Source organism: Virgibacillus sp. CM-4, from assembly GCF_000445495.1.
GTDB lineage: Bacteria > Bacillota > Bacilli > Bacillales > Amphibacillaceae > Virgibacillus > Virgibacillus salexigens.
Genome location: NZ_AUQA01000001.1, coordinates 1 through 57,671, shown reverse-complemented (window position 1 = coordinate 57,671; position 57,671 = coordinate 1). Strand labels below are relative to the sequence as shown.

The following is a 57,671-nucleotide window of genomic DNA, read 5'->3' as shown; positions in this document are numbered from 1 at the left end:
TTTAATTTTAATTAATTGACATAAAAGCCCCTTCAATAAGAAGGGGGCGGATGAGAATGAGCTTCATTGTTTGTATGTCGCAATCACGCCATATAATTGTTTTAAAAGGAAAGCGAGTTACAAAACTCATCAACGATCTGCTTTTTTATTTCTTCTATGGGAAACTGCTGTGGATAAGTAGATATCATCAACATAATGCCTTGAAGCGTGGATGAAAAGTATAACGACCGTTTCCGTGATTCCTTTGCTCCTAGTTTTTCAAATATCTTACATTGAAACTCAAACTGTCTGCCGTTCTCTTCAATAAGAAAACGACTGTATTTGATCAGCTCATGATCTGCTTCAGGCTGCGTTTGCAGATGTAGATAGAAACGAAATTCTTCCGGCCTATCGTAGACATTATCGATAGCACCCTCTATAATATGCTTGATTTGCTCCACTGGTGTATCGATAGCTTTTGCTTGATCCATGACTTCAACTATTTCTCCTACCCGAGCGTCTACCATTGTCGCCAGAAGTTCTTCTTTCCCTTTAAAGTAGTTGTAAAGCAGGCCTTTAGAGACGCCAGCCTGTATAGCAATGTCGCTAATAGAAGTCGCATGATACCCCTGCTTGATGAATAATTCCATCGCAGCTTTAAGAATACTCTCTTTGGCTAACTGCCGAATACGCTCATTCTCTTGTGGTGTTCTTGGCATATCAATCATCATCCTTTTAAAAAATGTTATATGTCGATACAAACCCTTGGGATGCGTTAACGTCACCATATGATCTGCACCAGAAATTTCAATGATTTGAGCGCATTTACTTCGCTTAAAATGATGTGATTTTGGTCTTGCATACTGCACCTCCTGGGTAGAGCGCTTAAGTATATGGAACAGTGGTCTCAATGAATTACCTATAATATTACACCCTGTTCTTGACAACTTATGTCATATTTTATTAAATAAACATAATAAATGATAAAAAGGTGAGGTTGATGAGAGGGGATCGACTGGTATCTATACTTTTATTATTACAATCACATGGGCAAATGACAGCCAAAGAATTAGCAGAAAAGCTGGAGGTTTCCGAACGAACCATTTATCGAGATATGGATGCTTTAAGTGGAACCGGTATCCCAGTTTTAGCAGAACGGGGGAAAAACGGCGGCTGGTCATTATTGGAAGATTATCGGACTAATTTAACAGGTTTAAAGGAATCTGAAATTCGTGCGCTATTTGTACCTCAGTCCACACAATTGCTAGATGACTTGGGATTTGCCCGTACATCCGAAGAAGCTAGGAATAAACTAATCGCTTCGCTTCCATCTATTTATCGCGAAAACGCTAAAGATGTCTGGAATCGTATTCATGTTGACATGAGCACATGGTTTAAGCGGAGAGAAAAAATAATGTCCTTCGAAGTTCTTAAAAAGGCCATTTGGAACGAATACAAATTAAAGATTGAATATCAGCGTATGGACGGAAATACTAGTGAACGAGTTGTAAAACCACTTGGACTTGTAGCAAAAGGAAGTCGTTGGTATTTCGTTGCTTCCAAAGAAAATGATGACATCCGAAATTACAGGGCGTCGCGTATATTATCCGCAAAACCTTTGGAAGAAACATTTGAAAGACCAAAAGATTTCAATCTTGCTCAGTATTGGGAATTATCAACAAAAGCATTTATAGAAAATTTACCTCATTACGAAGTACGAGTGGAAGTTCTGCCGTCTACCTTGACATGGCTTAAGTTCTCTGGACGATTGGTCCAAAATATGGAGGTTGAAAATATAACGAAGGATGATTGGGTCCCTGTCAAACTTTCTTTTGATACCGAAAATGAGGCAAAAGCCTATATACTGGGGTTTGCAGATCAAATAAGGGTGATTGAACCAAAAGAATTACAGGATAAGATTATTGAAATGGCTGAAAGTGTTGTCGCATTCTATAAACGTGAAGGGTAATAGTAAGAAAAATGATCAACATGGATGTATTTTCTTCTCGCTTCAATTTTTTACATGTATCTTGAAGCGCCTTAATAAAAGGATTTATATATAACCTTTGGCATTCCTGCATCCATAATGTATCAACTAAAAATGGAAATAAATTCTAAATAACCGATTTCGGATTGACATGATTTGGGAGCAAAAATAGAGAATGTCGTCGTCCTCTTTTGTGCATAGTATAGATACATATTCACTCAAAAAGAGAGGACGATCTTCCATGATTACGAACCAACAATTAGCGGCATGTAAGGAAGTCTTATTAAATCGGCAATCTGAGTTGATTAATCAAGTTCAGGATCACTTAGGGCTTACGCTTGAAACGGCACAGGAATCAATTGGGGAACTTTCCAATTATGATAATCATCCTGGAGATACAGGGTCTGAATTATTTGAGAGGTCAAAGGATCTAGCTCTTAATGAGCATGCTGAAAGGGAATTAGAAGAAATTAATGAAGCATTACATGCTATTGAAGATGGCACATATGGTATATGTACGAAATGTGGGGGAGATATTCCGTATGAAAGGCTAGCTGCTGTTCCTACTGCTGATCGTTGTGTGGAACATGCGAATCATAATGCATTTACGCAGCATCGTACCATTGAAGAGCAAGTTTTTAGCCCAAATATAAATCCTGATGAAAGATCTGATGATTCACAGGTTGAATATGATGCAGAAGATGCTTGGCAAGAAGTGAGTGTCTATGGAACTTCTGAAACTCCATCTGACTTCTATGGTGAGAAAGAAGACTATGATGAAATGTATCCAAATAGTGATGGAGCACCAGGAGCAGTAGAAAGTGTAGAAGAATTTTTAGCTGCTGATATTAATGGAGAATATACACATCCGGCTGCTAATCATAATAAATATGAAGAGAATTTGGACTAACTCATTGCAACTTCATTTGAAACCTTTATTCCATTTATTCGTAGTACAAATAAGAGGTGAATGAAATGAATCAAAGTAAAGGTTGTTTAAAATGTGGCAGTACGGATGCGGATCAAAAAGAAGTATCAATGACAGGTTCTGGGTTATCGAAGATGTTTGATGTTCAGAATAATAAATTCCTTGTTGTATATTGTAAAAATTGTGGATACTCGGAGTTCTACAATAAGGAAACTTCTGCAAGCAGCAATATTTTTGATTTATTCTTTGGATAACATTATAAAAAACCCATCTCCTGTTGTTGAGGAAATGGGTTTTTACATGTTTATCATTCGTTTGACTGGTTTGTTTCATTGTCTTCTTGTGCTTGAAGTGTTAATTCTGTTGTTTGCTTCTCACCATCACGATAGTACTCTATTTCGACTGTCTCACCAACGGATGCATCAGAATAGAGGAATTGTCTTAATTCTAAAATCGATGTAATTTCATTCCCATTAATTTTTGTAATGACATCAAATTGTTCTAAACCTGCTTCAGATGCTGCCGAACCATTTTGTACCTCTGCGATAACCATACCGCCCTTTACATCATCAGGCAAGGCAATTTCATTGCGATACTGTTGAGGTACTTGATTAATTGCGGCAGTACTAATTCCGATTAGCGGCCTTTCGATTTCACCTTCTTTTTCTAATTGTTCAATTATCGGAAGTGCTGAATCTACCGGGATGGCAAAACCTATACCTTCTACTTCACTACGAGCAATTTTCATAGAGTTAATACCGACGACAGCTCCATTTTCATTTACTAATGCACCGCCGCTATTTCCAGGGTTGATTGCAGCATCGGTTTGAATAACTTCTGTTACCCAATCTGCTTGCTGGTCACCATTTGTATCAATTTCAATGGAGCGATTTAATCCACTGACTACGCCTTTCGTCACGGTGTTAGCAAATTGCATGCCGAGCGGATTGCCAATAGCCATAGCAGTTTCACCTACTTTAAGGTCTTTTGAAGTACCCATGTTAGCAACAGTTGTTATTTTCTCGCCATCGACTTCTAATACAGCTAAATCGGTTAATTCATCTGTACCTAGTACTTTTGCATTTAAGCGTTCCTCTTGATAATTAAGCACAATTTCTACTTCTTTTGCCCCTTCTACAACGTGTTGATTCGTAATAACGTATGCCTTGCCGTTTTCCTTTTTATATATAATTCCTGAGCCAGTACCTGCTTCCTCGCTTTCAGTCCATACGCTTTGCTGTTGCATATTAAGTACACCAACAACAGCTTTAGAAGTTTCTTCTATGTTAGTAGCAACATCTGCGTCATCGGAGGCCAAGGTCTTGACTACTTCTGCTGCTTCATTGTTTGAATTATCTGTAGCGTTATTATTGTTTCCGCTTTGTTGGTTAATAGGTATAATATTTGTTAATACCAATGCTACTATTAAGGCTACAGATACGATACCACCAGATAACCCTCCTAGGAAGAAGTGCAGCATCGATTTATTTTTTGGAGGTTTTTTATTTCCTTTAGAGTCTCTATGATTATCGGAAGTACCTGTATCTGTTTGATTATATGATTCTCTTTGAGTTTGATGGTCTTGATAGGTATCAGATAGTGGCCGTTCATCTTCGAAAGAATTATTTTCATTAGGATATCCATCCCAATCATTACGTTGATTTTCGTCTTTATAATCCATCTTTCCTCACCCTTTCCAAAGATTTTAAAAAACAGGCTTTAGGATACCATCTCTAAGCGACGAGGGGAGTTAGGGGACGCAACAGAGGTGTTATCCACCAGCCTGAATATATGAGTAAATGGCACTTCATGAGAATTTAAAGATGTAATTCAATGAAGTCACCATCGATATATTTATATTGTACCCACGCTATTTGGGATTCATTTGGTATAAATGTGGAAAAAATGTGTAAAACCATTTAGGATGTAAACATTAACTATTTATGTGAGAATAGAAGTAATTAATTTGTAGAAAAGGTGACAGAGTATGAATAATCATATTGGTGTTGTTGAAGATGATTCGAATATACAAAATATTGTATCCGCGTATTTGAAAAAAGAGGGTTTTGAAGTAACCGTACTGGATAATGCTGAGGATGCATGGGAGTTTTGGCAAACCGACCGCCCCGATATGTGGATATTAGATATTATGCTGCCTGGTATGGATGGTTATGAATTCTGCAAAAAAATTCGTAATGAAAGTGAAGTTCCAATTATTATTATATCAGCAAAAGATGAAGAGATAGATAAGATTCTCGGGCTGGAGCTTGGTGGAGACGATTATTTAACAAAGCCGTTTAGCCCGCGAGAATTAGTGGCTAGAGTAAAACGTTTATTCAAACGCTCGCAAGTGTTGGTAGAAAAAGAAGAACTGGAAGATAGAGTAACTGTTGACCAACTAACGATTGATAAGAAAGAACGGCGTATTTTCTTTGATAATCAAGAATTTGAAGTAACCACCAAAGAATTTGATATGTTATCGATACTAACTGAAAATATCAATCGCGCATTTTCTAGAGAAGAATTGCTAATAAAAATATGGGGAGATAATTACTTTGGAAGTGATCGAGCCGTGGATGATTTAGTGAAGCGGATTCGGAAGAAACTACCCGATCTTCCGTTGGAAACTGTATGGGGTTACGGCTATCGATTAAGGCATGAAGGAGATCAAGTATGAGGCTGCAATCTCAGCTAAATGCTGCATTTACTACTCTATTATTAATCGTCATGGCGATAACGGGATATTTGATTTACTCTTTAATTTTGGACATGCTTATTCAAGATGAGCAACGGCAATTAAGGCAAAAAGGAGATTTATTAATTGAGGTTCTAAATGAACAGTACGGTAACACGAGTATAAGTAATTTAGAGGAGTTTCTCCAGGATCAAGATTTACAATTATTTATATATGATCGTAATCAAAATGCCGTCGTATCACCATTACCTAAATCGGTTGTTGCTGAATTCTTTCGTACCAATGATTTTTCCGATAAAAATGAAACGTTATGGGAGTATAAAAATGATAAATACGTTACTTCGCGAATTCTAATTAGACCTGAAAGTACAGGATTAGAGTTAATTTTATTAACCCCACTTAGTGATATTGAATCTGTTCAACAGAATTTTATTTTCCGGTTACTAATTGTATTCTTGATAGGTGGCGCTATTGCAACAATTCTGAGTTATATATTTACACGTAAATTAGTAACGCCACTTTCTAAATTAAAAAAACAATTGAAGAAAATCGAAAAACGTCAATTTAATTCCATGGAGAGAATTCACGCTACTGGGGAAATTAAGGAAGTGGAACAAAGTGTATTTGAGATGGCAAACGAACTACAGAGGTATATTAATTCTCAACAAACTTTCTTTCAAAATGCAAGCCATGAACTAAAAACGCCATTGATGACAATCCAAGGGTATGCAGAAGGAATCCGGGATAAGATTTTTGATGCGAATGAAGAAGAAAAGGGCTTGGAAGTGATGGTAACAGAAGTTAAACGCTTGAAAAAAATAATTAATGAAATGGTCCTATTAGCTAAATTAGATAGTGAACCAGATGTTTATAATCCTGAAATGTTACAGTTATCTGTTATCTTGGAGCAAGTAGTGGATCGGGCTTTGCCAATTGTTAATGAAAATGGAGTTGAATTAAAGCACAGCATGGAGGGGTCACCAGAATTATACGCTGATGGTGAAAAGTTATTACGTGCCCTTTTAAATCTTACCTTTAATGGCATACGTCATGCGAACGAAAAGGTAAGCTTGCATATTAAACAAGAAAACAAGCGAATCCTGATTACTGTAGAGGACGATGGTGAGGGGATATCCGAAAACCTTATCCCGCAGATATTTCATCGATTTGTAAAAGGAAAGGGTGGAGAAACTGGCCTTGGATTAGCAATTGCTCGAGCTATTATTGAACAATCTGGTGGCAGAATAACTGTCGATCGCTCACAACTTGGAGGAGCAAAATTCCAAATAGAATTTTTCGAGCAGCATTTAGAACGATGAAACTTCAAAACTTTTACCTAATACCGGCAAGTGTGTTATAATTGAATGGTTTGAATCAACTCGTAAATAGAGGAGCTTACGTATGCAATTAAGAGAAGATATTCGCAACATCGCTATTATTGCCCATGTAGACCATGGTAAAACGACATTAGTCGATCAGCTTTTAAAGTATTCGGGGACATTCCGCGAAAATGAGCAAGTTAATGAGCGGGCGATGGACTCTGGAGATATTGAGAGAGAACGTGGTATTACTATTTTGGCAAAGAATACCGCGATTAAATATAAAGACACAGCCATTAATATCCTTGATACGCCTGGCCATGCTGACTTTGGTGGTGAAGTGGAACGAATTATGAAAATGGTTGATGGAGTGGCGTTAGTAGTTGATGCTTACGAAGGAACGATGCCGCAAACCCGTTTTGTATTAAAAAAAGCACTGGAGCAAAAACTTACCCCAATCGTCGTGCTAAATAAAATTGATCGCCCAAACGCACGTCCACACGAAGTAATTGATGAAGTGCTTGATTTATTCATTGAGCTTGGTGCAGATGATGACCAACTAGAGTTCCCTGTAGTTTATGCTTCTGCTTTAAATGGAACTTCAGGGTTTGAACCAGAGGAACAAGAAGAGACGATGGATCCTGTATTCACCACAATTCTGGATCACATTCCGGCTCCAGTGGATAATCGTGAAGAGCCATTACAATTCCAAATAACTTTATTGGATTATAATGATTACGTTGGCCGAATTGGTGTGGGCCGTGTAGTACGTGGTAAAATCGCTGTCGGTCAGCAAGTTGTCATTTTGAAAAAAGATGGTTCGGAAAAATCATTCCGTATTACTAAATTATTTGGCTTTATAGGCTTAAAACGGATAGAAATTAAAGAAGCAGTTGCGGGAGATATTGTAGCAGTTGCTGGAATGGAAGATATTAATGTAGGTGAAACGATATGTCCACAGGATCATATCGAAGGACTGCCTTGGTTACGTATTGATGAACCTACCTTACAAATGACTTTTCTTGTTAACAACAGCCCATTTGCTGGGAGAGAAGGAAAATATATTACGTCACGTCGAATTGAAGAACGATTGCTAAAACAATTAGAAACAGATGTTAGTCTGAGAGTGGAGCCAACAGATTCACCTGATGCTTGGATTGTGTCAGGGCGTGGGGAACTACATCTATCCATTTTGATTGAAAATATGCGTCGTGAAGGATATGAATTACAACTATCGAAACCGCAAGTTATTATTAAAGAAATAGATGGTGTAAAGTGTGAACCTGTAGAACGGGTACAAGTCGATGTACCTGAAGAATATACAGGAGCGATTATGGAATCTTTAGGGGAAAGAAAAGGTGAAATGCTTGATATGGTTAACCAAGGAAATGGTCAAGTACGCCTTGAATTTAAAGTTCCATCACGAGGACTGCTTGGGTATTCAACAGAATTCATGTCGCAAACACGTGGGTATGGAATCCTAAACCATACGTTCGATGGATATGAACCAATTATAAAAGGACAAGTTGGTGGAAGAAGAGAAGGTGTCCTAGTAGCACTAGAAAACGGTAAAGCATCAACTTATGGTATTATGCAATTGGAAGATCGTGGTGTTATCTTTGTTAACCCAGGTACGGAGGTTTATTCCGGTATGATTGTAGGAGAACATAATCGGGATAATGACTTAACGGTTAATATTACAAAGGAAAAACATTTAACCAATGTTCGCTCTGCGACAAAAGATCAAACCTCAACCATTCGCAAAACCAGGGAAATGTCTTTAGAAGAAGCAATTGAGTATCTAAATGATGATGAATATTGTGAAGTAACCCCTGAGACAGTCCGATTACGTAAAAAAATCTTAAATAAGAATGAACGTGAAAAAGCAGCGAAAAAGAATAAAATAGACTAAGAAACGTAAAACACTGAAAGTATTGCTTTCAGTCAGCTTGTAGAAAAATCTTATGTTTTTCTACAAGCTTTTTTGTGCGCCCGTGCGGTACCACTCGCTTTCTGCGGACGAAAGCCCGAGCCTCCTCGTGAAAACCCCACTGCGGGGGCTTTTTCCGCAGGAGTTTCGTGGTATTCGTCCTTCACCTAACTTACCTTGGATAGGTGAGGGGGCACTCCATTTCCAATACATTTTGCCTATCTTTTTTTGATTGAAACAAAACCATTACTGCCTTTAAGAATTCTATCTAAAAATAACAAAGAAAAGATGGAATTTCAGGAAAAAAAGCAAGAAAAGACTGTAGTGTTTTTTGTTACTAAATTTAGGGAATAATCAAAATAGATTAGTAAAACGAATAATGATGAGGTGTTGTGTATTCGGGATTTCTACGTATTCTTTATCATGGTTGTTATCGTTTTGGTATCTGCATGTGCACAAGATAACGATTCGAATTCGTCTCAAAAAGATCAAGCGTCACAAGAATCAAAAACCACTGAAGAAACAGATCAAGGAATCGAAAAGAAAGTAATTGCTTCTAATTTGCAAGAACCGTGGGAAATTGAGCAAGTAGATAGCTCGCTGTATATTAGCGAGCGAACCGGTTCTATTGTGAAAGTGGAAGCGGACGAAGTTAATCGAAAACCCGTACAATTTGATGCTAGTTTATCCCAGCAAGCTGAAGCTGGATTATTGGGGTTAGCGTTCCCAGAGAATTTCTCACAAACAAATACGGCAATTGCTTATTATTCCTACGAACAAAATGGAGCATATTATCAACGTGTAGTGACAGTAGAGGAGACCGAAGAACAATGGAGAGAAAAAAGTATATTACTTGATAAAATCCCAGGAGGAGAGTTCCATCAAGGTGGAAGAATGGAGATTGGGCCAGATAATAAGTTGTATATTACTACAGGTGATGCTACGAATCCTGAATCAGCTCAAGATATGGAGAGCCTTGCTGGGAAAATTCTTCGGATGAATCTTGACGGTACCGTTCCCAATGATAATCCGCAACAAGATTCCTATGTTTTTTCTTACGGTCATCGTAACCCACAGGGTTTAGCTTGGGGGAAAGGCAGTCAGTTATATGCAACCGAACATGGTTCAAGCGCAACAGATGAAATAAATCAGATCGAAGCAGGCAATAATTATGGTTGGCCGGAGATACAGGGTGATGAGACAAAAGAAGGAATGAAAACTCCGATTATCCATTCAGGTGAAGATACTTGGGCTCCTTCTGGAATGACCTATTTACAAGGCAAGTTTTATTTTGCTTCTTTAAGAGGGGAAGCACTTCGCCAATTTGATCCCTTAAAGGAAACCGAAACAGCAATTATTTCAGATGTTGGTAGGGTACGAGATGTAATGGCTGACCAGAATGGATTGTATATTATTACGAACAATACAGATGGACGAGGAAATCCAGCAGAGAATGATGATCAGTTAATGTACATTCCAATACCAAAAAATCAGCTGCATCAATAGTATAAAATAGTGGACCTTGTATAAAAACAAGGTTCGCTATCCATCCTTTTCTTAGGGCCTTTTGTGTTACTTCTCCCCAGCTATTTTATAGTGCTATGTCTTTAATTGGCTCATCTTATAAAGATTTTCATATATTATGCGCCATGTTGAATCATTCGGCAAATCACATATATATATGCTAGTATAACTAGGATAAAGGAAATCAAGAAAGGAGCTTGCTTATCATGCGAAGGTTTTGGAAACGTATTGGATTCCTATTTACATTTCAACGGTCTATTCCATTTTTAAAAGATTTCTTTGTGGAAAAGGAAGTTACAAAATCAAAAAAGATTTTGTTTGCTGTATTAATTATCGGCTATTTCTTATTTCCATTTGATTTAATTCCTGATTTTCTATTCGGCTTAGGTCTTGTAGATGATGTTTCAATAGCAATTTTATTATTGCAATGGATGATTAAAATGGCTCCCCAGCACTTAAAAGAGAAGTATTCGTTCTAGAACTAGGTAAGAGCGTCTATTGCTAACCTTCCATTCTTTTCAGTGGCAGTGTGCAGCAGCGGAAGGATCCACCTGATTTTATAATTTCAGAAAAGGCGATTTCAGCTACTTTAAACCCAGCTTGTTCCATCTTCCTATTTAAGGCGCGGTTTTCAGGTAGACTTACGATTGTGTTGTTACCAATCGTAAGAACGTTCGGCCCCATCGCGAATTGCTCTTCCTCCGTGACTTCAATAACCGTGTACCATGTCTTCAAGTATTGATAAGCAGCTTTATCTATCCCAGCTGGATATACGAGGGCGGTATGCTCCCCAATAATAGTCAATACACAATCCAAATGAAGAATATCCTCTCTTAGTTTTACGGATCGTATATAATGGTTAGGCAATACTTGCTGTAACTGTTGGATAGCTTTTCTGCTCGTACGATGGCTGTTTCCTATCCAAATGGTTTTACCATCAACTAGTACATCTCCGCCCTCGATTGCTGATGATATCGTAGCATTGTATTGCAGGTTATTTTGCTGTAGCCAGTCTCTTAAAACAGCAGTCTCTGGATGACGAACCTCTTCTTTCATTAATGATATAAATAACGTATCCTCAATGACAAATCCGATATCTCTTGTATAGACCTGTTCATTTAATTCTTCCTTCGTTGGTAATTCGCTTACATGGGTTCCTTCTGACTCTAAGAAAAGTTTAAAATCATGGTGCTGCTGCAGAGCCTTATCTCGGTTGATGTTATCTTTTAGATAATGCTCCTGTGTTTCATTAATCACTTCTTCAATTTTCATGTTGGTTGGTGGTACAAGAATAACTTCTTGTAATGCATCATATTCGTTTTCGCAATAAATAGTCATAGGTTGGTTTTCGGGCAAAGCTTTTGTCATTTGTTGAACCTCCATTACTTGTTTACCTATTCTTCCCTGTTTGTTAAAGAAAGAAACAAAAAAAGGACTGCTTACAGCCCTTTTTCTGTAGGATCGTATCCTTTGTCAATGTTTATTATGTTCTTCTTCATTTGGTATATACTTTGCAAAATAAGCTGCGAATAATAAAAATATAAAGGACAATCCCCATGAAACAATACCGTTCCATTGAAAGTCTATACGTAATCCAACAACTAAGATAACCGCACTTAAACCAATGAAGAACACTGTTAAGTAACGTTTCACGTAAAACACCTCGATTACTTAGGTACATAGTTCCATCGTATTGTATGCATATATTATAATATGTGTCTTCAAAAATTTATATTAACAGGTTCTAAAAATTGGACTTTTTATTGCCCAGCAACATCTCTTTTCGTAAAAAACAGCCAAGACAATACTAAAAATACAATATAATAAACAATTAAAACACTGATGGAAAAGCCAAGGGTCATTCCTTCTATCCAGGGAGTATTGCCAGCGGCATATCTACTAAGGTCTGTGTTTGCAAATAATATATACTTGGCCCATTCTTTGTCTGCAAAGAAGCCAACGATAGAATTTCCCGCCATCATTAAAAATATTGCTGTACCGATAGCAAGTGCACTATTACGGAAGATGGAAGATATCATAAACGCAAATGTAGCCATCATAATTAGGTTAACCATACTATAACCATACTCAGTAAAAATGGAACCGACTAGTGAAACAACTTCGAATCCTCCCGAACCATCATTTGTTACAATAGAAGGATTAACCCCTTCTACGCCAAAGAAAATAGCGCCAATAATCCATGAAAAAGCAAAAACAAAAATAGAAGTAAATAATGAGAATAATAACACAGAAAGATATTTTGATAATAAGATTCCACTTCTGCTAATTGGGCGGATAAGCAAAAGCTTAATTGTTCCCCAACGGAATTCGTTTGCTACAATTCCTGCCGCGATAATAATAGTTAGTAAGCTAACTACAGATAAAAAGGCTAGATTTTCTTGGACAAATTTCCAGGCACCATATGCTTCAGGCTGGATATCATGTTCTAAATAATAGTTATTCTTTTCAATTTGTTGTGAATTATAGTCTGCCATCATTTCCTCATTTTGCATCTCTTCTTTCAAGGCAGCATTCTCTTCTTGCAATACTTCTCGCCAGTTGTCATCTTGATATTGTTCTGTTGAATTACCGAAATTGTTTGTCATAACTGCCATGCCAAGAATTAATAAGGCTAAGACAATGTACATTGCCCACGTTGATTTTTGAATATAGATTTTGATTTGTTCATTGTAGATAAGGCTTACCAGTTTACTCAATTGTATTCTCTCCAATCAGTTCAAAAAATTGATCTTCTAGGTTTCCTTTTGCAACATGGATTTGATATACAGCACAATCGTTCTCCATTAATGATTTAATAATTGCGGGAACTTGTTCCTTTTGACTACGAAACGATAAGAACTCATCGATTCGGACAGCTTCCAATTGATATTGCTCTTGCAAAACCTGTGCTGCTTTATCTATCGGTTCTACTTCCATTTGATGAATCAGGTTATGGTCGGCTGCATCACCTCCGACCGTTTGAATAGATATCAGCTCACCATTTTTAATGACACCAATACGATCACACATTTGTTCAATTTCTGATAATAAATGACTCGAAATAATAATGGCTACCTGTTCTTCTTTTGCAAGCTTTCTTATGTATTGACGAATTTCTCGAATTCCTGCTGGATCTAACCCATTTGTTGGTTCATCTAAAATTAAAACAGAAGGATTATGGAGTAAGGCTTGAGCAATTCCTAGACGTTGACGCATCCCTAAAGAATATTTACCTACCTTGTCGTTAATTGGTTTTTCAAGACCAACAAGGGTGACAACTTCTTGTACACGTTCCTTTGTTACTTCTGGCATCATTCTGGCGTAATGCATTAAATTCTGCCATCCGCTCATAAACGGATACATTTCTGGATTCTCAACAATGGCACCTACCTCCTTTACAGCCTCCTTATAATTTGTTGAAATGCTATTTCCGAGAATACGAACATCTCCAGCCGATAATTTCATTAAACCTACCATCATTCGAATTGTAGTCGTTTTTCCTGCGCCATTTGGACCAATAAAACCAAATACTTCTCCTTTATAAATAGAGAATGATAATCCTTTAATAATTTCTTTGTTTCCTACTGATTTTTTAACATCGATTAATTCCATCGCTGTTTCCGGCATTTTTAAACCTCCTATATCATTGTTATTAGGTATTACGTAGGGGCTTACTAGATTGTTTCATTCCTTCAAAAAAAATCCAATATATAAAGAGGAAATTCCTCTTCATATATTGGTGTTTGTCTATTTATAGGGGGAATTGAATGATGAATGTCCAGCAATTGTCTGTCCAATCTTTGTTTAATCGTATCTTATTTAATCAAATCAGGGTTTTCGTTTTTTGCTTCACGGACTCTTGATTTACGATATCCACCAGCGATGTCCGCATGTTTGAAGTCCTTTGAATAATGAACTTCTTGTGCGTCAGTCAACTGTTTGTTTTTCGTTGGTTGATATTGTGTATTTCTACTCATCTTTTAAAAATCCTTTCTTAAAAATGGTTACATTTCTCGTATTCCCGTTAGAAATATACTTAAACGTAAAAAATTGATCCATTTACAGCGCTTTATACGTTTCCTCTTTAGATGATTAGAAGATGCTGCTTTTATGAATTCGATCAAACCTATGATATTCTATAGGCATATTGCTATAAAGGAGAATAGGATGCGAGAACAAGATATTGAATTATTTCATCGCGTACAGAATAAAGATGAAGTCGCTTTAGAGCTACTTTATGATCGCTATGAGAAATTACTCTTTTCTTTTTCTTTTCGTATGACCAATAATAAATTCTTGGCGGAAGAAGCCGTTCAGGATGTGTTTACTAAACTTTGGTCAAAATCATTGCCTTATTCGGAAGAAAAGGGTAAATTTTCATCTTGGTTGTTAACTATTACACGCAATACCTGTCTTGATTTATTAAGAAAAAAGAAATCAAATGATTATGAGCTAAAGGAGAGGGACGCTCTTCAAGAAGATAATGATCCTTCTCCAGAAGAAACAGCTGAATGGAAAGAACAGCATGAAGAGATACAACATGCGATTAAGGAGTTAAAAACAGAACAGCAGGAAATTATTAATTTGTTCTATTTTAGAGGATTTACTCAGTCCCAAATTGCAAAGAAGTGTAACCTTCCGTTAGGTACAGTTAAAGGAAGAGTTCGTCTTTCGCTACAACACTTAAATAAAATACTGACTAAGAAAAAAGAAAGGGGGATTCGTGAATGATGGATAAACAATGTGATCTTTTACTAGATTATTTTAATGGGCATTTAACAAACCAACAGAAGGCTGCATTTGAATCGCATTTAAAAGATTGCCCATCTTGTCAGGAAGAACTAAAGGAATTAGAAGAGCTGACAATGGATCTCCCATATGCAAGTGAACCTATTGCTGTTCCAGATGGTATGAAGCAACGTATTTTATCAAATGTTAAAGACGATTCACAGATAGAGAATAAGGCCACATTTGATCAAACAGACAGTGAACCTGGTCCGAAACCACCAATAAAACCGAAGCGTACATGGTTTAAACCGTTTATGGTAGCAGCATTAACGTTATCGTTAGTGGGTAATGGGGCGGCCTTGTACTATATTAATGAACAAAAAGATGACGCTGATACTGGAGAATCCTTTTCTGTAGATAGCATGAAGGAAGCCTACACACTTCAAGCTTCTGAAGATATTGAGGCAGCAGCAACAGCGATGATGATCGAACAGAACCGTGAGACGAACCTCATTATTCAAGCAAACAATCTTCCAGAATTAAAAGGAGATGAAAAATACCAAGTTTGGGTGTTAGAAGAAGGTAAACCGTTTCGGGCTGGTACGTTTGTAACCAATCAAGACGGCAAAGGTGGTGTATCCTATACATTGCATGACATGAAGGAGCGGAATTATGATACGATTGCAATTACAAAGGAGCCAAATGCCAATAGCCAACAACCACAAGGAGATATTTTATTGAGTTCTCCATTATAATTTAGAGGCGGAACACATGAAGTGTTCCGCCTTTTTTAGCTATGGATAATAAATTTTTTGATAAAAATGTGATCTAAATTTATTTCTATTTCGTTCGCTTTACAGATTAATAAAAAAGGAGAGAGTGAAATGAATTGGAAAAAGACATTGGTTATTGCACCTTTAAGTGCAACATTACTATTTTCAAGTAGTGTAGGTGTGGTAAGTGCAGAGGAAACGACAGATAAGCCAACCGTAGAAACAGCAGCAGTAGATTTACGTGCTGACTTAGGACATTTATTAAGTGAACACGCATTTCTAGCGATTGAAGCAATGCGGAATGGTGCAGCGCAATCAGAGGACTTTGACGCGTCTGTTTCCGCTTTAGAATCGAACACAGAAGATCTAACGGCTGCAATTGCATCGGTTTACGGAGATGATGCAGGTGAATCATTTCAAACGATGTGGAGTGACCATATTGGCTACTTTGTTGACTATGTAAAAGCCACTGGCGAACAAGATGAAGAGGCAAAACAGGCAGCTTTGGATGAGCTTTCCCAATATAAAGAAGATTTTTCGAAGTTCTTGGAAGAAGCAACCGGAGAGAGATTAGAAGCTGGTTCATTAGCGGAAGGTCTTCAAATGCATGTTAACCAACTAATTGGAGCATTTGATAGTTATGTACAAAAAAATTATCAAACTGCTTATGAACATGAAAGGGAAGCTATTGGGCATATGCATATGGTAGCAAAAGGTCTATCATCTGCAATTACAGATCAATTTCCAGAAGACTTTAATAATACGAAAGCAGTAACACCTGCAGGAGATTTACGAGCTGATTTAGGACATCTATTATCTGAACATACTGGTCTAGCAGTAGTAGCAATGCAGAATGGAGCAGATGGGGCTCCGGATTTTGAAGCAGCGGCAAATGTATTAAATGCAAATACACAAGATCTATCGAAGGCTATTACATCTGTATATGGCGAAGAAGCAGGAAAAGCATTTGAGGAGATGTGGTCTGAACATATTGGCTACTTCGTTGATTACGTAAATGCAACAGCTGAAGAAGATGAAGAGGCAAAACAAGAAGCACTAGATAACTTGGCTATGTATAAAGAAGAATTTTCTAGCTTTATGGCCGAGGCTACAGAGGGTAATGTTCCAGCCGACGCTTTAGCCGAAGGTCTACAAATGCATGCAGATCAACTGATTGCAGCATTTGATGCATATGCAGAAGGTAACTATAATGAAGCGTTCACGAAAGCACGCGAAGCATATGGTCATATGTATGGAGCAGCCGCACAATTATCATCCGGTATTGTTATGCAACACCCTGATAAATTTGCTCAAGAAATGCCATCTGAAATGCCAAATACCGGTCTCGGAGCACCAGAAGATCAATCTTCAACTATGGCATGGGCATGGATCGTTGGAGCAAGTGTGCTTGGTGCAGCTATACTATTTGTTATTAGAAAAATGAAATTAAATAATGAACGGAAATAGTAGATTTCAAGAAACAGGAGGGATTGGATGATCAAATATATAGCTTTCGTTGGAATAGCTATTTGTTTAGTAGCGTGTTCTCCATCTCAGAATGAAACAGCTGACACTTCGGTTTCCTCCAATCCTTCCAATAGTAATTCAGGTATGAAACAGGAACAGTTGGAATACAATTCGGAAACTGCGAATGTAGAAAATAAGACCTCGGATTCAATAATTAAAGATAAAGAATACCATCTTACGCCAAAAAAAATTACCATTGACGCTATTGATGTCAAATCTGAAATCGAAAGTGTTGGTTTACTGGATAATGGTGAAATGGCTGTTCCAGAGGATTTCACGAAAACAGGATGGTTTGACCTTGGTACGAAACCAGGAAATCGTGGAAGTGCGGTAATCGCTGGTCATGTTGATGATAAAACGGGTCCGGGGGTATTTTTTGATTTAAAAGATTTGAAGATTGGTGATGAAGTGAATATAACTGGAGAAGATGGACGAACGTTAACTTTCGAAGTAGTAGATAGACAGGTATTTCCTAAAGATGATGCACCAATTGAAGATATCTTTGGTTATACATCAAGACGAATGTTGAATCTAATTACTTGTATTGGAACATTTGACCATTCCATTGGCGGGAGAACAGAAAGACTTGTGGTATTTACAGAGTTAAAAGAAGAATAATTACTTAAGAAGCGTTAGAGTAAAAAAGAATCATCCGAACAATTCCTTAGAAATATTCATTTATTTATATTTGGAGAATTGTTCGGATTTTTTAATTGTTAATTTTTACAATTGAATTGCTAGGGAAGGAATGGATATCTTTCCTCTTAATCTTAGCAGCATGTGAAATAGGGATGAATCGAGCGGGAATAGCACAGTTCCGAAGGTCCACACAGATAAGCGACTTTTCTTTTAATCGAGTTAGCTAAAGCCGTGCCCGCGGGAGTTCCCTTATTGCATTGTACGGTTAATGAATAAATGTGTATTCGAAGTTAGATATCAGCACTTCTTGTGGCCAACACAAATAATTGGAAGTTAAATAATTTTTACATCCAGAGCATATTTTTTTTCTATAAAATAAATCATTAATTTGATATGATAATGCTAGTGACTTAATCAACATTTGGTTAGGTTTTTATTTTGTTTAATCCTATGTATAAGCAGGAAGAAGATAGAAACAAATCTTAACCATCAATAAGGGAGATTAGAAAATGGAATGGAAAAATATTTATCGTGGTATATTTATGGGAGCAAGTGATGTCATTCCAGGAGTAAGTGGCGGAACGATTGCTGTACTATTAGGAATATATGATCAATTAATTGCTGCAATTAATGGGTTCTTGAGTAAAGAATGGAAAAAACAACTAGGGTTTTTAATACCACTGGGAATTGGTGTTGTAATTGCGATATTTACATTAAGCCATGTAATTGAATGGCTATTTGAACATCACCCTGGACCAACCATGTTTTTTTTCTTAGGATTAATTATTGGAGTCCTTCCGTATCTTTTACATAAGGCCGAAGCTAAGAGCAAATTTAAAGCAAACCATATTGTATTGTTAATTATTGGTGCGATTCTGGTTGGTTCTATGGTTTTCTTACAGGCTGGCGAAGGGCCAGTGATTACGGAAATGAATATGTCAACCTATATTTTACTTTTCTTTTCCGGTTTTATAGCAAGTAGTGCTATGATTTTACCTGGAATAAGTGGGTCATTTATGTTGCTTGTCCTTGGCGTCTATCCTACTGTTATTGGAGCAGTAAGTAATATGCATGTCGATATTATTGCAGTTACTGGTATTGGGATTGTAATAGGAATTGTCGTTATGAGTAAAGTAATTAACTACTTTCTTACTCATTACAGAACAGGGACTTTTGCTATTATCATTGGGATGGTAATCGGTTCAATCGTTGTCGTATTTCCAGGATGGCCAGCAACAGGTTCACTTGTTTTAATCAGTGTTGCGACGTTTGCAGCTGGATTATTTGTCGCATATATTCTAGGTAGAGTAGAATATTAAGATAGAGCAAACCATAAGACAAACATATAAAAAATCGGTACAATAAACATTAGAAAAAGAGGGGGTAGTCAAAATGGAAGCAATTAAAACAGAAGAAGCTTTTTATGAAATTATTCAAAACGATGAACCAGTTATCGTTAAATTCTTTGCGGATTGGTGTCCGGATTGTAAACGGATGGACATGTTTATTGGCGATATCTTGGAAGAATTTAATAACTATAAATGGTATGAAATAAATAGTGATGAAGTCAAAGGTATTGCTGAAAAATACGAAGTAATGGGAATCCCTAGCCTATTAATTTTCCAAAATGGGGAAAAGAAAGCACATCAACATAGTGCATATACAAAAACACCAGAATCGGTTACAGAATTTCTTCATCAGCAATTAGGATAATTATAAACAGGCTGTCATTTATGACAGCCTGTTTATTAATGGTGTGAGTTTTTTTAATCGAACACCCTAAGTAAATGGGTGTGCTTGCGCTCTTATCTGGCAGCTTTTTGATATACTGTATATTTCTTAGCCATTTCCACGGCTCCATTTGCTTCAATATATCCCCAAATATCATTGAGCATTGGCTCAGAAGAAGATTTAAGGATGCTTTTGATATCGTTCGGACTTAAATTGGGATTTGCCTCCAGCATTTGAGCAATTACTCCTGCGCAAATCGGGGTTGCCATGGAAGTTCCTGATAACTGTAAATAGTTCTCATCGATGACTTGCTCAGGAAGTTCTTGTTCTAAGGCAGAACCAGGTGCCAATAAAGATATGATGTCTGTGCCAGGTGCGTATATATCAGGTTTCACAAAGGAATCTACAGTGGGACCTCTGCTTGAATACTCTGCAATTTGATCATCTGATCGTGCTTCAGTATTTTGGTCCATGGTTGATCCGACCGTAATAATAAATGGGTTGATGGCCGGTGTACTAATGGTTGTTTGTTCTGGGCCACTATTTCCTGCGGCAGCACATACAACAATTCCCTCATGCCATGCTTCCTCTACAGCAACTGATAAAGGATCGTCTCGGAATGATTCAAAGGCTTGAGCTCCAAGAGATAGTGAGATAACCCGAATGTTATACTCATCTTTATTACTTATGCACCACTCAATCCCTTCAATAATTGTAGATAATCTCCCACTTCCATTCTTATCAAGTACTTTTACACCAATGATGGATGCTTCTGGAGCGGGTCCAACATATAATCCATCGGACTGTTGACCGTTACCTGCTGCATCTCCAGCACAATGCGTGCCATGTCCATTATCATCATATGGCTCTTCTTGATTATTTATAAAATCTTTAAATGCTATAATACGATTATTTGGCTTTGTTAAGTCACTATGAGGGTGGATACCTGTATCAATAACAGCGATGGTGACGTCTTTTCCTGTTAACCCAGCGCTTTCCTGTAGTTCAACAGAACCAATTTGTTTACTGGCAACGTCTAATAATGCAGTAACTGTACGATCGTAGAAAATACGGTCAACAGCTTCATGATCTTTAATTTGTTTAATCATTTGTGGAGTTAAATTACCTCGAGCAGTTCTTCTTCCAATATCTTTGTCTAGCTTACTGTTGTTATCTGCTTGGCAAGCTGTTAACAAGTCTTTCTTCTTTGTGTCATCTGAGTCTTTTGAATAATAAACAATTACTGGCAGTCTTTCGTTACTTGTCTCATAAGGATCTTCTTTCCGTTTTAACCGAAGTTGTTCTACTAATCCTGGATCTAGTCTGCGGCCGGCCTCTTCAAACCAAACTCTTTTTCTGTTACTCATTTTCTTCCTCCTTGTGATTTTAAATTTAAAATCTACGAAATAGAATACCAGTAACGAGAACAACCCCCTATATTTGTATCCCTGTTAAGAGAGAGTGGGTCGTATAGAGAAAATAAGTAGTCGTTTGTTTGATTTGATAGGGGTGAGTCCTTATAAATAGAATAGCACTGGATGATTATGGTAACAATATGTCAAAATTACCAATTTATACTATTCGTATATTACATTGTATTCAGTTGATAGGAAGTGGTATGTGTAATAATCATGTCTTTGTGCAAGTGATGGCAACTGTGCAACATTGTTAAAAACATGGAATAGTTATATCTATGAAAACTATCCGATTCTCCATACCGTACGCATCTATTATATAGAACCGTTTACCTAGATTTGCAGTTTTGAAGTCAGTTATTCACTTATGCTAAACATAAGCTTTTTTTCTTCTTCAAACTGTAAATTCGTGTTAGCCAGCTGGAAATGATTAGCTTGGATTCGATGTTGGTACAAGGCTTTAAATTCATTGACAGGTAAGGTAGTAGCAATATTCGTTATGTTTTGCTTATTAATTAATTGTTTATCATCTGGAACATTCATTGAATTTCCCCATTGAATTAAAAAAGGGAAGTACTTTTTCGGTTGTGGGAAAAGCATTTGCCATGTTAAGTCCATTCCATTTGGCTTTTTTCGATGACCATCAATGGGACCGATATATGGAGTCATCGCTGTGTCATAATGTTTGATAAAAGATGTCATGTTTTCTGTTCTTAAGGCGAATTGAATTGGTCCTTCTTCAGAATTATCTAGAGCTAAAATGAGTTGTTGAATTAATGGATTTTCCGATTGATTGGCTAATCGCTGGTTGAATATTCCTAACCATTCAATATAGCAGTTATTTGCGAAGTACGCTAAATGATTATAGGTACCCCACTTCTCATGTTTTCCACCTTCTATCGTTTTGATATGATTCTTAGATGCAAAAGCAAGAGCAGCTGTTTTCGGTTCCTTGGCAGCAACAATGATATGGTCCAATGCCAACATATTACTTATCCCTCCTGGTTAAAAAATAGCTTCCTATTCTCTTGTACCTTAAGTATAATGGAAAAAAATTATTCGTGAAGGGATGTAAAGGAAATGCAACCAATTTTAAAGGATTTTCCACATGAGTTCGAAACAAAAAGATTGTTTATCCGCTTGCCGCTTCCTGGGGATGGCAGTGAAATTTATGATGCATTGCAAGCAAGTCGAGCTGAGTTAAAACCATGGTTACCCTTTGCGCAAAATGACCAAACAAAAGATGAAACAGAGGCAAATGTTCGTCAAGCACATCTGCATTTCTTAAGTAGAGAAGATTTGCGTTTTCATATTTATGATCGCAACAGAAGAAAATTCATCGGTTGTACTGGGCTGCATCGAATTGATTGGGATGTTCCCAAATTTGAAATTGGTTATTGGATTGATACAAGGTATCAGGGGCAAGGTTTGATGAAAGAAGCAGTTCAAGGATTGATTGAATTTGCGTATTCTGAATTTCATGCACATCGCATTGAGATTCGTTGTGATGAAAAGAATGTAAGAAGCAGGTCTATTCCAGAACGGCTGGACTTTGCTTTGGAAGGTATTTTGCGTAATAATTCGAAAGCGGTTGATGGGGAAGGGTTACGCAGCACATGTATTTATGCAAAATTAGGATAAGAACAGACTTTTTACCATATATTTGTTATCTTTAAGAAGAAAGAAATGGTAATTAGTTGAATGGGTATACAAGCAATGAAAGTTATCAATAATCTAGATTAAAAAAGCAGGTGGAATCATGGGGCAACCAAACATTTTAATTGTAGAGGACGAGCAAAAGTTAAGCAGAGTTCTGCAATTGGAACTGGAGTATGAAAATTACGAAACGACAATTGCTACAAGCGGAAAAGAAGCGTTAAAGCAAATGGAAAATAACCAATGGGATTTAGTGCTTTTAGATATTATGCTTCCCGAATTAAGTGGTTTAGAAGTGCTGCGAAGAGTAAGAAAAACGGATGAAACGACACCAATTATTCTGCTTACTGCCAGAGACCAAGTCCATGATAAAGTTAGTGGTTTGGATTTAGGGGCAAATGATTATATTACGAAACCCTTTCAAATAGAAGAATTATTAGCACGAATTCGTGTTCATTTACGTAATCCGATTAAGAAAAAAGAAGAGAATGGAGATTTACTTGCAGTTGGTGAATTACAAGTCAATCAAAATAGTAGAGAAGTAAAGCGTGCAGAAAAACAAGTTGAATTAACGCCTCGAGAATTTGACTTACTTGTATGTTTGTTACGAAATAAAAACATCGTTTTAAATAGAGAACAATTAATTGAACAAGTATGGGGATTTGATTACTTTGGGGATACGAATGTCGTAGATGTCTATATTCGCTACTTGAGACAAAAAGTAGACAAAGGCTATGATCAACCCTATATCCAAACCATTCGAGGAGTTGGCTATACAATAAAGGATATTGAAGCATGAAGCTTAGAACAAAAATCCAACTATTTACAGGTTTGTTTATGCTCGTTGTAACGTTATTAATAAATACATCTATTTACTTTTTGTTTTATAAAATCTCCACGGATAGTGAATTAGAGGAATTAGCAGATCAAACGGAGCGCTTGGTAGAGACGATTCAACAGCAACCGGATGTTGCTTCAAAAGAATTATTTACTTCATTTTCTCCGCAACAAGGAATGATTCAAGTCATTAACCAGTCAGATATAGCGTTTCTTGCCGCAAACCCCGCAAATTACGAACCACCAACGGCGTTTTCGGCTAACGAGGAAAATACAATTATAGAACAAAACAATGCACCGGATGTAGCATTAGTATCCAAGCCAATTATTTGGGAGACAGGCGATCAGGCTGGTGAGGTTGTTACCATCCAATTTTCAAATCAGCTGACTACATTAGATAGTACAATGACAACTTTGTTTTATGTATTATTAGCTGCATCAGGGTTGATAATTATTCCAATCATTATCGCTGGTAATGTGCTAAGCAGATTCTTATTAAATCCAATAAAAACATTAATTCAAACGATGCGTGAAAATATGCGCGAAGCCAATTGGAAGAAGATCAATGTCGACAATCGTTCCCGAGATGAGCTCTATGAGATGGAGAAGACCTTTAATGAAATGATTGATCAGTTGAAAGATAATTTTGAGAAACAGGAAATATTTGTATCGGATGCCTCTCATGAATTAAAAACACCTATTTCTATAGTGAAAAGTTATGCTCAGCTATTAGAGAGACGAGGAACGGATAATCCATCTCTTGTAAAAGAGTCCATTGAGACCATCGATTCAGAAGCAGATCGAATGAGTAAATTGGTGGAACAAATGCTGCGTTTAGCTAAAAATAAAGAAGCATCTGTAACGGAAACGATAGATATGTCTGCATTAGCAAAGGAGACAGTATGTACATTTGATGGTGCTTATTCTAGAGAAATCCAATTTGATCAAAGAAGACAGCAATTGATGGTAAATGGCAGTCGTGATCAATTGGAGCAAGTAATGTATATCTTAGTAGATAACGCGCTTAAATACAGTAATGAACAGGTAGAAGTCAGCATTGATCAGAGCAATGATAAGGCTGTTTTTTCTGTACGTGATTATGGCAAGGGGATTCCTGAGCAAGAGCAAGCGCGTATATTTGAACGATTTTACCGTGTAGACAAGGCGAGAAGCAGGGATACAGGTGGAACCGGTTTAGGCCTTGCTATCGCGAAGGCAATCGTTAAAGAACATCAGGGAGAATTAACGGTTTTTAGTAAAACGGATGCAGGTTCGACATTTACGATAAGCCTACCAATTGTTGATTCTTAGCAAATTTTAATGTGAATCACCACTGCTTCTCATGCGCTTTATTTATCCTTGTAATATAAGGAGGGAAGACCTTTGAGTAAAAAAATAGGTATCATTGTAGCAAGCATAGTAGGAGTCATTCTTTTTGGTTTTGGGATGATCTATTTTAGCGTTACATCATCAGGGACGGAGCTCTCCAAATCAGAAGCAGAGGATATTATTACTAGTCAATACCCTGGGAAAATTAATGGTGAAGTAGAAAAAGATGCAACGCATGGATATTATCATGCTGTCATTGAACATAATGGGAAAGCTTATGACGTGAAAATCGATGGAAATACCGGTGAGGTATTAAATTTAAAAAAACTACAAGTACCTGTTGATGATCATTCTACGGAAAACCAGGAGGATAAAAACGCAACGGATTCGAAAAAGAAAAAAAACGAAGAAAATCAAAACAATCATGAAAAATCCAATGAAAACGAAGTAGTAATAGATATAGAAAAGGCAAAAGAACTTGCTTTAGAACAATTTGATGGAACAGTCGAAGACATAGAAAAAGATGAAGATGATGGCATTTATGTTTATGAGGTTAAGGTTGTAAATGGTGAAGACGAGGCAGAAATTACAATTGATGCATCAACTGGAGAAATTATTTATAAAGATATTGATGTTGAGAGAGAAGATGAAGATTAATCTGTATGGTTCCTGTTACAAAAACAGGGACCTTTTTATGGATGGAAGCTGACCTTGCCATAGAGCGGATATTCTAGTTAAACCTGCCTTTAAGAGGGTATTTCCTTTTTATTTTCTCATTAAATTCTAATCTTGTTCACACGATCCTCTTATTCCGAATGGTTATGATAAGACTAACAACAAATTAGGAGGAATAAATATGAAAAAAACATTCGGTATTATTATTGGAGCATTGGCAGGGACAGCAGTTATTGGATCAGGGGTTTACTATTCAGATGCAGATGTAAAAAGTCCAAAGTTAAATAGTGACGAGATTCGACAAATGGTCGAGGATCAGTATGATGGAACAATTACTGAGTTAGAGCTTGATAAGGATCGCAATCAAGCTGTATATGAGGTAGAGGTTATCGAAAAAAGCAAGGAGCATGACCTTAAGTTAGATGCTGATACAGGAGAAGTATTACGTGAAAAATCAAAAGACATCAATAAAGATGACGATGATATCGAAGATGATGTTAAACTTGATATGAATAATGAAGATTTGATTGGTGTAGAAAAAGCAAAAGAGATCGCCAAAAATAACTTTGATGGGAAAGTAGTAAGCATTGAGTTGGATGATGATGATAATCGCTTGATATATGAATTGGAATTAAAAAATGGTAAGAAAGAAGCCGATTTTGATATTGATGCCAAAAACGGTGAGATTTTAGAAATGGATGTAGAAGCAGACGACGATGACGACGATGACGAATAAACATAAAAAATATCCAGTTGATGATGCATCAGCTGGATGTTTTTTATACAGTCACGATAAATCATTTATTTGGCGATAACCTTATAATTATTTGTTACCGTAGCTTCTATAGTGGTATATGTATCAAAGTATTCTCTGATTAGTTCAACGGTGTCTTTTTGAATTTCTTTTATAACGCTTTTCCCTTTAAACATTGCATAATTTCCACCGCCTGAGGCACGGTAGTTATTCATAACAACGGAATATGTAGCCGTATTTTTAATTGGTTGTTTTTGATAAGATAATTTTTCTATTCTATTGCCAACTGGATTGGCGACATTAATGGTATATTCAATTCCTTCCCACATATCATAATTATAGTGTTGCGGCTTTGGATCTTCATATGCAGGATTAACAATGATTCTCCCGTCTACGGCTAATTTAAAATAGGTTGCGGTTTGTTCTAAAGCTTCCTTTATGTCTTTCCCGGATAGCTCTAAAACAACCAATGTATTAGGGTACATATAATTACTAACTACATTACGCATTGTAACTGTTGAAGAGAACCCTGTTGCGTGGTTATTTAAGAGAGCAGTTACAGAAATATTAGCTCCGCTAGCTCTCATTTGTACTTTCTGGATAAATTCTATAAATGGGTGCTTGTTTATTCGCGCCTCAAATGGATTACGTATGGTCATATCACCAATAATATTACCAATCGGTTGGTCTAGCCATTTCTGTGTGGATGCTTCTAAATAGGAAGCATCTTCAACAATTTTTTTATCTGTATCCATAGTTTCTAAACGACCAATGGATGCTTGTTTATTTATAATGTTCCAATGATTGGTTTCATCTTGTTCAAGGGTCACTTGTATTTCACCATAGGTTACCGCGTTATGACCAGGTTGAATAAATAGTGTGCCATGTCTATCTCCAATGATTTTTCTATGTTGATGGCCAGTGAGTAATATATCAATTCCTTCCAAGTCGCACATTTCATATGCTTGATTTTCTCCAGTTAACGTCTCTGTAGGTTCACCAGTTTGTAAATCTTTTTCAAATCCGCCATGATAAGCAGCAATTAAAACATCTGGCTGTTCAACCATTTGAATATGAGAGACCCATTTTTGAAGGGTTGAAGATGCATCTTCAAAATTAATCCCTTGAAGATGATCCGGGGATTCCCAATTTGGAATATAATGTGTTGTAACTCCAATAATTGCAATCTTTAAACCATTCTCAAATATTTTTGTTAGATAGGGCGGCCCAAATTTTGGTTGATTGGATTCCTTATCAATAATATTTGCCGCTAACCATGGATAATGGGATTGATCTATGGCGGCATGTAATACATTCATCCCATAATTAAACTCATGGTTACCTATCACGCCGGCATCTATTCCAATCGTATTCATCGCTTGTATCATTGGATTTAATTTGTTCATATGTTCTTTTACATAATGTGTCATTAATGGCGTGCCTTGAATCAGATCACCATTATCAACTACGATCATGTAATCTGATTCTTTTCTTTTTTGTTTAACTACTGTGGCATATTTCGCTAAACCACTATCCGTTTTTTCATTGGTAGCATAATTAATTGGCATGATATGTCCATGAATATCACTTGTATATAAAATAGTAAGATTTATCAACTTAAAAAGCATCCTTTCGAAGCTAAAATGGTACTTGAGGATTTAGTTTATAACGTTTTACATCATTCCATGCCTTTATTAAATACTATTTAAAACAAAAAAGCTATATTAAATTAATATGATAGGAAGACGCCCAATGATTAGATGTAATGCATGGATCTTACATGGATAGGTTTCTTTTCACATATATAAGGAAATAAATAAGTAATAGCGGAGGAGTGGAGGTTTTAGCAATGGGTTATAATAAAGCATTATATATATATAATGGAAACGCTGGAAAAGAAGCAATGGAAGAAAAATTAGCACAAACGTTACCCATTTTATCCCAAGCAATCAAACAATTAATTATTATTCAGACGGAATCAATTGAAGATGCTAGAACAACATGTATCGACTATGCTTCGCACATAGATTTGCTGATTATCTTAGGTGGAGATGGAACGATACATAATTGTATTAATGCGATAGCTCCTTTAAATGAACGACCGGTAATTGCTATACTCCCTGGAGGAACTTCAAATGACATTACGAGGATGTTGCAAATCCCCCAAAACTTATACCAAGCAGCTAGTGCGATCATAGATGGCAAGGTTGTTCCTATAGATGTAGGCAAAGCAGATGACCGTTACTTCCTTAATTTTTGGGGAATTGGCTTAGTCGCAGAAACTTCCCAAAACATTGACAACGACCAAAAGAAAAATTTAGGCGTTCTTAGTTATTTTATGAGTACGTTAAAGACAGTAGGTCAAGCTAAAAGCTTTTCTTATGAACTAAAAACAAGTTCAGATAGATATCAAGGGGAAGCGGTGATGGTGATTGTGCTCAATGGAAAATACCTGGGGACGAGAGAAATCCCGATAACATCAATCAGCCCTTCTGACGGGAGGTTAGATGTCTTAATAGTTAAGAATTCAAGCTTAGCATCTTTTCGAGAACTATTGTCTATGAACAATCCAGAAACAGAAATAAACGATCTCCAAGAAATTAAGTACACACAAACAAATCGGTTACACATACACACAAACGAAACAAAGGATGTGGATACCGACGGTGAAATCATATCTGGTACCCCCTCGACTATTGAAATATTACCATCGCATCTGCGCATGATAAAAGCTACATCAAATTAAAGAAAAACACAATTCCATTTTTGGGGAATTGTGTTTTTAAATTCGCTCTAATTTACAAATTTAGGAAAGAAATTATGCTATAATACCTTTAATTATGGAATCGGAAAGAGGGGATGAAATGATAATAGATAATACATTAAAAGAGAAAAAAGAGGATGCCTCTCTAAAATTATTTGTCGTTCTTTCAAAGGCATACCGAACAATTATGGAACAAGTAGAAGCTGATATTCAATCGAGAGGACTCAATTTAACGGATTTTGCAGTGTTAGAATTACTCTATCATAAAGGAGCACAACCTTTAAAAAGCATTGGAGAAAAAATACTATTAACGAGTGGAAGTATTACGTATGTCATTAATAAGCTTGAAAATAAACGGTTATTAACAAGAATACCGAACGCTGAAGATCGACGTGTTACTTTTGCTGAAATTACTGAAAGCGGGGCTGACTTATTGCAAACCATTTTCCCAGGACATTGGGAGAGGATTGAGGAAATTACTGCTGGATTAAATGATGCAGAAAAAGAAATTGCGATTGATTTATTAAAAAAATTGGGTACTTCTATCCGATCTTTATAACATATTTTATTTCCATCTGTGACGAACATCACTGATGAAAATAGAAAAAAATGGTAATATATACAATGGGATATGGGGATGTCCCAGCTCTATTATGATATAACACGAGTCAAGGTTCCGTTTACTTGACTATAAAGAAGCAAAATGTCTTTTAAAAGATGTTTTGCTTCTTCTCTTTGCGGATATAGTATTTAGGTGTGCTAATTTTGAGTTTCAAAGGGGGGGAATAATCATTTATGCGAGTGCTCGTAATAGGAGCTAACGGTGGAGTAGGAAGGCATATTGTCACCAAACTAAGAGCAGAAGGACACGAGCCAATTGCAATGGTTCGTAAAGAGAGTCAGTTGTCAGATTTTGAAAAAAACGGATGGAAGGCTGTTCTTGCAGATTTAGAATCTGACTTTGAATCGGTATTTAATCAGATAGATGCAGTTATTTTCGCTGCAGGTTCGGGTTCTAATACAGGTGCAGATAAAACAATTATAATTGACCAAGAAGGTGCGATTGCAGCAATGCATCTGGCTCAAAAGCATTCTATTAAACGGTTTTTACTGCTTAGTTCAATGGGAGCAGATCAACCAAAAGAAGCTCCTGATTCGATCAAGCATTATTTGTATGCAAAGCATCGAGCAGATGAGTATCTAAAACAGTCACGTCTTGCTTATACAATTATACGTGCGGGTTATTTAACGAATGAAGAAGAAAAAGGTACAGTAACTTTACAAGATGAAGAAAATGAAATAGAAATTGACTCGGTAACGCGAAGTGATGTTGCAGCTGTAATGTCAGCTTTACTAACAGATGAGAGAGCTCAATATAAGGTTTTACAATTAACGAATGGAAAAACACCAATTAGCAACCTTTTTCAGTAAGTGGGCTATATAAATCTGCAGCTAGGATATCTTCCTAGATCGTAGGTTTATTTTTATGACAAATAATGCAAATAATGTAATCAAGATGTAATCATTTTATTATATTTCTGTTTGTTTTTCCTTTATGACGGGTACTATAGCATTAAGCAGCTGATAAAGATGAAAAAGGAGGCTCTTAGTTATGGCAGATCCAGAGGTGGTCGTTTTTGTTAGCAACGATAATGCTGAATGTGAAAAGTTACTAGAACATTTGCGTGATTGGAATGTCACTTATGTGACTAAAAATGTTAATACAGATAGTGGTCACATGAAGGAGTTGCAAGAAAACGGAATCTACGGTACTCCAGCGATGTTTATCAATGGAGAAAAAGAACCAATTTTGGGCTTTCAGAAAAACAAAATAAAATATAGACTTGGTTTAGCTAATACCGATGTCTCACATTATAGTTCATTGTTTGAAGGGTATGAAAAATGATGCATTCATCTAAATGTCACACACCTTAATGAACAACATAAACTAGTAAAAAAGATAAAGAAGGTGTGTGTTCAAATGTTTCATCGGCCTTATTTTGATCACGCTTATTTTCATGATGATGGCCAACGTAATTATCCTTATCCTCAACAATATAACTACAATTTGAATACGGATCCAGGGAATCAAAATTACCACGGGAGTAATCCATACAATTTTCAAGCCGTGCAGCAGACCCCCTATGATTATTTTGCTAAGCCACAACAACCAATGAGCTGGCCAGGTACAAAATCGCAACTAAATCAACAAACGGATTATCAAGACATGAATGTTCCAGAATTTGCTACACAAGATCAAGCTCCCCCTGGACCAGGTCAACAATTAGATTTAGATAAAATGTTATCAACCGTAGGGCAGTTAGCTAATACGTATCACCAAGTGTCGCCAATTGTGAAGCAATTCGGTTCACTAATAAAGACGTTTCGATAGAGGAAATCAAGCTGATGGTAAAAAAGGAACACATCAGCTTTTTTGTTGGAAAAATAGTTTGTTATTTTATCCATTAAGTAACTATAATAATTTTTTCCTTTATCGGGTAAACGAAGATATAGGATATGAAAGAGGAGAATAAATATGATGACAGCATGTTTAATTATTCATGGTTATACTGGCGGCCCTTATGAAGTGGAACCACTAGCCAATTATTTACATGAACATACCAATTGGCATATTAATGTTCCTACGCTGCCTGGACATGGAAGAAGGCTTAACTTAAAAAATGTTTCTTATAAGAAATGGATTAAAGCAGCAGAAACTACATTGCTGCAATTAAGAGAGAAGTACGAGACAGTATATCTTATTGGATTTTCAATGGGAGGAATGATTGCTGCTTATCTTGCAGCAAAATACAAAGTAGAGAAGCTCGTTCTTTTGGCAACTTCAGGAAAGTACTTGTCTTTTAAACAAATTAGCTTAGACGTTGGCGGGGTAATTGCTGATGCAATAAAAGGTGATTTAGGAAGGAATAAGTTATACATCCATTATAAAAAGAAATTAGGAGCCGTACCGTTAAAAGCAAATATTGAATTTCTAAAATTGGTAAAATTCACAAGGAGATATTTAAAAAAAATTAAATCGCCTGTATTAATTGCTCAAGGGCAACAGGACGGAATGGTACCATATAAAACCGCTTATTACTTAAATAAAGAAATTACTTCAGAACGCAAGGAAGTAGTGTTTTTTGAACGTTCCAGACATTTAATTTGTTTAGGGGATGATAAAGACACCCTTAATCAAATGGTCTATTCATTTCTTACCAAACAAGAGGTAGTGATGAACACATAAAAAGAGTCTGTAACCCATGTGTTAACAGACTCTTACATACATAATTCAGTCTCGAAAGAAGGAAATGACGAGGGCACCTTCACCACCGTAGGTAGAAATTAGTGGACCAGTATCCATGAGATAGGCGTCTTTGAAATTGTACTTTCTACGAATTTCGGCTAGTACGTTATTTGCCCGCTCCTCGGCATTACAGTGTGCTAATGATATAACCTTATCTTCCACATTTTTAGTATATTCTCCGATCTGTTCAATAAATCGGCGAATGGATTTTTTATCACCACGTACTTTTTCACTAACTTCAATGGTACCTTCCTCACTAGCTCTCATTAATAACTTAATGTTTAATGTTTTGGCTATGGTACCTTTCACTTTGTCTAAACGACCACCTAGAATAAGATTTTCAAGCGTTTTAAGCACAAATAGTGTGGTGGTGTGCTCAACCATTTGGTGCATATGCTCTACTAATTCTGAAAATGCAAAGCCGTCATTTATTTTTGAGATTGCTTCATGAAGTAATAACGCAATTCCTGAAGAAGCGGTTTTTGTATTAATTACCTCTATATTGCGTTCTGGTTCTTCTTCTAACAACATTCTCTGTCCCAACACCGCATTCTCATACGTACTACTTAATCCTTTAGTAAGACTTAGCATAAGAATTGGTGTTTGTTTATCAATTTGTTTAAATGCTTCATAAAAATCATTAGGGCTTGGTGCTGCTGATCTAGGCAATTCGTTTAATTCTGAAACTTTTTTATGGAATGCAGGGAGATCTAAATCAATTCCACTTTGGTATTGGCCATCACTAAAATGCAAATAGAGTGGTACTTGAATAATTTGTGTTTTATTAAGCAGCGACAATGGAATATCTGCCCCACCATCTGTCATTAATTGAATGTACATGTATTCACCCATTTCGTAAAAATTAATCTTGCTGTTCTTTTTTTGCGATTGTCATTTTCGTTTTTCGATTGGTACTTAAAATAAATAAAAACAAACCAAAGAGTACGATTGTCCCACCTAATAATTGAAAGGCAGTTATATTCTCGCCTAATATAATATAGGCGAGGATAGAGGCTCCTATTGGTTCAAAAACAATCCCCATAGAAATGGTTGCCGTACTTAACCATTTTAACGCCCAGTTAAATAAGGTATGCCCAAGAAAAGTCGGAATAATAGCAAGTGCTAAGAAAATCCACCAATGATCGGCTGGATAATTAAAGAAAGCGTTGCTAAGCAATAAGTTATAGACAATAAGCGTGATGGAGCTGACGCCATATACAACAAATGTATAGGTCATTAACGAAAGATTTCGTCTAACTTGTTGACCTAATAAGAAATAAGCAGTAACGGTTATTGCCCCAAGTAATGCTAGTATATCGCCAAAGAGAGCTACTCCACTTATCTTAAAATCGCCCCAACTTATGATAATGCTTCCAATTAATGCAATTAGCATGCTAATTACGGCTCCAGATGAGAAGCGTTCCTTGAAAAAGAAATAGGTGCCTAGAAATGCAAAAATAGGCTGAAGCGTTACAAGTACAACTGAACTTGCTACGGAAGTATAGTTTAAAGATTCAAACCATAATATAAAATGGAAGGCTAAAAAAATTCCGGCCAAAATGGACAATATCCAATCTTTTTGATTAATTAATTTTAACTCATGTCGATATTTAGTTAATACGAAAGGAGCCATTAATAATACGGCAAATAATAAACGATAATTTGCGATAATAGCTGCAGGTGCTTGGTCTGCCAGCTTTACAAATACTGCAGAGGTCGAAACAGAGGCAACTCCAATAACTACAGCAATGTATGGGTTAAACGGAGGAAGACGCATCCTAAACCCTCCTAATTTATACTTGTATATCCCATACATTTTATCATGGTATAGTAAAAAAATCATTTTCTAATTAGTATCCTTATGAAAAATATGTTATCATATTGATTGCATGAACTTACGATTGAGGCCTCTTACCATTATGGTGAAGCCTTTTTGTACTTTAGAAGTATAAAAATACATTCTGATTTTAGAATATAAATAAAGTCATACGATTTTTGTGTAAAATTCCCTTAAAGATAAGCTTTTACTATACTGTGAACGCGGGAACGATATCAAGAACTAAAGTATAGAAGCAACCAAGGCCTCTTTTACAATCACAAAAAAAGGAGTAGAGGAATAGGTGACAACATTCAAAGAATTAGGCATCTCAACTTCCATTATGAAAGCATTAGAAAAAATGGGGTTCGAAGAAGCTACACCGATACAAGCAGAAACAATTCCACTTGCTTTAGAAGGCAATGATTTAATTGGACAAGCTCAAACTGGAACAGGGAAAACCGCTGCTTTTGGTATTCCAATGATAGAAAAATTAGATGCAAAAGCAAGAAAAATTCAAGGATTAGTAGTAGCGCCGACAAGAGAATTAGCTATTCAAGTAGCAGAAGAATTAAATAGGCTAGGAAAGCTTAAAGGAGTACGCGCTTTTGCAGTTTATGGTGGTCAACCCATGGATCGTCAAATTCGATCTTTAAAGGATGGTCCACAAATCGTTGTTGCTACACCAGGAAGACTATTAGACCATATGCGCAGGAAAACAATTCGTACAAACTATATTCAGACTGCTGTATTAGATGAAGCAGATGAAATGTTGAATATGGGATTCATTGATGATATTCGTGATATTTTAAAAGGAATTCCAGAAGAAAGGCAAACATTATTGTTTTCAGCAACAATGCCTAAAGAAATTAGAGAAATCGCAACAAATTTGATGAAAAGTCCAAAAGAAATTAAGATTAAAGCGAAGGAAATGACGGTTGAAAATATTGATCAGTATTTCATTGAAATACCGGAAAAATATAAATTTGATACGTTAAATAATCACTTGGACATTTATTCCCCAGATTTAGCGATCGTTTTTAGTCGTACGAAGAAACGTGTCGATGAGATTACGGAAGGTTTGCAAGCAAGAGGTTATCGAGCTGAAGGAATCCATGGCGATTTAACCCAAGGTAAGCGTATGTCCGTCCTTAAGAAATTCAAACATGGTCGTGTTGATGTATTAGTTGCGACAGATGTGGCTGCTAGAGGATTGGACATTTCTGGTGTTACGCATGTGTATAACTTTGATATTCCACAAGATCCAGAAAGTTATGTTCATCGAATCGGTCGTACGGGACGTGCTGGTCGAACTGGCGCAGCCATTTCATTCATTACTCCAAGAGAAATGGCACACTTGCAATTAATTGAAAAAGTAACGAAAAGTAAAATGAAACGTATGGTACCTCCAACGAATCATGATGCCCAAAAGGGACAGCAACAAGTATCATTAAATAAAATTAAAGGTACGATTGAGAAGAAAGATTTGAATGATTACCACCAAACGGCCAATCAACTATTAGAAGAACACGATTCTGTTTCAGTCGTAGCTGCAGCATTGAAGTTACTAACCAAGGAGCGCAAAGACACTCCTGTTAAGATATCTTCTGTAGCACCAGTAAGTGTTAAAAAAGCACAACGTTCGAAGGATAGTCGACGTTCAAATAATAAACGTGTTTACGGGAAACGCGGTCAAAGTGGTCGTAGTGGTCAAGGCGGCCGCAACCAGGGTGGCCGTAATCGGAAAGGTAATTTTCAAAAGCGGAGAAATAGAGATTAGTTAATATAAAAAAAGCTTCTTGAATAGCAAGAAGCTTTTTTTATATGGTTTAGTATAGATGAGCTTCATGGTAGGATAAGAATAAAATGAAACATATTCTATCGATGTATCGTATTAGTTGAGAAGAAAATTAAAAAACAAGGTGATTGGACATGAGACAACCTCCGAAACATACGATAGCTCAAGACGCTATCAAGGTATGGAGAATTACCGAAGCAATATTTTTTGGTATCCTTATTATCATTGGGATAGCTGCATTTATTATTAGTATGCTCTTTGATTTTACTATTTGGTACAGCATCATTGGCTTGGTTGTAATTATCGTATTGGCGTATATTGCAATACAATACTTGCCAGCTCTTCGCTGGCGGCGCTGGAGATACGAAGTGTTTGACCAAGAGATTTACATACAGCATGGCATTATTATTGTTTCGAGGACTTTAGTTCCCATGATACGTGTACAGCATGTGGATACAAAACAAGGGCCAATATTAAAAAGGTATGGATTAGCAAGTGTGACAATATCCACAGCTGCTACCACACATGAGATACCAGCTTTACTTGAGGAAGACGCCTCCGTGTTGCGAGATCGGATCTCAGAATTAGCAAGGGTGGATGAAGAAGATGTATAGAGCAAAACGAATGCACCCTGCTGTTATTTTGTTTCAATTTTTTAAGTCACTCAGAGAAATGATTATCCCTATCGTTGTAGCTTTTTTTGCTTTTCGCGATGAACATTTTATGTACTTTATTGGAGCGATTACGCTTGTAACTGTACTTCTTGTCACTTTTAGTACCATTACTTGGCTGCGATTCACTTATACAGTGACTGATGAGGAACTGCGTATTGAATCTGGAATTTTTATTAAAAAGAAAAGGTATATTTCAAAGGGACGTATTCAATCAATCGATTTAACAGCTAATGTCCTGCATCGGTTATTAGGCTTAGCAAAAGTACAAATAGAAACTGCTGGTTCAGGTACTTCAGCAGAAGCTTCTCTAACTGCGGTGAAGGTAGCAGAGGCTGAACAACTAAGAAATCTTTTGAAAGTAACCAAGGTAGCTACATCGGAAGTTGGAGAAACGAAGACCGTACAAGCACCTTTTTATCAAATTACCAACAAGCGGTTGTTCATTGCTGGAACAACATCTGGAAGCATCGGTGTATTATTAGCTTTTATCGCTTTTGCATTGTCCGAATTAGAACAATTTATTCCTGATAATTATTTTGATCATACGATACAGTGGATAATTGGGCTAAGCGTTGTGCTTATCGTTATAATAACAATTGGATTCTTATTCGTTCTATGGCTGCTTGGAATAGTAGGGACGATGGTTAAGTACGGTCATTTCCGTATTGAGAGGCGTGATGAAGAATTATTTATTACGAGAGGCCTACTAGAAAAAAAGCAAATTACTATACCTTTAAAACGTATTCAAGCCATTGGTATGAAAGAAAGCATGATTCGTCAACCCTTTGGTTATGTTTCTTTATTTGCAGAAGTAGCTGGTGGTTCCTTAGATAAAGGAGAAGAGTATTCCACTTTATTATTTCCAATCATGAAAAAAGACGAAGTGGAGGATTTTTTGAGGACACTCCTTCCTTCCTATAGTTATCCAATCGAGCCAACATGGAGAAAACTCCCAATCAAGGCGAAGAAATTTTATATGCTTCGTGGAGTTATCCCATTTATTCTAATCGCGATACCAATCGCTATATTTATTCCAACTTTCTTATGGACTGTCATTGTTTTTCTTATACTTGGGTTATATCTAGGTTATCTCCGTTATTCAGATGGAGGCTTTCTTATACAAGAAAAACGATTAATGATCCGCTGCCGCACTTTTAGTAGGATAACAGTCGTCTTGTTTCATAAGCGTATTCAAGCCTATGAAAAGAAACAACACATTGCACATCGAAAGCAAAACCTTGCTAACTTTAAACTATCTATTATCGGAAAGTACGGTTCTGGTAAACATTATCAATTAAAGGAAGTAAAAGATGTCCAAGCAGATTCATTAGCAGATTGGTTTTCATACCGAGTGTAAAAAGGAAGGGAAGTCAAAGAATTTTATCATTTAATAATCCGAACGATTTCACACTCGAATCAGTTCGGATTATTTGTTTACCAAAAACAGGTTCTATTCTAGCTCCATAAACACTTCACTTTTTAGGGGGACTTCAGCTCGCGATGTTCCTGCAGGAATCTACGGATCGAACCGCATTTCTTATCAGGATTTACTTCACCACTATATTATTGTTCGGATTTTAGTGAACGACCTTTATTGGGTCCTAGCCTCTGCGGTAGCTTAGGTGGTTAACTGCAAAATCTCATAGGGGTTTTTAAATATATATTCCGCATTTGTAAATCTGGTAGTAGAAGTCAGTCCCCATGCTGCTACCCCGAAATCTACTCCTGCTGATTTCGCGCATTCCATGTCATAAGGGGAATCCCCAATATATATAGCCTCATTTGAGTCGCAATTTAAGTATTGTAAGGCTAACTGCAACGGGTCTGGATTTGGTTTATGGTATTCTGTGTCATCTGCAGATACAACTGTTTGAAAATGCTGTGCAATTGAAAGCCTTTCAAAACCTGCTTGCAGTTCTTTTTTGGTTTGGGATGTGACAATTCCTGTTTTTGGTAATCGCTTGATTACTTCGAGAATATCTCTAAAGATAGGGACATTTTGCATATGCGGCTGTTGTTTTTGGAACCAAGTATCGAGCGCTGTTTGAGTATCGGAAATGTCTAAGACTTCGAGTGTTCTTAATCCTGGAATACCAATCGAAAAACGTAGTTCTTCAAGATCTTTAACGATTCCCATCTCGGATAATGTTGCTTGTAATGCTTCCAATCCAATTTTTTCTGAATCAATAATCGTTCCATCCAAATCAAAAATAAATACTTGATACACCATCATCATCTCCTAAGAATAGTTGCTATGTTTATCCTAGAGGATGAAATGGATTTCAGGTCAATAGTTAAATAGAAGATCGTTGAATTATTTCATAAGGAACGTTGACTTTTGCTTGTGATTTTTGAATAGCAAGTTGAAATGCTTGCTCACCAACTTTCATTAAGCGATGATTGACTGTTGAAAGATCAAGAGCTATTCCAATAGGCTGGTTCTCTTGGCCGACAATTGCTAGCTCATCGGGTATTTTCACTCCTACTGATTGTGCATAGTTGTAAATGCCGCCAGCAACCTCATCTCCATTTGCGTAAATAGCATGTGGTCGATCATTCAATTGCAAAAATTCATGGGCTGCTCGATAGCCATCTTCCAAACGGTAACAACCGGAAATATGTAAATGGGGTGGGAGTTTTCCGATTACTTTATGGTAAGCTTGGATGGTTTGCCTGGTACTAAGGCTTTCATTGGCTCTCGCAGTAGTAATTGCTATGTTTGTATAGCCTTTCTTTTTAAGCATTTGAAATGTATCAACATAGGAAGCATAGCGATCGATATACGCACAACCAACTTCTTCAGCTGTTGTATACTCACATGAAATAATGGATCCATATTTCGTGTACGGAACGATCTTCTCCCAATCATTGGAACGGGAAGTAATAATAAGACTATCTAAAAATTTATTCTTTAGCATCGTAAGATACTCCATCTCTTTTTTGTTATCATATTTTGTTGGGAGTACAGTGACAGAATAATTATATACCGTAGATTGATTTAGAATGCCGTGTAACATTTGGTCGAATGCTTGATTATTATTGTACGGAATAATTACACCAATCATCTTTGTTTCACCACGTATCAAATCGATTGCATTCTTATTTGGGGTATAATTGAGTTCCTCTATCACTTTCTGTACTTTGCTTCTTTTGGTTTCTGATACATATTTGTAGTTATTAAGTACTCTGGATACGGTCGTAACAGATACTCCAGCTAATCTAGCTATTTCACTTATATTTGCCATTAGTATTACTCCAATCAAGAATAGTAATTGATAATAAAGCTGGCTGGTACATAACTAAAACGAGTAACACGAAAATCGGATAATTTATTTTTGCTTTAAACCCAATCTGAAACAGACTATACTTTCGAGGAACGGCACAACCAACTTGGATGGGGCTTTTTCATTAGGAATCAGGACTGTCTTAGTCATCATCATTTAAAAACGAACGATAAAATATCCGAACTACTTCGAATATTACTTCGTATACTCGGATGTTCGTTCGGATTACTCTTTATCTACTTTGCTTTTTGGTTCAACTCCGTATTCGCCACTACATTATTCTACTAATTATTCCTAATAAAACTAAGAGGATGAAAATGATCCACCATATATTTTTTTTCATGGAACGTGGAATTCGTTTCTTTTTCCAGCGGTTAGGGTCAAATGATATGGTTTCGCTGTCATCCTTCCTTCGCGTTGCCATAGTTACCCATGGATTATACATTTTAGCATTCGCTAAAACGACAGGTGCTATTGCAAAGCCGCCAATAAACCCAAATATATGTCCATATACGTTTATATTTGCTCGTATAAATGTCATAATGAGACCAACAACGAAAATAGTAAGGATAATTTGGGAGCTTGTCTGATCTATTAAATGTTTACGAAATGCCACCATAAAGACGTAAATACCAAATAAACCAAAAATAGCACCTGATGCGCCTACGTGGACGTACCAAAATTCAGAGGGGCCGAAGAAATAAGTTCCGAGGTTCCCGGCAATACCAGCAACCAAATATGCAATAATAAATTTTGTGCGCCCTAGCATTTGTTCTAAGGCTGGACCAAATAATACGAGGGAGAAAGAATTAAATAGGGCATGCATTAAATCGGCATGAAGAAATATTGGCGTTACAAGCCGCCAATACTCACCTTGATTGATATAAAAATTACTCCCAGCTCCTAATTGATAAATTGTTTCACCGATAGACAGTTGTAGGAAGTTAATAATTAACCATAATGCTAAGTGGACAATCACTAATGTAGAAACAACAGGATAAGACGTTATAAATTCTTTCAAACTTCTTTCATTTCGAATAAACATGGAATAGACTCCCCCGATTTTTATATTATAAAAGGATAATGGTTCTGTAAATCATTGTTATTATATTGTAATAAAATACTACAAGTAGTATGACCAATTTTATCGTACTAAAATAACAATCAAAAATATAATCATTTGCATTTTAGTTAGAAAGGGTTCGTGGTCGATGATAAAGGGAATTGGATTAGACTTAATAGAATTAAAACGAATAGAACAAAGTATTCAAACGAATAACCGTATTATTGAGAGAATTTTAACGCCATCAGAAAGAGAGGAATTTTACACACTAGAAAGTAATAAGCGAAAAATAGAGTATTTATCTGGAAGATTTGCTGCCAAAGAGGCATTTGCTAAAGCAGCAGGTACAGGAATTGGAAAGCTTCGTTTTCAAGATATTGAAATACAATCTTGTGAGAGTGGAGCACCTAAATTAACTGCTTCTGGTTACGAGAAAGTTAATATCTTCTTGTCGATTACACATAGTAACGATTATGCTGCTGCACAGGTTGTCATTGAAGAAGATGAACAAAATGCATAAACAGAAAGGTTGTCTCATATATTTTAGTGCGGGTAGGAGGGAACAAATTGTTTATTGTCACCGCGAAGGAAATGTACGATATTGATAAGTTCGCAATGCAGGAAATTGGTTTAGATGGGAAATTGCTGATGGAAAATGCCGGACGAGCCGTTGCTGAGAAGATCACAGCAATGAGCTCTAAACAGGAAAAAATCTGTGTATTAGCTGGTGCAGGAAATAATGGTGGAGATGGTTTTGTTATTGCTCGGACAATGATGGATCAAGGGTACCATATCCATGTGTTACAAGTGGTTCCAGATAGTAAAATACGAGGAGATGCATCTTTTCATAAACGTATTTATGAGAATTGTGGAGGCAGTCTATCTTTATTCGATGGAATCGATGGAACAGAGGTGTTAGATGCAGATATTATTATTGATGCAATGATTGGCATTGGCGTGAAAGGGGAATTAAGAGAACCTTTGTTATCATTGGTCTCGCTTATTAACCAACAAACCAAAAAGGTAATCTCTGTAGATGTTCCGTCTGGTTTACCAGCTGATGAAGGTACAGTTGAATTTAGTGCAGTAGAAGCAACATACACTTTTATTATCGGGGCACCAAAAATCAGTGCGTTTTTAAATCATACATCTCCTTATTACGGTACATGGGAACTTGTTTCCATTGGTTTACCCAAAAAAGCATTCCAGTTAAGTACAAGCAAGTCTATTTGGAACGAGACGAATGTTCGAGATTGTTTTCCCGGTCGAAAACCAGATGATCATAAGGGAACACATGGAAAGGGACTGGTGATTGGAGGATGCACGGAAATGCCGGGGGCGCTTTCTATGACACTAAAAGCAGCTCTAAGAGCAGGAGCGGGATTAATTACTGGGGCTACATCAGAACATGTAATTAATCGTATTGCGTCTACGAATGTGGAAGCAACTTATGCCGTATTATCTACGACAGATGGATTTATCAATAATGATTCGAAAGTAAATGTACAAGATTATGACGCAATCGCATTAGGAATGGGGATGGGTAGAAAAGCATTTACGAGTGAGTTGGTAAGAGATGTTGTTAGTGAAGCCAATTGTCCAATTATTATTGATGGTGATGGACTACATCATATTCAACCATATCTCACATCCTTAAAAAGACGAAAATCCCCTACCATTATGACGCCACATCCTAGAGAAATGGCCATGCTTTTAGGGGCGAATGTTAACGAAATTTTGGTAGAACCTTTTCGTTATGCTTCCGAATTTGCTAGAAAGTTTGACGTTTATCTGGTTTTAAAAGGGATGTATAGTATTATCACGTCTCCAGAAGGAAAGCAGTCGGTAAATATGACTGGTAATCCAGGTCTTGCTAAAGGGGGAAGTGGAGATGTGTTAACAGGGATTATATTGGCAATGATTATGCAGAGACAAGACATGTTTGATGCCATCTGTAATGCCTGTTATGTTCATGGGAAGTCCGCAGATCTTTTAATTAAACATCAGCACTCTCATCATGATCTATTAGCCAGTGATGTGATTGACGGAATAGCTAACGTTTATCGTACCATTTCTTGAGAGGTATTTAGGTGATAAGGTTCCCTTTGTTTTTTAATTGAGACAAGGGAGATATGTTCATGAAAAGAAAAATCGGTGGTTGGATCATTGTATTTGGCTTTGTTCTATTATTATCAGCCTGTGGAGAAAAGACACAGGAGGATGTGGTTGCAGACCTAAAAGATAATATGGAAGAAATGGATGGCTATAAAGCAAAAGCTGAAATGAGTATGAACACTGGCCAAGAACAACAAATGTTTAATATTGACGTTTGGCATAAAAAAGATGATTTGTATCGAGTAGGGTTATCCAGTAATGAGGATGAAAAGGGTAACCAAATCATTTTAAAAAATGAGGATGGTGTATTTGTTTTAACACCAGCTTTAAGCAAAAGTTTTAAGTTTCAATCTGAATGGCCGGAAAATAGTAGTCAACCATACCTATACCAATCATTAATTAATGATATTGAAAAAGATAAAGAAGCGGAATTTGAAGTAACCGATTCCCATTATGTGTTTAAAACAAAAACAAATTATCAAAGCAATAACAATCTTCCATTTCAAGAAATTTACTTTGATAAAAAGACATTACAGCCTGTACAAGTGAATGTACTAGATAAAGATAGAAATGCTTTAGTAGAGGTGAAGTTCTCAAATTTCGATCAAGAAGCATCGTTTGAAGATGACGATTTTTCAATGGAGAAAAATATGGCAAGTAGTGGATCTCAAGAGGAGCCAGTTTCAAGTGATAAAGGAGAAAATTCGCTTACCGTATTTTATCCTTCATACATGGCTGGTGCAGAATTAACCGAAAAGAAAGAAGCTTCAACTGAAAATGGGGAAAGAGTCATTTTAACATTTGAAGGAGAAAAGAACTTTACCTTAGTAGAAGAAAAAGCGGAAGCACAAAAAACCATGGCATCCCCAAATGAGGTAGCAGGCGAAATTGTAAACTTAGGTTTTGCGGTAGGAGCAATTTCAGACAACTCCATCGAGTGGACGCATGATGGAGTAGACTTCATGTTAGCTAGCGATGAGTTAACAAAAGAAGAACTCATCCAAGTAGCGCAATCCGTACAAAGCAAAGAAGTGAAATAATATGCCATTATAATAAAGCAGACTCTCACTAAATAGAGTCTGCTTTTATTTTTGGAATCAGAATCGTATTACGTCGTAAAAGAATTGACAGCCTTGACAAGACAAGAAATAATAGGTAGAGCTAAAAAGTAGCAAAAGGAGACAAAATTGGTTTTCGGAAGGGAGTCAAGATTTGTGGATTTACATAGAAGTACATGGGTAGAAATAGATTTGAATGCTATTGCATATAATATAAATACAATAAAGAATAAGATGCCTAATCATACAAAAGTAATTGCTGTGGTGAAGGCCGATGGTTATGGTCATGGAAGTATTCCGGTTGCCAAAAAAGCTTTAGATTCAGGGGCTGAGGCATTGGCAGTAGCTTTATTGGAAGAAGCACTTGAATTAAGAGATGCTGGTATAACTGCACCAATTTTAGTACTGGGTTGGGTGCCACCAGCATCAGCAATAATTGCTGCAGAGCAGAATATCACATTAACATTCTTTCAACAAGAATGGATACAGCAAGTTAACACGTATTCATTTACGAAACCATTGAAGCTCCATCTAAAACTTGACTCAGGAATGGGAAGAATCGGAATAAGAACGGAAGAAGAACTACATGCTATCTTATATGCATTAAATAAAAATTCAAGCATATATTTAACAGGAGTATACACCCATTTTGCAACAGCCGATGAACCAGAATCAACCTATTTTGATGTACAAAAAAAACGCTTTGAAAGGGGGCTCTCGCTTTTACAAGATAATTGGAATGGTAATCTAGATATCCATATTGGTAATAGCGCTAGTGCTATTCGGTTACCAGAAGGTATGTACAATTATATACGTTTTGGTATTGCCATGTATGGATTGTATCCTTCTAAAGCTGTTAAAGAACAAGGAGATATAGAATTGAAGCAGGCCTTCTCTTTGCATAGTCAATTGGTGCATGTGAAACAGATTCAAGCAGGAGATTCGATAAGTTATGGATGTACCTATACAGCTAAAAAGGAAGAATGGATTGGTACAATTCCGATTGGATATGGGGACGGTTGGTTACGAAAAATGCAAGGGTTCTCTATTTTAATTAACGGAAAAAGAATGCCTATCGTAGGCAGGATTTGTATGGATCAAACGATGGTACGGCTGGATCGCGCATACCCTGTTGAAACAAAAGTGACTTTCATTGGTCACCAGAATGATGCATTTATTCCGATGGATGAGGTGTCGGAATATGCTGAAACGATTAACTATGAGATTCCTTGTGTGATTAATAAGCGGATTCCACGAATATATAAAGGTCTTTAGGGAAAAGCTCTTCATAACGGATTAAATTATTCATATACCACGTATAGAAGTCTATTAAACGACAAAACAAACGACTTTTTTAGAAAAAATTCGGGCAACCCTTTGCAAATGGGCGAATTCAATGATATTATTGAAAATGACTTTTACAAAGTTCGTTCAACAGTTGGCGGAGGTGTGATGGTTTTGTCAGAGAGTTTACAAGAAGTATTAGTGAAAATACCGAAAAACCTGTTAAATGAGGTGGATGGTCTAATGAAGTATGAGAATAGTGATTTAAGTGATTTCATATGTCAGGCTACAAGAAACTATCTTCAACACAAAAGAGATGAGCATTTCCAACAATTTCGTGAAAATATGCAAAAAGGCTATGAAGAAATGGGCCGCATTAATTTAACAATTGCTTCAGAAGCTTTTCAAGCTGAAGAGGAGGCAGAAAACACCTTGGAACGCTCAGTGATCGGGGTGTAATCACTTGATCGTACAAAGAGGCGAAGTATATTTCGCTGACCTTTCCCCTGTTGTCGGATCAGAACAGGGAGGCGTACGCCCGGTATTGATCCTGCAAAATGATATCGGGAATCGTTTCAGTCCTACCGTTATTGTTGCGGCTATCACAGCGCAAATTCAAAAAGCTAAACTCCCAACGCATGTGGAGATAGATGCAAAGCGATATGGGTTTGATCGTGATTCCGTTATTTTGCTAGAACAAATAAGAACACTTGACAAACAACGGCTAACAGATAAAATTACAAGATTAGATAAAGAGATGATGACTAAAATTAACCAGGCATTAGAAATAAGTCTGGGGCTGAAAGATATGTATGGTCAATGACGATACCCTTGTTATGCGGAACAAGGGTATTTTTATGTTTGTTACAAGATAATATTATATATAGAATTTGTTTCTGTGTTACAATTAATTTGACATTACTAGTGTTTTTTAACTAATTTATTGTGAAATTTATACAATTTTAGCCAGGAACGACAATTTTCTAAAACAGATAATTTGACAACATAAGAACAAATAAACAAATCTCTAAATACGTTGGAGGTATGGAAATGGACGAGAAGTTTAAAAAGGTTGCGATCGAAAACAGTGATTCCATAGTGAAAATGTGGATGGGTGAAATTCATTCACTAAAGGATGGGAATTACACTTCAAGTATATCTGATGAATTATTTGAAAGCACAAATAGAGAGTTTGTTAATGTTATATTTACAAGTATAAAAAACGCTGGATCACCGAAATCGGTTGAAAGCTTTTCGGAGAAAATCATTAATCTTGGTTGGCCATTAAGTTATATCATTGATGGGCTACAAGTATTTCGCAGGGTAACAGTAGATTATATTTTAAGTCAATCGGAACAAGTGGATTCTGCATTTATCTCATCTGTACTTCGAAGTGTAGATACTTGGGTAGAGCCGCTGATTAGGCAATTGGTTAATGAGTATTCCGGTAGTTGGGAAAATACGGTCTCTTTACAACGTGTAGCACTTCAAGAGTTATCTGCACCACTGATTCCAGTAATGGAGAGTATTACAATCATGCCGTTAATTGGAACAATTGATACAGAACGGGCAAAATTAATTATGGAGAACTTGCTTGATGGTGTAATTAAACATAACTCCGAAGTGGTGTTAATCGATATTACAGGAGTTCCTGTCGTTGATACGATGGTGGCTCACCATATTATTCAAGCTGCAGAAGCAGTACGCTTAATTGGTTCTACTTGTATATTAGTAGGGATTCGTCCAGAAATTGCTCAAACGATTGTAAACCTTGGAATTGACTTAGGCAAATTTCCAACAAAAAGCTCTTTGAAAAAAGGCTTCCGAACCGCACTTGAAATAACCAACAGACAAGTTGTCGATATAGAAAGTAAAGAAGATAACATGGAACAAATGATTAAATCATTGAAAGGGGAGTAGAATCTTGCGTATACCGATACTAAAGCTCCATAATTATTTGCTAATTTCCATTCAGACGGAATTAGATGATCAAACAGCTATTCAATTTCAAGAAGACTTACTCGATAAGATCCATAAAAGCGGGTCATCTGGAGTAGTCATTGATTTAACATCTGTAGAGATTATAGATTCTTTCATTGCCAAGGTTTTAGGCGATGTGGTTACAATGTCTGATTTAATGGGGGCAAAGGTAGTTTTAACCGGTATCCAACCAGCAGTTGCAATGACTTTAATTGATTTAGGAATACACTTAAAGAATGTGCCAACTGCATTAGACTTAGAACAGGGTCTTATTAAACTCTACCAGGAATTGGGGGAATAGCGCATGAAACCTCAATCTTGCGTAAACATAAATAAAGAGTGGGATATTGTTGGGGCTAGGCAGTTAGGCAGAGATATTGCGAAAAAAATTGGATTTGGGACTGTCGATCAAGCACGTATCGCTACCGCGATCTCAGAATTGGCTAGAAACATCTATTTGTATGCTGATCATGGACAAATATGTTTTGAAATAATAGATAACATGGAACATAAAGGGATTTGTATGGTAGCGATCGATGTTGGTCCTGGAATCGAAGACATTGGACAAGTTATGGAAGATGGGTATTCTACTTCAGGTGGATTAGGTGCTGGGTTACCTGGTGTTAAACGACTTATGGATGAATTTGACCTCCAATCCGAAGTAGAAAAGGGAACGAGAGTCAAAGCAATTAAATGGGTGAGATAGAATGACTTTTTGCTCAAGGTGTGTACATTATGATTGTACACACCCTGTGTTGTTTTAGATCGTAACAATCCTTGGTTTCATAGGGAGATAGGGGGAAGAGAGGTGGACGATATATTGAAATTGGATGCCGAAACATATAAAGAGTTAATGAAGCGATATATGGAGACAAGGGATGAACAGTCCCTATATGAAGTAGAACAGGCCAGCAAATCCTTTATACAAAACAATATCTTACCAGATGAAATCGTTAATATGCATATCCAAGCATTGGAAGAGTTATACCCCAGTTTGAGTGAAGACATACAGTATTCAATGAACTTCTTACTAGAAGCCATGATTGCCTATGGTATTGCTCATCAAGAATATCAAACATTACGCGAGAAACAATCTGAATTAAAATCGGAAATATCGGTCGCAGCTAGCATGCAAGAAACCTTGCTTGGTACAACGAAGCCAGATATCGAGGGGATAGACATCGGCATAATTAGCGTTCCAGCTCATCAAATGAATGGAGACTATCATCACTTTATCAAAGGGAGAGATGGTTCTTTAGGTATTGCGATGGCTGATGTGATTGGTAAAGGTATTCCAGCAGCATTATGCATGTCCATGATTAAGTATTCCATGGATAGCTATCCAGAAGATGTTATGAGCCCAAAAGCTATTTTAAATAGTTTAAACCGTGTGGTAGAAAGAAATGTTGACCCCAGTATGTTCATTACAATGTTCTATGCACAGTATCTTCCCTCGGAACATAAACTTCGTTATGCATCGGCAGGTCATGAACCTGGTTATTATTATAATGCTGCAAATGATACCTTTGAGGAGATTGAAACAAAAGGGCTTGTACTCGGGGTAACTCCGGATACAGCGTATCCTGAATATGAGATGGATATTAACAAAGATGATATGGTAATTATGTTAACGGACGGAGTTACAGAATGCCGTGATGGTGACCGATTTATTGAAAGTGAAGAGGTGTTAGAAGTAATTAGATACTATGCACATTTACCAGCACAGGAAATGGTCAACCAAGTATTTAAACATTTTGAACGACTTCAAGAATTTGAGTTACGAGATGATTTTACGTTACTAATCATACGAAGAGAGGTTTAATGGTTAAATAAAATGGGTAAACCCTTGTGAAAGGGTAAAAACTAGAGTTACGAATTATATCGTTCTGATATAGGAGGAAGAGTATGAATTTAAGTGTGGATGTTGTAGAAGAAACGAATAAGTCAATTGTTAACCTCGCAGGTGAAATAGATGCATATACTGCACCAGAATTAAAAGAAGCATTACTACCTTTAACAAAGCAATCCGGTCATTTAGTAGAGGTGGATTTAGAACAGGTGAATTACATGGATAGTACAGGTTTAGGAATATTTATCAGTGCCTTAAAATCGACCAAAGAGAATAATAGTCAAATGACGCTTGTTAACATTCAAGATCGTGTGCTTCGTCTTTTTAAGATTACGGGTTTAGATGAAATTATGGATATCAATTCTGCGATTCGGGGTGGAAGTGAATAATGGAAAGATTTGATTTTATTGAACTAAAAGTTCCTGCAAAAGCAGAATATGTTGGAGTAGTGCGATTAAGTATTTCGGGGATAGCAAATCGCATGGGCTTTTCTTATGAAGATATTGAAGATCTAAAAGTAGCTATATCGGAAGCAATTACGAATACCGTTACACATGCCTATGAAGACAATGATGATGGAGAAGTTACCATCGGTTTTGGCGTGTACGAAGATAGACTAGAAGTTATGGTAGCTGATCATGGAGGTAGTTTTAATCTGAACGAAGTGAAAGACGGAATCGGCCCCTATAAGCATACGGATTCGATCGAAGACCTAAAAGAGGGAGGTTTTGGTCTGTTCCTAATCGATGCATTAATGGATAAAGTACAAATAAATAATAACTATGGGGTTATTGTTTTAATGACAAAGTATTTAAATGAAACTGAGGTGGGCTTTGATGACGACCAAATCTCAACCACACAATAGCGGAAGAGATGAGGTTTACCAATTAATTGAATCGTTACAACAAGATCCTACTAATGAAGGTCTGCAGGAAAAAATTGTTCTCACCTATAAGGATCTCGTAGAATCTATTGCACGTAAGTACTCTAAGAATAGTAGTATACATGAGGATCTAGTTCAAGTAGGTATGATTGGGTTACTAGCTGCCGTTCGTAGGTATGATCCAGCTTTTGGTAAATCTTTTGAATCCTTTGCAATACCCACGATTATTGGAGAAATTAAACGATTTATCCGCGATAAAACATGGAGTGTCCATGTACCAAGGAGAATTAAGGAGTTAGGACCAAAAATAAAAAAAGCAGTAGACACATTAACCACTGAAACGCAAAAATCTCCATCAGTTAAAGAAATAGCGGATTATCTAGAGGTATCAGAAGAAGATGTTCTAGAGACAATGGAAATGGGCAAAAGCTATAAAGCATTATCTGTAGATAGAAAAATCGAAGCAGATTCTGATGGAAGTACGGTAGCTATTTTAGATTTAGTTGGTAAAGAAGAGGACGGTTATAATTCGATCGATCAAAAAATGTTACTGGAGAAAATTTTACCTATCTTATCTGAAAGAGAACAGCAAATTCTTCAGTATACCTATTTTGAAAATCGCAGTCAGAAAGAAACTGGCGAACTATTAGGGATTTCACAAATGCATGTATCAAGACTACAGCGTCGTTCATTACGTAAATTAAGAGAAGCAATTCAGTCTGAGAGCTCAGAGGTCTTTGATTAAGAATGCAACATGTACAAGTATCTGTCTTTCAACAAGCGAAAGAAGGAAATTACTACTGTGGCGATAGTTATTTTTATAAAGAGACAGATAAAGAATTTGTATGTGCTGTAGCCGACGGATTAGGCAGTGGTGAGTATGCAAAAGAGTCATCCCAAATAGTGATCGATATTATTAAACAGAATATGCACACAAGTATAGAGGGCATCATAAAAGAGTGTAATAAACAATTACAAGGGAAGCGCGGCGTAGTAATCGGCATTTTGAAGATTGATTTTCAGTCCAATATGTATTCATTTTCTTCCATTGGCAACATTGGTATTTTAACGGTTAATGATAAGCAAAAAAAGAAGAGAAATATACCTAATGCTGGGTACCTTGCAGGTTATCATCGTCCTTTTAAAATTATCCGTGAGAAATTGGAGGAAGATATGATGTTTATCATGTTTTCTGATGGAGTAACGGATAAGGATCTATCTCAACGATACATTATGACAGAAGATGTGAATGAAATTACGCAAACCTTTGAATATGTAAGCGACTCTAGTCGAAAAGACGATACAACACTTATTGCAATGCATTTTAGGCAAAGCTGACAATGAAAAGAGTCAGCTTTTTTTCTTGTATCCCGTCAATGGAGAACGAATCTTCGTACAATTTGTAGCGTGAGGTTGTATTCAACTTCAGTTTTCGATTTATGATAAAATAGATTTGGATGTAAAGGAGGAAAATGTGTGGCGAACGAACAGAATCAAGAATTAATCCAATGGGTGGCAAAAGAGACAGAAGTAAACACTTCGATTGTAAATAAGGTTATTGGATTATTAGAAGAAGGTAATACGGTACCGTTTATTGCACGTTACCGCAAAGAGATAACGGGTGGTTTAGATGAAGTACAGATAAAATCTGTTCAAGATAAATGGAGTTATGCGGTTAATTTAGCTGAAAGAAAGCAAGAAGTATTGCGCAGTATTAAAGATCAAGGGAAATTGACAGATGAACTGCAGCAGGAAATTATGCAAGCCATGCAGTTACAACGAGTGGAAGATCTTTATCGCCCTTATAAACAAAAAAGACGTACACGAGCGACAATAGCTAAGGAAAAAGGTCTCGAACCATTAGCAGAATTGATTTGGCAGCAATCGATTACAGATATTCAAGAAGAAGCAGCTGTCTATATATCAGAAGAACAAGAATTACATACAATTGAAGATGTATTAGCAGGAGTAAACGATATTATGGCAGAATGGATTTCAGAGGAGCCAGCATATCGTGAATTTATGCGAGAAGAAACGTTTAAACGTGGTATGATTGAATCCGAGGAAAAAGATGTAGAGAAAGACGAGAAACAAGTATATGAGATGTATTATGAATTTCATGAGGCGATACGTTCACTTGTATCACACCGCATTTTAGCACTGAATCGTGGTGAAAAAGAGGGTATATTAAAAGTGTCTGTAAACCCACCAACGGAACGAATTATTGAGTATTTACAAAGGAATGTTATTACAAAAGCAACATCTGAAGCGTTGACTCAAGTCTTAAAGCATGCAATTGAAGATAGTTATAAACGATTGATCCAACCGTCTATTGAGCGTGAAATTCGTAACAGTCTAACAGAAAGTGCAGAGCAACAAGCAATCGACGTTTTCTCTAAGAATTTGAAGAACCTATTACTCCAACCGCCTCTTAAAGGAAAAACTGTACTGGGTGTAGATCCAGCCTTTCGTACCGGTTGTAAACTAGCTGTGATCGATGAAACAGGTAAAGTGCATCAAATAGGTGTTATTTATCCAACAGCACCCAGAAATGATGTTGCTGGAGCAGAAAAGACGGTGATGGAGCTCATAAAGACTTATAAGATTGAGTTGATTGCCATTGGCAATGGTACAGCTTCCCGAGAAACAGAACAATTTATCTCAAATGTTATCGGAAAAAACAAATTACAAGTGCCATATATTATCGTTAATGAAGCAGGAGCCAGTGTATATTCAGCTTCTAAACTAGCTCGAGAAGAATTTCCGGATTTACAAGTAGAAGAGAGAAGTGCGGTATCCATTGCTAGACGTGTTCAAGATCCATTAGCTGAGTTAGTTAAAATTGATCCAAAATCCATAGGAGTTGGCCAATATCAACATGATGTGAGTCAGAAGTCGTTAAATGAATCATTATCTTTTGTTGTTGAAACAGCAGTAAACCAGGTTGGTGTAAATGTAAATACTGCTTCCGCATCGTTATTACAATATGTCTCGGGACTTAGCAAAGCCGTCGCAACGAATATTGTGAAACAGCGTGATGAAGAAGGGAAATATACGAATCGGAAACAATTAAAGAAAGTACCTCGCTTAGGTGCAAAAACGTATGAACAAGGCATTGGTTTTCTTAGAATTATTGATGGAGATAACCCGCTTGATCGTACTCCCATTCATCCAGAGAGTTATTCAAACACGGAAAACCTGTTAACAATGTTAAATTGCGATGTAAGCGATATTGGGTCAGATAAACTTCGTGAAGGGATTTATGCTATAGATCCTAAGCAAGTTTCTGAACAATTAGGGATTGGCGAACCGACATTGATTGATATTATACAAGCATTAACGAAGCCAGAGCGTGATCCGCGTGATGATTTTCCACAACCTTTATTAAAGCAGAATGTGATAGCAATGGAAGATATTAAGCCAGGTATGGAAATGCAAGGAACTGTTCGAAATGTTGTTGATTTTGGTGTGTTTGTAGATATTGGAGTGAAACAAGATGGACTTGTTCATATTTCCAAAATGTCTCATTCATTTGTTAAGCATCCAATGGATATTGCTTCGGTTGGAGATGTAATTACAGTTTGGGTAGAGAATATAGATATTAATAAGGGAAGAATTGCTTTATCGATGATCGAAGGAGAAAAGTAAAGAAGCATGGCTCACAAAAGGGCCATGCTTCTTTCATTAGTGTTACTTATTTTACGCCTTCTGGAACTTGTAAACCAAGACCTTGGGCTACACGTTCGCCCCATTCAGAATCTGCTTTGTAGATATGCTCAATTTGACGAAGTTTAATTTCATCTTTTGTAACTGGAGTCATATGATCAACAAAAGCTTGAACCAAACGTTCTTTTTCATCTGATGACATAAGACGGTAAAGGTCACCAGCTTGGGTATAGTGATCGTCACTGTCGTAAGCAACGCTATCAGCTTCTCCGTATACTTCAAATGGCTTAATTTTAGCATCGCTATCTTCTGTAGGACCATTCACGCTGTTTGGCTCATAGTTTGGTTTGTTTCCACCATTACCATCTACACTCATAAAGCCATCACGTTGATAATTATTTACTTCGTTCTTAGGACGGTTTACTGGAATGCTATGATGATTTGCACCTAGGCGGTAGCGGTGAGCATCAGAGTATCCGAATAAACGCCCTTGAAGCATTTTATCTGGAGATGCTTCAATTCCAGGTACGAATTGACCAGGTGAAAACGCAGCCTGTTCTACTTCTGCAAAGTAGTTTTCAGGGTTACGGTTCAATACCATGCGGCCAACTTCAATACGTGGATAGTCTTTTTTAGACCAGATCTTTGTTACATCGAATGGATCCCATTTGTATGTTTTAGCATCTTCATAAGGCATGATTTGTACATATAATCTCCATGCAGGGTAGTCGCCTTCTTCAATCGAATTAAATAAATCTTCTGTGTGATAATCAGGATTTTCACCAGCAATTTTATCTGCTAGAGCAGGGTCTAGGTTTTTGATACCTTGTTCACTAATGAAATGGTATTTAACCCAAAATGCTTCTCCTTCTTCATTAACCCATTTAAACGTATGGCTTCCATATCCATTCATATGGCGTAAGGTGGCTGGAATACCACGGTCACTATGAAGATAGGTTACTTGGTGCAATGATTCTGGAGATAGAGACCAGAAATCCCATACCATGTCTTTATCTTTCAAATGAGTTTGTGGATTACGTTTTTGTGTATGAATGAAATCAGGAAACTTAATTGCATCGCGTATGAAGAAGATTGGTGTATTATTACCAACTAAATCATAGTTTCCTTCCTCTGTATAAAATTTAACTGCGAAACCACGAGGGTCACGAACAGTGTCTGCGGATCCAAGCTCACCTGCAACTGTAGAAAAACGGATAAACATATCCGTACGTTTACCTTTTTCACTGAGGAAATCAGCTTTCGTATATTTTGAGATTTCGTCATTTGTAACTTCGAAGTACCCAAATGCACCAGCACCTTTTGCGTGCACAACACGTTCAGGAATACGTTCTCTATTAAAATGAGCAAGCTTCTCTAGTAAATTAAAATCTTGTAGTAGTGTAGGTCCATTATGTCCAGCTGTAATTGAGTTTTGATTGTCACTTACTGGTGCACCAGCAGCAGTAGTCAAAGTATTTCTTTTATTACTCAATGTAAATCTCCTCTCTTTTACTAAGTATTAATATATCTACACTTAATATTATAATATAATTCAAATAAAAATCAATGTTTAATTACAATAATTTTAAATAACGAACATAACATTTTTGACACATAATATAGGAAAGAATAAAAATATGCTGCAATAAAATCGATAGTATATTAAAATATTAGAATAGCTTATTGATAAGGAGAGAATTTTGATGAGGCTTCCAGATGATAACGAGTTATTTGAATTAGTCGATAGGCTATCAATAGTACATTTCAATAAACCTTTCTTACATAAGGTATCTTTTAATTCCCGATTACGAACGACAGGTGGCAGATATATTCCGGGTAGGAAGACCATTGAACTCAATCCTAAGTATGCGATGGAAAGGGATGAAACAGAATTTATTGGAATTATAAAGCATGAACTATGCCACTATCATCTTCATATAGAAGGAAAAGGATATAAACACGGAGATCGTGAATTCAAAGAACTTTTAAAAGCTACGGGCTCTCCTCGACATTGTAAACCATTGCCTTCTCAAATGAAGTATAATTATGAGTATCAATGCAGAAATTGTAATCAGACGTATAGACGAATGAGAAGAATAAATACATCTAAATACCGCTGCGGAAAATGTAAGGGGAGGATTATACTACAATAAATATAAAAAAATGGTGATAAACCATTGACGAATGATGTCATCCGTGATAAATTAATTAAGCTGTCTCATACAGTGGATTCAACTTACATAGTTTCCGTTGAGAAAATCATAAAAAAATGTTGACTTTTAGCTCAGAATGCTGTATTATATTTCTCGTTGCAATTGTTATTGATCTTTTATTCCACAGTAGCTCAGTGGTAGAGCTATCGGCTGTTAACCGATCGGTCGTAGGTTCGAATCCTACCTGTGGAGCCATATGGAGAAGTACTCAAGTGGCTGAAGAGGCGCCCCTGCTAAGGGTGTAGGCCGTGTAAGCGGCGCGAGGGTTCAAATCCCTCCTTCTCCGCCATTTTTTAATGGCCCGTTGGTCAAGTGGTTAAGACACCGCCCTTTCACGGCGGTAACACGGGTTCGAATCCCGTACGGGTCATCATCCTAATTGCATAGGTCGGGTCCGGTAGTTCAGTTGGTTAGAATGCCTGCCTGTCACGCAGGAGGTCGCGGGTTCGAGTCCCGTCCGGACCGCCAGATGTTGGGCTATAGCCAAGCGGTAAGGCATCGGGTTTTGATCCCGTGTACCCCAGGTTCGAATCCTGGTAGCCCAGCCATTTTTTCTTTTGAAACCATAAATAATTAACCGAACTAAACGAACTAGTATTAAGAAGTAAATTCATTTCATATGAGCCATTAGCTCAGTTGGTAGAGCATCTGACTTTTAATCAGAGGGTCGGAGGTTCGAATCCTCCATGGCTCACCATTATTCAATTACGCGGGTGTGGCGGAATTGGCAGACGCGCTAGACTTAGGATCTAGTGTCTTCGGACGTGGGGGTTCGACTCCCTCCACCCGCATCGTAGAAGCTGTGTTAAATCACAGTCTTTTATTTCCTGTCATTTTACTTTGCGGTCGTGGCGGAATGGCAGACGCGCTAGGTTGAGGGCCTAGTGGGTGTATAACCCGTGGAGGTTCAAGTCCTCTCGACCGCACCAAAAAGTTCTTGCATAGATTAATCGGATATGATAGATTTGAAAATGTTGTTTTAAGCGCCCGTAGCTCAATTGGATAGAGCGTTTGACTACGGATCAAGAGGTTAGGGGTTCGACTCCTCTCGGGCGCGCCATGATTCCGGGAAGTAGCTCAGCTTGGTAGAGCACATGGTTTGGGACCATGGGGTCGCAGGTTCAAATCCTGTCTTCCCGACCATCGCAGAATTAAATAGATTTCCATCTTTGCGGGTGTAGTTTAATGGTAAAACCTCAGCCTTCCAAGCTGATGACGAGGGTTCGATTCCCTTCACCCGCTCCATGATTATATGGGCCTGTAGCTCAGTTGGTTAGAGCGCACGCCTGATAAGCGTGAGGTCGGTGGTTCAAGTCCACTCAGGCCCATTTGCTTTTTGAAGCAAAAAAGGTATTGACTTTACCTTATTGAGATGATATATTAGTAAAGTCGCCAATTTGAGAAGCGAAACAGTTGATGATAAAAACTTGAAAAAAGTTATTGACAAACGCTAATCAAACTGGTATAATAAAAGAGTTGCTGCAAAAAGCG

60 protein-coding genes and 12 tRNA genes are annotated in these 57,671 nt (G+C 36.9%); 56 read left to right on the top strand and 16 right to left on the bottom strand.

What is annotated here, in order from left to right; translation table 11 throughout:
* Positions 1 to 101 precede the first annotated feature (101 nt).
* Positions 102 to 698, bottom strand: a complete 597-nt coding sequence (locus M948_RS22800; RefSeq protein ID WP_021288637.1) for a TetR/AcrR family transcriptional regulator — start codon at positions 696 to 698, stop codon at positions 102 to 104.
* A 281-nt stretch (positions 699 to 979) separates the two neighbouring features.
* Between M948_RS22800 and M948_RS22795 the strand changes: the two genes are divergently transcribed.
* From M948_RS22795 to M948_RS22785, 3 genes are all read left to right on the top strand, one after another.
* Positions 980 to 1,948, top strand: coding sequence for a helix-turn-helix transcriptional regulator (locus M948_RS22795; RefSeq protein WP_021288636.1), 969 nt, complete (start codon positions 980 to 982; stop codon positions 1,946 to 1,948).
* A 259-nt stretch (positions 1,949 to 2,207) separates the two neighbouring features.
* Positions 2,208 to 2,876 carry a TraR/DksA C4-type zinc finger protein gene (locus M948_RS22790; RefSeq protein WP_021288635.1) on the top strand — a complete coding sequence of 223 codons (669 nt, stop codon included), beginning with the start codon at positions 2,208 to 2,210 and terminating at the stop codon, positions 2,874 to 2,876.
* A gap of 65 nt (positions 2,877 to 2,941) precedes the next feature.
* The gene (locus tag M948_RS22785) at positions 2,942 to 3,148 is read left to right on the top strand and encodes a zinc ribbon domain-containing protein (RefSeq protein ID WP_021288634.1); all 207 of its coding nucleotides are present in this window, start codon (positions 2,942 to 2,944) and stop codon (positions 3,146 to 3,148) included.
* Positions 3,149 to 3,201: 53 nt separating this feature from the next.
* Here the strand turns inward: M948_RS22785 and M948_RS22780 are convergent, their stop codons facing one another.
* Positions 3,202 to 4,575 (bottom strand): S1C family serine protease, encoded by a 1,374-nt coding sequence (locus M948_RS22780; protein ID WP_021288633.1) that lies wholly within the window; start codon positions 4,573 to 4,575, stop codon positions 3,202 to 3,204.
* A 306-nt stretch (positions 4,576 to 4,881) separates the two neighbouring features.
* Between M948_RS22780 and M948_RS22775 the strand changes: the two genes are divergently transcribed.
* From M948_RS22775 to M948_RS22755, 5 genes are all read left to right on the top strand, one after another.
* Positions 4,882 to 5,571: a response regulator transcription factor gene (locus M948_RS22775; protein ID WP_021288632.1), complete on the top strand. Its 690-nt coding sequence runs from the start codon at positions 4,882 to 4,884 to the stop codon at positions 5,569 to 5,571.
* A complete protein-coding gene (locus tag M948_RS22770; protein ID WP_021288631.1) occupies positions 5,568 to 6,908 on the top strand; it encodes a sensor histidine kinase in 1,341 nt (446 codons plus the stop codon). Before M948_RS22775 ends, M948_RS22770 begins: the two co-directional genes overlap by 4 nt.
* Before the next feature lie 82 nt (positions 6,909 to 6,990).
* Positions 6,991 to 8,820, top strand: a complete 1,830-nt coding sequence (typA, locus tag M948_RS22765) for a translational GTPase TypA (protein ID WP_021288630.1) — start codon at positions 6,991 to 6,993, stop codon at positions 8,818 to 8,820.
* A gap of 456 nt (positions 8,821 to 9,276) precedes the next feature.
* A complete protein-coding gene (locus M948_RS22760; RefSeq protein WP_231378644.1) occupies positions 9,277 to 10,344 on the top strand; it encodes a PQQ-dependent sugar dehydrogenase in 1,068 nt (355 codons plus the stop codon).
* A 224-nt stretch (positions 10,345 to 10,568) separates the two neighbouring features.
* Complete coding sequence (locus M948_RS22755; RefSeq protein ID WP_021288627.1) at positions 10,569 to 10,841, top strand: YkvA family protein; 273 nt, start codon at positions 10,569 to 10,571, stop codon at positions 10,839 to 10,841.
* A 22-nt stretch (positions 10,842 to 10,863) separates the two neighbouring features.
* Here the strand turns inward: M948_RS22755 and M948_RS22750 are convergent, their stop codons facing one another.
* The 5 genes from M948_RS22750 to M948_RS42665 all read right to left on the bottom strand — a co-directional run bounded on the left by M948_RS22750 (position 10,864) and on the right by M948_RS42665 (position 14,339).
* The gene (locus tag M948_RS22750; protein ID WP_021288626.1) at positions 10,864 to 11,730 is read right to left on the bottom strand and encodes a dimethylarginine dimethylaminohydrolase family protein; all 867 of its coding nucleotides are present in this window, start codon (positions 11,728 to 11,730) and stop codon (positions 10,864 to 10,866) included.
* A 105-nt stretch (positions 11,731 to 11,835) separates the two neighbouring features.
* On the bottom strand, positions 11,836 to 12,015 hold the full coding sequence (locus M948_RS22745) for a hypothetical protein (RefSeq protein WP_021288625.1): 180 nt from the start codon (positions 12,013 to 12,015) through the stop codon (positions 11,836 to 11,838).
* 107 nt (positions 12,016 to 12,122) lie between these two features.
* Positions 12,123 to 13,079, bottom strand: a complete 957-nt coding sequence (locus M948_RS22740) for an ABC transporter permease (RefSeq protein WP_021288624.1) — start codon at positions 13,077 to 13,079, stop codon at positions 12,123 to 12,125.
* Entirely contained in the window at positions 13,072 to 13,989 is a 918-nt protein-coding gene (locus tag M948_RS22735) for an ABC transporter ATP-binding protein (RefSeq protein ID WP_021288623.1), read from the bottom strand. The genes M948_RS22740 and M948_RS22735 overlap by 8 nt, the downstream gene beginning before the upstream one ends.
* A gap of 188 nt (positions 13,990 to 14,177) precedes the next feature.
* On the bottom strand, positions 14,178 to 14,339 hold the full coding sequence (locus M948_RS42665; RefSeq protein WP_021288622.1) for a YfhE family protein: 162 nt from the start codon (positions 14,337 to 14,339) through the stop codon (positions 14,178 to 14,180).
* A 190-nt stretch (positions 14,340 to 14,529) separates the two neighbouring features.
* Between M948_RS42665 and M948_RS22730 the strand changes: the two genes are divergently transcribed.
* From M948_RS22730 to M948_RS22705, 6 genes are all read left to right on the top strand, one after another.
* The gene (locus M948_RS22730) at positions 14,530 to 15,093 is read left to right on the top strand and encodes an RNA polymerase sigma factor (RefSeq protein WP_021288621.1); all 564 of its coding nucleotides are present in this window, start codon (positions 14,530 to 14,532) and stop codon (positions 15,091 to 15,093) included.
* The gene (locus tag M948_RS22725) at positions 15,090 to 15,845 is read left to right on the top strand and encodes an anti-sigma factor (RefSeq protein ID WP_021288620.1); all 756 of its coding nucleotides are present in this window, start codon (positions 15,090 to 15,092) and stop codon (positions 15,843 to 15,845) included. The genes M948_RS22730 and M948_RS22725 overlap by 4 nt, the downstream gene beginning before the upstream one ends.
* Before the next feature lie 129 nt (positions 15,846 to 15,974).
* Positions 15,975 to 17,330, top strand: a complete 1,356-nt coding sequence (locus M948_RS22720) for a hypothetical protein (RefSeq protein WP_021288619.1) — start codon at positions 15,975 to 15,977, stop codon at positions 17,328 to 17,330.
* Positions 17,331 to 17,357: 27 nt separating this feature from the next.
* Positions 17,358 to 18,008: a class F sortase gene (locus M948_RS22715; protein WP_021288618.1), complete on the top strand. Its 651-nt coding sequence runs from the start codon at positions 17,358 to 17,360 to the stop codon at positions 18,006 to 18,008.
* Positions 18,009 to 18,538: 530 nt separating this feature from the next.
* Complete coding sequence (locus M948_RS22710) at positions 18,539 to 19,348, top strand: DUF368 domain-containing protein (RefSeq protein WP_021288617.1); 810 nt, start codon at positions 18,539 to 18,541, stop codon at positions 19,346 to 19,348.
* Positions 19,349 to 19,421: 73 nt separating this feature from the next.
* A complete protein-coding gene (locus tag M948_RS22705) occupies positions 19,422 to 19,742 on the top strand; it encodes a thioredoxin family protein (protein ID WP_021288616.1) in 321 nt (106 codons plus the stop codon).
* A 92-nt stretch (positions 19,743 to 19,834) separates the two neighbouring features.
* On the opposite strand, the gene M948_RS22700 is transcribed toward M948_RS22705, so the two are convergent.
* The gene (locus M948_RS22700; protein ID WP_021288615.1) at positions 19,835 to 21,127 is read right to left on the bottom strand and encodes a S8 family peptidase; all 1,293 of its coding nucleotides are present in this window, start codon (positions 21,125 to 21,127) and stop codon (positions 19,835 to 19,837) included.
* A 405-nt stretch (positions 21,128 to 21,532) separates the two neighbouring features.
* Positions 21,533 to 22,162: a VOC family protein gene (locus M948_RS42460; protein ID WP_021288614.1), complete on the bottom strand. Its 630-nt coding sequence runs from the start codon at positions 22,160 to 22,162 to the stop codon at positions 21,533 to 21,535.
* Positions 22,163 to 22,255: 93 nt separating this feature from the next.
* Here M948_RS42460 and M948_RS22695 point away from each other — a divergent pair, with 93 nt between their 5' ends.
* The 5 genes from M948_RS22695 to M948_RS22675 all read left to right on the top strand — a co-directional run bounded on the left by M948_RS22695 (position 22,256) and on the right by M948_RS22675 (position 26,408).
* Positions 22,256 to 22,816: a GNAT family N-acetyltransferase gene (locus M948_RS22695; RefSeq protein ID WP_021288613.1), complete on the top strand. Its 561-nt coding sequence runs from the start codon at positions 22,256 to 22,258 to the stop codon at positions 22,814 to 22,816.
* A 118-nt stretch (positions 22,817 to 22,934) separates the two neighbouring features.
* Positions 22,935 to 23,630: a response regulator transcription factor gene (locus M948_RS22690; protein ID WP_021288612.1), complete on the top strand. Its 696-nt coding sequence runs from the start codon at positions 22,935 to 22,937 to the stop codon at positions 23,628 to 23,630.
* A complete protein-coding gene (locus tag M948_RS22685; RefSeq protein WP_021288611.1) occupies positions 23,627 to 24,979 on the top strand; it encodes a HAMP domain-containing sensor histidine kinase in 1,353 nt (450 codons plus the stop codon). The genes M948_RS22690 and M948_RS22685 overlap by 4 nt, the downstream gene beginning before the upstream one ends.
* 72 nt (positions 24,980 to 25,051) lie before the next feature.
* Positions 25,052 to 25,654 (top strand): PepSY domain-containing protein, encoded by a 603-nt coding sequence (locus M948_RS22680; protein ID WP_021288610.1) that lies wholly within the window; start codon positions 25,052 to 25,054, stop codon positions 25,652 to 25,654.
* A gap of 199 nt (positions 25,655 to 25,853) precedes the next feature.
* Positions 25,854 to 26,408, top strand: a complete 555-nt coding sequence (locus M948_RS22675) for a PepSY domain-containing protein (protein ID WP_021288609.1) — start codon at positions 25,854 to 25,856, stop codon at positions 26,406 to 26,408.
* A 65-nt stretch (positions 26,409 to 26,473) separates the two neighbouring features.
* On the opposite strand, the gene M948_RS22670 is transcribed toward M948_RS22675, so the two are convergent.
* The gene (locus M948_RS22670) at positions 26,474 to 28,042 is read right to left on the bottom strand and encodes a bifunctional metallophosphatase/5'-nucleotidase (RefSeq protein WP_021288608.1); all 1,569 of its coding nucleotides are present in this window, start codon (positions 28,040 to 28,042) and stop codon (positions 26,474 to 26,476) included.
* Positions 28,043 to 28,275: 233 nt separating this feature from the next.
* Here M948_RS22670 and M948_RS22665 point away from each other — a divergent pair, with 233 nt between their 5' ends.
* The 6 genes from M948_RS22665 (at position 28,276) to M948_RS22645 (ending at position 32,437) form a co-directional block, all read left to right on the top strand.
* Positions 28,276 to 29,172 (top strand): YegS/Rv2252/BmrU family lipid kinase, encoded by an 897-nt coding sequence (locus M948_RS22665; protein WP_021288607.1) that lies wholly within the window; start codon positions 28,276 to 28,278, stop codon positions 29,170 to 29,172.
* A gap of 118 nt (positions 29,173 to 29,290) precedes the next feature.
* On the top strand, positions 29,291 to 29,749 hold the full coding sequence (locus M948_RS22660; RefSeq protein WP_021288606.1) for a MarR family winged helix-turn-helix transcriptional regulator: 459 nt from the start codon (positions 29,291 to 29,293) through the stop codon (positions 29,747 to 29,749).
* Positions 29,750 to 29,985: 236 nt separating this feature from the next.
* Positions 29,986 to 30,621 (top strand): SDR family oxidoreductase, encoded by a 636-nt coding sequence (locus M948_RS22655; protein WP_021288605.1) that lies wholly within the window; start codon positions 29,986 to 29,988, stop codon positions 30,619 to 30,621.
* Positions 30,622 to 30,802: 181 nt separating this feature from the next.
* Positions 30,803 to 31,096, top strand: a complete 294-nt coding sequence (locus tag M948_RS22650; protein WP_021288604.1) for a glutaredoxin domain-containing protein — start codon at positions 30,803 to 30,805, stop codon at positions 31,094 to 31,096.
* A gap of 75 nt (positions 31,097 to 31,171) precedes the next feature.
* Complete coding sequence (locus M948_RS42455; protein WP_021288603.1) at positions 31,172 to 31,582, top strand: YppG family protein; 411 nt, start codon at positions 31,172 to 31,174, stop codon at positions 31,580 to 31,582.
* Positions 31,583 to 31,729: 147 nt separating this feature from the next.
* A complete protein-coding gene (locus M948_RS22645) occupies positions 31,730 to 32,437 on the top strand; it encodes an alpha/beta hydrolase (protein ID WP_031334861.1) in 708 nt (235 codons plus the stop codon).
* Between the two features lie 45 nt (positions 32,438 to 32,482).
* On the opposite strand, the gene M948_RS22640 is transcribed toward M948_RS22645, so the two are convergent.
* Positions 32,483 to 33,337: a DegV family protein gene (locus tag M948_RS22640; protein ID WP_021288601.1), complete on the bottom strand. Its 855-nt coding sequence runs from the start codon at positions 33,335 to 33,337 to the stop codon at positions 32,483 to 32,485.
* Positions 33,338 to 33,359: 22 nt separating this feature from the next.
* A complete protein-coding gene (locus M948_RS22635) occupies positions 33,360 to 34,274 on the bottom strand; it encodes a DMT family transporter (protein ID WP_021288600.1) in 915 nt (304 codons plus the stop codon).
* A gap of 343 nt (positions 34,275 to 34,617) precedes the next feature.
* Here M948_RS22635 and M948_RS22630 point away from each other — a divergent pair, with 343 nt between their 5' ends.
* From M948_RS22630 to M948_RS22620, 3 genes are all read left to right on the top strand, one after another.
* Positions 34,618 to 36,093 carry a DEAD/DEAH box helicase gene (locus M948_RS22630; RefSeq protein ID WP_021288599.1) on the top strand — a complete coding sequence of 492 codons (1,476 nt, stop codon included), beginning with the start codon at positions 34,618 to 34,620 and terminating at the stop codon, positions 36,091 to 36,093.
* Between the two features lie 152 nt (positions 36,094 to 36,245).
* Positions 36,246 to 36,725: a PH domain-containing protein gene (locus M948_RS22625; RefSeq protein ID WP_021288598.1), complete on the top strand. Its 480-nt coding sequence runs from the start codon at positions 36,246 to 36,248 to the stop codon at positions 36,723 to 36,725.
* On the top strand, positions 36,718 to 38,142 hold the full coding sequence (locus M948_RS22620) for a PH domain-containing protein (RefSeq protein WP_021288597.1): 1,425 nt from the start codon (positions 36,718 to 36,720) through the stop codon (positions 38,140 to 38,142). Before M948_RS22625 ends, M948_RS22620 begins: the two co-directional genes overlap by 8 nt.
* Before the next feature lie 261 nt (positions 38,143 to 38,403).
* Here M948_RS22620 and M948_RS22615 read toward each other — a convergent pair whose 3' ends face one another.
* The 3 genes from M948_RS22615 to M948_RS22605 all read right to left on the bottom strand — a co-directional run bounded on the left by M948_RS22615 (position 38,404) and on the right by M948_RS22605 (position 41,114).
* A complete protein-coding gene (locus M948_RS22615; RefSeq protein ID WP_031334859.1) occupies positions 38,404 to 39,012 on the bottom strand; it encodes an HAD family hydrolase in 609 nt (202 codons plus the stop codon).
* A gap of 67 nt (positions 39,013 to 39,079) precedes the next feature.
* The gene (locus M948_RS22610) at positions 39,080 to 40,030 is read right to left on the bottom strand and encodes a LacI family DNA-binding transcriptional regulator (RefSeq protein WP_021288595.1); all 951 of its coding nucleotides are present in this window, start codon (positions 40,028 to 40,030) and stop codon (positions 39,080 to 39,082) included.
* Between the two features lie 310 nt (positions 40,031 to 40,340).
* Positions 40,341 to 41,114, bottom strand: coding sequence for a rhomboid family intramembrane serine protease (locus M948_RS22605; protein WP_021288594.1), 774 nt, complete (start codon positions 41,112 to 41,114; stop codon positions 40,341 to 40,343).
* Positions 41,115 to 41,280: 166 nt separating this feature from the next.
* Between M948_RS22605 and acpS the strand changes: the two genes are divergently transcribed.
* The 15 genes from acpS (at position 41,281) to M948_RS22530 (ending at position 53,949) form a co-directional block, all read left to right on the top strand.
* Positions 41,281 to 41,652: a holo-ACP synthase gene (acpS, locus tag M948_RS22600; RefSeq protein ID WP_021288593.1), complete on the top strand. Its 372-nt coding sequence runs from the start codon at positions 41,281 to 41,283 to the stop codon at positions 41,650 to 41,652.
* Positions 41,653 to 41,699: 47 nt separating this feature from the next.
* Positions 41,700 to 43,211 carry an NAD(P)H-hydrate dehydratase gene (locus M948_RS22595; RefSeq protein WP_021288592.1) on the top strand — a complete coding sequence of 504 codons (1,512 nt, stop codon included), beginning with the start codon at positions 41,700 to 41,702 and terminating at the stop codon, positions 43,209 to 43,211.
* A gap of 59 nt (positions 43,212 to 43,270) precedes the next feature.
* On the top strand, positions 43,271 to 44,287 hold the full coding sequence (locus tag M948_RS22590) for a LolA family protein (protein ID WP_021288591.1): 1,017 nt from the start codon (positions 43,271 to 43,273) through the stop codon (positions 44,285 to 44,287).
* Between the two features lie 174 nt (positions 44,288 to 44,461).
* On the top strand, positions 44,462 to 45,580 hold the full coding sequence (alr, locus tag M948_RS22585; RefSeq protein WP_021288590.1) for an alanine racemase: 1,119 nt from the start codon (positions 44,462 to 44,464) through the stop codon (positions 45,578 to 45,580).
* A 183-nt stretch (positions 45,581 to 45,763) separates the two neighbouring features.
* On the top strand, positions 45,764 to 46,048 hold the full coding sequence (locus M948_RS22580) for a CopG family ribbon-helix-helix protein (protein ID WP_031334858.1): 285 nt from the start codon (positions 45,764 to 45,766) through the stop codon (positions 46,046 to 46,048).
* Positions 46,049 to 46,052: 4 nt separating this feature from the next.
* A complete protein-coding gene (locus tag M948_RS22575; RefSeq protein ID WP_021288588.1) occupies positions 46,053 to 46,412 on the top strand; it encodes a type II toxin-antitoxin system PemK/MazF family toxin in 360 nt (119 codons plus the stop codon).
* Positions 46,413 to 46,639: 227 nt separating this feature from the next.
* Complete coding sequence (locus M948_RS22570; protein ID WP_021288587.1) at positions 46,640 to 47,509, top strand: RsbT co-antagonist protein RsbRA; 870 nt, start codon at positions 46,640 to 46,642, stop codon at positions 47,507 to 47,509.
* A gap of 4 nt (positions 47,510 to 47,513) precedes the next feature.
* Positions 47,514 to 47,870 (top strand): STAS domain-containing protein, encoded by a 357-nt coding sequence (locus M948_RS22565; RefSeq protein ID WP_021288586.1) that lies wholly within the window; start codon positions 47,514 to 47,516, stop codon positions 47,868 to 47,870.
* A gap of 3 nt (positions 47,871 to 47,873) precedes the next feature.
* Positions 47,874 to 48,275: an anti-sigma regulatory factor gene (locus M948_RS22560; protein WP_021288585.1), complete on the top strand. Its 402-nt coding sequence runs from the start codon at positions 47,874 to 47,876 to the stop codon at positions 48,273 to 48,275.
* 102 nt (positions 48,276 to 48,377) lie between these two features.
* Complete coding sequence (locus M948_RS22555; RefSeq protein WP_021288584.1) at positions 48,378 to 49,391, top strand: PP2C family protein-serine/threonine phosphatase; 1,014 nt, start codon at positions 48,378 to 48,380, stop codon at positions 49,389 to 49,391.
* 83 nt (positions 49,392 to 49,474) lie between these two features.
* Positions 49,475 to 49,807 (top strand): STAS domain-containing protein, encoded by a 333-nt coding sequence (locus M948_RS22550; protein ID WP_021288583.1) that lies wholly within the window; start codon positions 49,475 to 49,477, stop codon positions 49,805 to 49,807.
* Entirely contained in the window at positions 49,807 to 50,283 is a 477-nt protein-coding gene (gene rsbW, locus M948_RS22545; protein WP_021288582.1) for an anti-sigma B factor RsbW, read from the top strand. Before M948_RS22550 ends, rsbW begins: the two co-directional genes overlap by 1 nt.
* Positions 50,255 to 51,046: an RNA polymerase sigma factor SigB gene (gene sigB / locus M948_RS22540; protein WP_021288581.1), complete on the top strand. Its 792-nt coding sequence runs from the start codon at positions 50,255 to 50,257 to the stop codon at positions 51,044 to 51,046. Before rsbW ends, sigB begins: the two co-directional genes overlap by 29 nt.
* 2 nt (positions 51,047 to 51,048) lie before the next feature.
* Positions 51,049 to 51,639, top strand: coding sequence for a SpoIIE family protein phosphatase (locus M948_RS22535; RefSeq protein WP_021288580.1), 591 nt, complete (start codon positions 51,049 to 51,051; stop codon positions 51,637 to 51,639).
* A 138-nt stretch (positions 51,640 to 51,777) separates the two neighbouring features.
* Complete coding sequence (locus M948_RS22530; RefSeq protein ID WP_021288579.1) at positions 51,778 to 53,949, top strand: Tex family protein; 2,172 nt, start codon at positions 51,778 to 51,780, stop codon at positions 53,947 to 53,949.
* Positions 53,950 to 53,995: 46 nt separating this feature from the next.
* Here M948_RS22530 and M948_RS22525 read toward each other — a convergent pair whose 3' ends face one another.
* Positions 53,996 to 55,459 (bottom strand): catalase, encoded by a 1,464-nt coding sequence (locus tag M948_RS22525; RefSeq protein ID WP_021288578.1) that lies wholly within the window; start codon positions 55,457 to 55,459, stop codon positions 53,996 to 53,998.
* 211 nt (positions 55,460 to 55,670) lie between these two features.
* On the opposite strand from M948_RS22525, the gene M948_RS22520 reads away from it, so the two are divergent.
* From M948_RS22520 to M948_RS22460, 13 genes are all read left to right on the top strand, one after another.
* Positions 55,671 to 56,120 carry a SprT family protein gene (locus M948_RS22520; RefSeq protein ID WP_021288577.1) on the top strand — a complete coding sequence of 150 codons (450 nt, stop codon included), beginning with the start codon at positions 55,671 to 55,673 and terminating at the stop codon, positions 56,118 to 56,120.
* 180 nt (positions 56,121 to 56,300) lie between these two features.
* Positions 56,301 to 56,375 (top strand) — tRNA-Asn (locus M948_RS22515).
* Positions 56,376 to 56,378: 3 nt separating this feature from the next.
* Positions 56,379 to 56,469, top strand: a tRNA-Ser gene (locus M948_RS22510).
* 9 nt (positions 56,470 to 56,478) lie between these two features.
* Positions 56,479 to 56,550: transfer RNA gene (locus M948_RS22505), tRNA-Glu, on the top strand.
* Positions 56,551 to 56,571: 21 nt separating this feature from the next.
* Positions 56,572 to 56,648: transfer RNA gene (locus tag M948_RS22500), tRNA-Asp, on the top strand.
* A 5-nt stretch (positions 56,649 to 56,653) separates the two neighbouring features.
* Positions 56,654 to 56,728: transfer RNA gene (locus tag M948_RS22495), tRNA-Gln, on the top strand.
* Between the two features lie 73 nt (positions 56,729 to 56,801).
* Positions 56,802 to 56,877, top strand: a tRNA-Lys gene (locus M948_RS22490).
* Between the two features lie 12 nt (positions 56,878 to 56,889).
* Positions 56,890 to 56,971: transfer RNA gene (locus tag M948_RS22485), tRNA-Leu, on the top strand.
* A gap of 51 nt (positions 56,972 to 57,022) precedes the next feature.
* Positions 57,023 to 57,109: transfer RNA gene (locus M948_RS22480), tRNA-Leu, on the top strand.
* Between the two features lie 54 nt (positions 57,110 to 57,163).
* Positions 57,164 to 57,240 (top strand) — tRNA-Arg (locus tag M948_RS22475).
* A 6-nt stretch (positions 57,241 to 57,246) separates the two neighbouring features.
* Positions 57,247 to 57,323, top strand: a tRNA-Pro gene (locus M948_RS22470).
* Positions 57,324 to 57,351: 28 nt separating this feature from the next.
* Positions 57,352 to 57,425 (top strand) — tRNA-Gly (locus tag M948_RS22465).
* Between the two features lie 9 nt (positions 57,426 to 57,434).
* A tRNA-Ile gene (locus M948_RS22460) sits at positions 57,435 to 57,508 on the top strand.
* The last annotated feature ends 163 nt before the right edge of the window (positions 57,509 to 57,671 follow it).

Bases quoted from the DNA above. Each gene is read 5' to 3' on its own strand.
- M948_RS22800 (WP_021288637.1), bottom strand. From the start codon at position 698: ATGCCAAGAACACCACAAGAGAATGAGCGTATTCGGCAGTTAGCCAAA.
- M948_RS22795 (WP_021288636.1), top strand. From the start codon at position 980: ATGAGAGGGGATCGACTGGTATCTATACTTTTATTATTACAATCACAT.
- M948_RS22790 (WP_021288635.1), top strand. From the start codon at position 2,208: ATGATTACGAACCAACAATTAGCGGCATGTAAGGAAGTCTTATTAAAT.
- M948_RS22785 (WP_021288634.1), top strand. From the start codon at position 2,942: ATGAATCAAAGTAAAGGTTGTTTAAAATGTGGCAGTACGGATGCGGAT.
- M948_RS22780 (WP_021288633.1), bottom strand. From the start codon at position 4,575: ATGGATTATAAAGACGAAAATCAACGTAATGATTGGGATGGATATCCT.
- M948_RS22775 (WP_021288632.1), top strand. From the start codon at position 4,882: ATGAATAATCATATTGGTGTTGTTGAAGATGATTCGAATATACAAAAT.
- M948_RS22770 (WP_021288631.1), top strand. From the start codon at position 5,568: ATGAGGCTGCAATCTCAGCTAAATGCTGCATTTACTACTCTATTATTA.
- typA (WP_021288630.1), top strand. From the start codon at position 6,991: ATGCAATTAAGAGAAGATATTCGCAACATCGCTATTATTGCCCATGTA.
- M948_RS22755 (WP_021288627.1), top strand. From the start codon at position 10,569: ATGCGAAGGTTTTGGAAACGTATTGGATTCCTATTTACATTTCAACGG.
- M948_RS22750 (WP_021288626.1), bottom strand. From the start codon at position 11,730: ATGACAAAAGCTTTGCCCGAAAACCAACCTATGACTATTTATTGCGAA.
- M948_RS22735 (WP_021288623.1), bottom strand. From the start codon at position 13,989: ATGCCGGAAACAGCGATGGAATTAATCGATGTTAAAAAATCAGTAGGA.
- M948_RS42665 (WP_021288622.1), bottom strand. From the start codon at position 14,339: ATGAGTAGAAATACACAATATCAACCAACGAAAAACAAACAGTTGACT.
- M948_RS22730 (WP_021288621.1), top strand. From the start codon at position 14,530: ATGCGAGAACAAGATATTGAATTATTTCATCGCGTACAGAATAAAGAT.
- M948_RS22725 (WP_021288620.1), top strand. From the start codon at position 15,090: ATGATGGATAAACAATGTGATCTTTTACTAGATTATTTTAATGGGCAT.
- M948_RS22720 (WP_021288619.1), top strand. From the start codon at position 15,975: ATGAATTGGAAAAAGACATTGGTTATTGCACCTTTAAGTGCAACATTA.
- M948_RS22715 (WP_021288618.1), top strand. From the start codon at position 17,358: ATGATCAAATATATAGCTTTCGTTGGAATAGCTATTTGTTTAGTAGCG.
- M948_RS22710 (WP_021288617.1), top strand. From the start codon at position 18,539: ATGGAATGGAAAAATATTTATCGTGGTATATTTATGGGAGCAAGTGAT.
- M948_RS22705 (WP_021288616.1), top strand. From the start codon at position 19,422: ATGGAAGCAATTAAAACAGAAGAAGCTTTTTATGAAATTATTCAAAAC.
- M948_RS22700 (WP_021288615.1), bottom strand. From the start codon at position 21,127: ATGAGTAACAGAAAAAGAGTTTGGTTTGAAGAGGCCGGCCGCAGACTA.
- M948_RS42460 (WP_021288614.1), bottom strand. From the start codon at position 22,162: ATGTTGGCATTGGACCATATCATTGTTGCTGCCAAGGAACCGAAAACA.
- M948_RS22695 (WP_021288613.1), top strand. From the start codon at position 22,256: ATGCAACCAATTTTAAAGGATTTTCCACATGAGTTCGAAACAAAAAGA.
- M948_RS22690 (WP_021288612.1), top strand. From the start codon at position 22,935: ATGGGGCAACCAAACATTTTAATTGTAGAGGACGAGCAAAAGTTAAGC.
- M948_RS22685 (WP_021288611.1), top strand. From the start codon at position 23,627: ATGAAGCTTAGAACAAAAATCCAACTATTTACAGGTTTGTTTATGCTC.
- M948_RS22675 (WP_021288609.1), top strand. From the start codon at position 25,854: ATGAAAAAAACATTCGGTATTATTATTGGAGCATTGGCAGGGACAGCA.
- M948_RS22665 (WP_021288607.1), top strand. From the start codon at position 28,276: ATGGGTTATAATAAAGCATTATATATATATAATGGAAACGCTGGAAAA.
- M948_RS22660 (WP_021288606.1), top strand. From the start codon at position 29,291: ATGATAATAGATAATACATTAAAAGAGAAAAAAGAGGATGCCTCTCTA.
- M948_RS22655 (WP_021288605.1), top strand. From the start codon at position 29,986: ATGCGAGTGCTCGTAATAGGAGCTAACGGTGGAGTAGGAAGGCATATT.
- M948_RS22650 (WP_021288604.1), top strand. From the start codon at position 30,803: ATGGCAGATCCAGAGGTGGTCGTTTTTGTTAGCAACGATAATGCTGAA.
- M948_RS42455 (WP_021288603.1), top strand. From the start codon at position 31,172: ATGTTTCATCGGCCTTATTTTGATCACGCTTATTTTCATGATGATGGC.
- M948_RS22645 (WP_031334861.1), top strand. From the start codon at position 31,730: ATGACAGCATGTTTAATTATTCATGGTTATACTGGCGGCCCTTATGAA.
- M948_RS22640 (WP_021288601.1), bottom strand. From the start codon at position 33,337: ATGTACATTCAATTAATGACAGATGGTGGGGCAGATATTCCATTGTCG.
- M948_RS22635 (WP_021288600.1), bottom strand. From the start codon at position 34,274: ATGCGTCTTCCTCCGTTTAACCCATACATTGCTGTAGTTATTGGAGTT.
- M948_RS22625 (WP_021288598.1), top strand. From the start codon at position 36,246: ATGAGACAACCTCCGAAACATACGATAGCTCAAGACGCTATCAAGGTA.
- M948_RS22620 (WP_021288597.1), top strand. From the start codon at position 36,718: ATGTATAGAGCAAAACGAATGCACCCTGCTGTTATTTTGTTTCAATTT.
- M948_RS22610 (WP_021288595.1), bottom strand. From the start codon at position 40,030: ATGGCAAATATAAGTGAAATAGCTAGATTAGCTGGAGTATCTGTTACG.
- M948_RS22605 (WP_021288594.1), bottom strand. From the start codon at position 41,114: ATGTTTATTCGAAATGAAAGAAGTTTGAAAGAATTTATAACGTCTTAT.
- acpS (WP_021288593.1), top strand. From the start codon at position 41,281: ATGATAAAGGGAATTGGATTAGACTTAATAGAATTAAAACGAATAGAA.
- M948_RS22590 (WP_021288591.1), top strand. From the start codon at position 43,271: ATGAAAAGAAAAATCGGTGGTTGGATCATTGTATTTGGCTTTGTTCTA.
- M948_RS22570 (WP_021288587.1), top strand. From the start codon at position 46,640: ATGGACGAGAAGTTTAAAAAGGTTGCGATCGAAAACAGTGATTCCATA.
- M948_RS22560 (WP_021288585.1), top strand. From the start codon at position 47,874: ATGAAACCTCAATCTTGCGTAAACATAAATAAAGAGTGGGATATTGTT.
- M948_RS22550 (WP_021288583.1), top strand. From the start codon at position 49,475: ATGAATTTAAGTGTGGATGTTGTAGAAGAAACGAATAAGTCAATTGTT.
- rsbW (WP_021288582.1), top strand. From the start codon at position 49,807: ATGGAAAGATTTGATTTTATTGAACTAAAAGTTCCTGCAAAAGCAGAA.
- sigB (WP_021288581.1), top strand. From the start codon at position 50,255: ATGACGACCAAATCTCAACCACACAATAGCGGAAGAGATGAGGTTTAC.
- M948_RS22535 (WP_021288580.1), top strand. From the start codon at position 51,049: ATGCAACATGTACAAGTATCTGTCTTTCAACAAGCGAAAGAAGGAAAT.
- M948_RS22520 (WP_021288577.1), top strand. From the start codon at position 55,671: ATGAGGCTTCCAGATGATAACGAGTTATTTGAATTAGTCGATAGGCTA.